This is a genomic window from Collinsella aerofaciens (assembly GCF_015554145.1).
GTDB lineage: Bacteria > Actinomycetota > Coriobacteriia > Coriobacteriales > Coriobacteriaceae > Collinsella > Collinsella aerofaciens_AA.
Window position 1 is genome coordinate 1 of the sequence record NZ_JADNHZ010000014.1, and the last position, 57,671, is coordinate 57,671.

At 60.9% G+C, this 57,671-nt stretch carries 46 protein-coding genes, 2 tRNA genes and 1 pseudogene (1 of these 49 running past the window's edge); 38 read left to right on the plus strand and 11 right to left on the minus strand.

Annotated features, from left to right (window positions below; genetic code table 11):
• The first annotated feature begins 247 nt into the window (after positions 1-247).
• From I2E13_RS06730 to I2E13_RS06790, 13 genes are all read left to right on the plus strand, one after another.
• Positions 248-325, plus strand: a tRNA-Asp gene (locus I2E13_RS06730).
• A 374-nt stretch (positions 326-699) separates the two neighbouring features.
• Complete coding sequence (locus tag I2E13_RS06735; RefSeq protein WP_195404600.1) at positions 700-1,185, plus strand: RrF2 family transcriptional regulator; 486 nt, start codon at positions 700-702, stop codon at positions 1,183-1,185.
• Between the two features lie 21 nt (positions 1,186-1,206).
• A complete protein-coding gene (locus tag I2E13_RS06740; RefSeq protein ID WP_195404601.1) occupies positions 1,207-2,112 on the plus strand; it encodes an HhH-GPD family protein in 906 nt (301 codons plus the stop codon).
• A gap of 114 nt (positions 2,113-2,226) precedes the next feature.
• The gene (rbr, locus tag I2E13_RS06745; protein ID WP_055252097.1) at positions 2,227-2,766 is read left to right on the plus strand and encodes a rubrerythrin; all 540 of its coding nucleotides are present in this window, start codon (positions 2,227-2,229) and stop codon (positions 2,764-2,766) included.
• Between the two features lie 443 nt (positions 2,767-3,209).
• Complete coding sequence (locus I2E13_RS06750) at positions 3,210-3,644, plus strand: hypothetical protein (RefSeq protein WP_117648153.1); 435 nt, start codon at positions 3,210-3,212, stop codon at positions 3,642-3,644.
• Positions 3,645-3,768: 124 nt separating this feature from the next.
• Positions 3,769-5,124: a DNA recombination protein RmuC gene (locus I2E13_RS06755; RefSeq protein WP_195404602.1), complete on the plus strand. Its 1,356-nt coding sequence runs from the start codon at positions 3,769-3,771 to the stop codon at positions 5,122-5,124.
• A gap of 126 nt (positions 5,125-5,250) precedes the next feature.
• Positions 5,251-7,053, plus strand: coding sequence for an ABC transporter ATP-binding protein (locus I2E13_RS06760; RefSeq protein WP_195404603.1), 1,803 nt, complete (start codon positions 5,251-5,253; stop codon positions 7,051-7,053).
• 63 nt (positions 7,054-7,116) lie between these two features.
• Positions 7,117-7,782 carry an endonuclease III gene (nth, locus tag I2E13_RS06765; RefSeq protein ID WP_195404604.1) on the plus strand — a complete coding sequence of 222 codons (666 nt, stop codon included), beginning with the start codon at positions 7,117-7,119 and terminating at the stop codon, positions 7,780-7,782.
• A 328-nt stretch (positions 7,783-8,110) separates the two neighbouring features.
• Complete coding sequence (locus I2E13_RS06770; protein ID WP_195404605.1) at positions 8,111-9,577, plus strand: hypothetical protein; 1,467 nt, start codon at positions 8,111-8,113, stop codon at positions 9,575-9,577.
• Between the two features lie 222 nt (positions 9,578-9,799).
• Complete coding sequence (gene mfd / locus I2E13_RS06775; protein WP_195404606.1) at positions 9,800-13,432, plus strand: transcription-repair coupling factor; 3,633 nt, start codon at positions 9,800-9,802, stop codon at positions 13,430-13,432.
• 218 nt (positions 13,433-13,650) lie between these two features.
• The gene (locus I2E13_RS06780; protein WP_195404607.1) at positions 13,651-14,514 is read left to right on the plus strand and encodes a phosphatase PAP2 family protein; all 864 of its coding nucleotides are present in this window, start codon (positions 13,651-13,653) and stop codon (positions 14,512-14,514) included.
• 45 nt (positions 14,515-14,559) lie between these two features.
• Positions 14,560-15,585 (plus strand): threonine aldolase family protein, encoded by a 1,026-nt coding sequence (locus I2E13_RS06785; protein ID WP_089573229.1) that lies wholly within the window; start codon positions 14,560-14,562, stop codon positions 15,583-15,585.
• A 77-nt stretch (positions 15,586-15,662) separates the two neighbouring features.
• Positions 15,663-16,244 (plus strand): GNAT family N-acetyltransferase, encoded by a 582-nt coding sequence (locus I2E13_RS06790; RefSeq protein WP_117806041.1) that lies wholly within the window; start codon positions 15,663-15,665, stop codon positions 16,242-16,244.
• A 35-nt stretch (positions 16,245-16,279) separates the two neighbouring features.
• Here I2E13_RS06790 and I2E13_RS06795 read toward each other — a convergent pair whose 3' ends face one another.
• Positions 16,280-17,002 (minus strand): GntR family transcriptional regulator, encoded by a 723-nt coding sequence (locus I2E13_RS06795; protein ID WP_117646621.1) that lies wholly within the window; start codon positions 17,000-17,002, stop codon positions 16,280-16,282.
• Positions 17,003-17,208: 206 nt separating this feature from the next.
• Between I2E13_RS06795 and I2E13_RS06800 the strand changes: the two genes are divergently transcribed.
• The 13 genes and pseudogenes from I2E13_RS06800 (at position 17,209) to I2E13_RS06855 (ending at position 30,690) form a co-directional block, all read left to right on the plus strand.
• The gene (locus tag I2E13_RS06800) at positions 17,209-18,201 is read left to right on the plus strand and encodes an SIS domain-containing protein (protein ID WP_117564961.1); all 993 of its coding nucleotides are present in this window, start codon (positions 17,209-17,211) and stop codon (positions 18,199-18,201) included.
• Between the two features lie 231 nt (positions 18,202-18,432).
• Positions 18,433-19,515, plus strand: a complete 1,083-nt coding sequence (locus I2E13_RS06805; protein WP_022095163.1) for a DMT family transporter — start codon at positions 18,433-18,435, stop codon at positions 19,513-19,515.
• 182 nt (positions 19,516-19,697) lie between these two features.
• Positions 19,698-20,621, plus strand: coding sequence for a PTS mannose/fructose/sorbose transporter subunit IIAB (locus tag I2E13_RS06810; protein ID WP_022095162.1), 924 nt, complete (start codon positions 19,698-19,700; stop codon positions 20,619-20,621).
• 36 nt (positions 20,622-20,657) lie between these two features.
• Positions 20,658-21,452, plus strand: a complete 795-nt coding sequence (locus I2E13_RS06815; protein ID WP_022095161.1) for a PTS mannose/fructose/sorbose/N-acetylgalactosamine transporter subunit IIC — start codon at positions 20,658-20,660, stop codon at positions 21,450-21,452.
• A gap of 13 nt (positions 21,453-21,465) precedes the next feature.
• Positions 21,466-22,299, plus strand: coding sequence for a PTS system mannose/fructose/sorbose family transporter subunit IID (locus I2E13_RS06820; RefSeq protein WP_022095160.1), 834 nt, complete (start codon positions 21,466-21,468; stop codon positions 22,297-22,299).
• Between the two features lie 199 nt (positions 22,300-22,498).
• Positions 22,499-23,482 (plus strand): SIS domain-containing protein, encoded by a 984-nt coding sequence (locus I2E13_RS06825; RefSeq protein ID WP_229025861.1) that lies wholly within the window; start codon positions 22,499-22,501, stop codon positions 23,480-23,482.
• Between the two features lie 160 nt (positions 23,483-23,642).
• Complete coding sequence (locus I2E13_RS06830; protein ID WP_161115153.1) at positions 23,643-24,272, plus strand: HAD family hydrolase; 630 nt, start codon at positions 23,643-23,645, stop codon at positions 24,270-24,272.
• Positions 24,273-24,708: 436 nt separating this feature from the next.
• Positions 24,709-25,256: pseudogene (locus I2E13_RS11265) on the plus strand (YitT family protein); the annotation flags it as partial.
• 129 nt (positions 25,257-25,385) lie between these two features.
• Positions 25,386-25,634: a DUF2179 domain-containing protein gene (locus I2E13_RS11270; protein ID WP_229057870.1), complete on the plus strand. Its 249-nt coding sequence runs from the start codon at positions 25,386-25,388 to the stop codon at positions 25,632-25,634.
• A 219-nt stretch (positions 25,635-25,853) separates the two neighbouring features.
• Positions 25,854-26,573 carry a GntR family transcriptional regulator gene (locus I2E13_RS06840; protein ID WP_195404608.1) on the plus strand — a complete coding sequence of 240 codons (720 nt, stop codon included), beginning with the start codon at positions 25,854-25,856 and terminating at the stop codon, positions 26,571-26,573.
• A gap of 266 nt (positions 26,574-26,839) precedes the next feature.
• Positions 26,840-28,819 carry a RecQ family ATP-dependent DNA helicase gene (locus I2E13_RS06845; protein WP_195404609.1) on the plus strand — a complete coding sequence of 660 codons (1,980 nt, stop codon included), beginning with the start codon at positions 26,840-26,842 and terminating at the stop codon, positions 28,817-28,819.
• 2 nt (positions 28,820-28,821) lie between these two features.
• On the plus strand, positions 28,822-29,577 hold the full coding sequence (locus I2E13_RS06850; RefSeq protein ID WP_195404610.1) for a GntR family transcriptional regulator: 756 nt from the start codon (positions 28,822-28,824) through the stop codon (positions 29,575-29,577).
• A 144-nt stretch (positions 29,578-29,721) separates the two neighbouring features.
• Complete coding sequence (locus I2E13_RS06855) at positions 29,722-30,690, plus strand: SIS domain-containing protein (RefSeq protein WP_195404611.1); 969 nt, start codon at positions 29,722-29,724, stop codon at positions 30,688-30,690.
• Positions 30,691-30,822: 132 nt separating this feature from the next.
• Here I2E13_RS06855 and I2E13_RS06860 read toward each other — a convergent pair whose 3' ends face one another.
• A complete protein-coding gene (locus I2E13_RS06860; RefSeq protein ID WP_117797224.1) occupies positions 30,823-31,800 on the minus strand; it encodes an L-lactate dehydrogenase in 978 nt (325 codons plus the stop codon).
• 211 nt (positions 31,801-32,011) lie between these two features.
• Between I2E13_RS06860 and metA the strand changes: the two genes are divergently transcribed.
• Positions 32,012-32,938 carry a homoserine O-acetyltransferase MetA gene (gene metA / locus I2E13_RS06865; RefSeq protein ID WP_117629029.1) on the plus strand — a complete coding sequence of 309 codons (927 nt, stop codon included), beginning with the start codon at positions 32,012-32,014 and terminating at the stop codon, positions 32,936-32,938.
• Between the two features lie 23 nt (positions 32,939-32,961).
• Here metA and I2E13_RS06870 read toward each other — a convergent pair whose 3' ends face one another.
• The 4 genes from I2E13_RS06870 to I2E13_RS06885 all read right to left on the minus strand — a co-directional run bounded on the left by I2E13_RS06870 (position 32,962) and on the right by I2E13_RS06885 (position 37,450).
• Positions 32,962-33,558, minus strand: coding sequence for a 5-formyltetrahydrofolate cyclo-ligase (locus I2E13_RS06870; protein ID WP_195404612.1), 597 nt, complete (start codon positions 33,556-33,558; stop codon positions 32,962-32,964).
• A 121-nt stretch (positions 33,559-33,679) separates the two neighbouring features.
• Positions 33,680-34,009, minus strand: coding sequence for a type II toxin-antitoxin system HicB family antitoxin (locus I2E13_RS06875; RefSeq protein WP_022094981.1), 330 nt, complete (start codon positions 34,007-34,009; stop codon positions 33,680-33,682).
• Positions 34,002-34,265, minus strand: a complete 264-nt coding sequence (locus I2E13_RS11275; protein WP_195404613.1) for a type II toxin-antitoxin system HicA family toxin — start codon at positions 34,263-34,265, stop codon at positions 34,002-34,004. The genes I2E13_RS06875 and I2E13_RS11275 overlap by 8 nt, the downstream gene beginning before the upstream one ends.
• A gap of 146 nt (positions 34,266-34,411) precedes the next feature.
• On the minus strand, positions 34,412-37,450 hold the full coding sequence (locus I2E13_RS06885; RefSeq protein WP_195404614.1) for an insulinase family protein: 3,039 nt from the start codon (positions 37,448-37,450) through the stop codon (positions 34,412-34,414).
• Positions 37,451-37,984: 534 nt separating this feature from the next.
• Here I2E13_RS06885 and I2E13_RS06890 point away from each other — a divergent pair.
• Positions 37,985-39,451, plus strand: a complete 1,467-nt coding sequence (locus I2E13_RS06890; protein ID WP_195404615.1) for an ATP-binding protein — start codon at positions 37,985-37,987, stop codon at positions 39,449-39,451.
• Positions 39,452-39,551: 100 nt separating this feature from the next.
• Here the strand turns inward: I2E13_RS06890 and I2E13_RS06895 are convergent, their stop codons facing one another.
• The gene (locus I2E13_RS06895; protein WP_195404616.1) at positions 39,552-40,043 is read right to left on the minus strand and encodes a hypothetical protein; all 492 of its coding nucleotides are present in this window, start codon (positions 40,041-40,043) and stop codon (positions 39,552-39,554) included.
• A gap of 125 nt (positions 40,044-40,168) precedes the next feature.
• The gene (dcm, locus tag I2E13_RS06900; protein WP_195404617.1) at positions 40,169-41,431 is read right to left on the minus strand and encodes a DNA (cytosine-5-)-methyltransferase; all 1,263 of its coding nucleotides are present in this window, start codon (positions 41,429-41,431) and stop codon (positions 40,169-40,171) included.
• Between the two features lie 165 nt (positions 41,432-41,596).
• Between dcm and I2E13_RS06905 the strand changes: the two genes are divergently transcribed.
• Positions 41,597-43,102 (plus strand): Sau3AI family type II restriction endonuclease, encoded by a 1,506-nt coding sequence (locus I2E13_RS06905; RefSeq protein WP_195404618.1) that lies wholly within the window; start codon positions 41,597-41,599, stop codon positions 43,100-43,102.
• Positions 43,103-43,158: 56 nt separating this feature from the next.
• Here I2E13_RS06905 and I2E13_RS06910 read toward each other — a convergent pair whose 3' ends face one another.
• Positions 43,159-43,845 (minus strand): DUF5710 domain-containing protein, encoded by a 687-nt coding sequence (locus I2E13_RS06910; RefSeq protein WP_117763553.1) that lies wholly within the window; start codon positions 43,843-43,845, stop codon positions 43,159-43,161.
• Between the two features lie 316 nt (positions 43,846-44,161).
• Positions 44,162-44,236 (minus strand) — tRNA-Val (locus tag I2E13_RS06915).
• A 259-nt stretch (positions 44,237-44,495) separates the two neighbouring features.
• On the opposite strand from I2E13_RS06915, the gene I2E13_RS06920 reads away from it, so the two are divergent.
• The 7 genes from I2E13_RS06920 to glmM all read left to right on the plus strand — a co-directional run bounded on the left by I2E13_RS06920 (position 44,496) and on the right by glmM (position 54,104).
• Entirely contained in the window at positions 44,496-45,230 is a 735-nt protein-coding gene (locus I2E13_RS06920) for a response regulator transcription factor (RefSeq protein ID WP_117743134.1), read from the plus strand.
• Entirely contained in the window at positions 45,215-47,014 is a 1,800-nt protein-coding gene (locus tag I2E13_RS06925; RefSeq protein WP_324249376.1) for a sensor histidine kinase, read from the plus strand. Before I2E13_RS06920 ends, I2E13_RS06925 begins: the two co-directional genes overlap by 16 nt.
• A gap of 188 nt (positions 47,015-47,202) precedes the next feature.
• The gene (locus I2E13_RS06930) at positions 47,203-48,108 is read left to right on the plus strand and encodes a TVP38/TMEM64 family protein (RefSeq protein WP_229057867.1); all 906 of its coding nucleotides are present in this window, start codon (positions 47,203-47,205) and stop codon (positions 48,106-48,108) included.
• Between the two features lie 385 nt (positions 48,109-48,493).
• Positions 48,494-48,766 carry a hypothetical protein gene (locus tag I2E13_RS06935; protein WP_195404619.1) on the plus strand — a complete coding sequence of 91 codons (273 nt, stop codon included), beginning with the start codon at positions 48,494-48,496 and terminating at the stop codon, positions 48,764-48,766.
• Positions 48,767-49,204: 438 nt separating this feature from the next.
• Positions 49,205-50,227 (plus strand): DMT family transporter, encoded by a 1,023-nt coding sequence (locus I2E13_RS06940; protein WP_195404620.1) that lies wholly within the window; start codon positions 49,205-49,207, stop codon positions 50,225-50,227.
• 149 nt (positions 50,228-50,376) lie between these two features.
• Entirely contained in the window at positions 50,377-52,689 is a 2,313-nt protein-coding gene (locus tag I2E13_RS06945; RefSeq protein WP_195404621.1) for a DUF4012 domain-containing protein, read from the plus strand.
• An 83-nt stretch (positions 52,690-52,772) separates the two neighbouring features.
• Positions 52,773-54,104 carry a phosphoglucosamine mutase gene (glmM, locus tag I2E13_RS06950; RefSeq protein ID WP_195404622.1) on the plus strand — a complete coding sequence of 444 codons (1,332 nt, stop codon included), beginning with the start codon at positions 52,773-52,775 and terminating at the stop codon, positions 54,102-54,104.
• A gap of 205 nt (positions 54,105-54,309) precedes the next feature.
• Here the strand turns inward: glmM and I2E13_RS06955 are convergent, their stop codons facing one another.
• Positions 54,310-55,884, minus strand: a complete 1,575-nt coding sequence (locus I2E13_RS06955) for a carboxypeptidase M32 (RefSeq protein WP_195404623.1) — start codon at positions 55,882-55,884, stop codon at positions 54,310-54,312.
• A 504-nt stretch (positions 55,885-56,388) separates the two neighbouring features.
• Here I2E13_RS06955 and pheS point away from each other — a divergent pair.
• Together pheS and pheT are read left to right on the plus strand one after the other, a co-directional pair.
• Positions 56,389-57,465 carry a phenylalanine--tRNA ligase subunit alpha gene (gene pheS / locus I2E13_RS06960; RefSeq protein ID WP_117794012.1) on the plus strand — a complete coding sequence of 359 codons (1,077 nt, stop codon included), beginning with the start codon at positions 56,389-56,391 and terminating at the stop codon, positions 57,463-57,465.
• A 160-nt stretch (positions 57,466-57,625) separates the two neighbouring features.
• Positions 57,626-57,671: the 5' portion of a phenylalanine--tRNA ligase subunit beta gene (gene pheT, locus I2E13_RS06965; RefSeq protein ID WP_195404624.1), read on the plus strand. The gene runs 2,408 nt beyond the window's last position; the window shows 46 of its 2,454 coding nt (coding positions 1-46); the start codon lies at positions 57,626-57,628; its stop codon lies off the right edge, out of view.

The following is a 57,671-nucleotide window of genomic DNA, read 5'->3' on the forward strand; positions in this document are numbered from 1 at the left end:
ATTTCGGCCTCCCTCCATCGCGGGCCGGGGGATTCCGGCCCCTCTGGGGTTGCCTACCCGGATTCGCGCCTCAGGACCAAGCGCAACGCGTTGCGCTGAGTCCTGAGCCTGTTGCAATGAAGATGAGAATCAAGGTCCCGGAGGGACCGATAAATTTTTTCAAAAAAGTTGTTGCGTGCCGGACAGACTTCTGTGTATACTAATTCCCGCAGCGCACGCGAGCGGAAACAAACGCGAACGCCTGCCTGGGGAGTTAGCTCAGTTTGGTTAGAGCGCCGGCCTGTCACGTCGGAGGTCGCGGGTTCGAGCCCCGTACTTCCCGCCAACGCAATTAAAGCCACGTCTTCGGACGTGGCTTTTTGCGTTTGATACACTTTGTTTCGATAGAACGATCGCCCTGAGGCATCTTTGCCCAGAATCTCCGCGCCTTCGGGAACGCAAGTAAAATCTAATAAGTATATTTGTCTGAACAACAGCTTTGTTGCGCAACACCTTTGTTGCGCAACACCTGTTCAACGAGACAGGGGGTTAGGTTATACTAAATTGCACTGTAGGCCGCATCTGATGCATTTCGCTCCAAGCGCGGCACTCAGTGGATATCCGATTTACCATTTGGATGTCCTGCGGTCATTTAGCGTCTCGACACAAGCTCGGCCCCGGAGCTCGTTCGAGCTGTTCGTATTCCTTGAAAGGGGAAAAATGGACATATCGAGGAAGACTGATTACGCCCTTCGTATGTTGGCGATGCTTGCCGAGGATCCGGAGCGTTTGCTTTCTGTTCGCACCGCTGCCGAAGAGGTCAATGTTCCGTATTCGTTTGCCCGCTCGATTCAGCACGGTTTGGTCCAGGCCGGTATTGTGGAGAGCCTGCGTGGCGTCCACGGTGGCATGCGTCTCAAGGTCAGTCCGGACGACGTCACCATTCGTCAGGTCGTCGAGGCCGTTCAGGGCCCCATGGTTATGAACGACTGCACCGCCCCCGATGGCGACTGTGCGCGTATGGGCACGTGCTGCTATCATCCCCTGTGGGCCGGAGCCCAGGCACTGATGCGCGACTATCTCGATTCCGTTTCGCTCGGCGATATCGTCGCCCATCGCCGGTTCCCGGCCGTCGATTCCAAGTTCGCCGATCGCGATGCGTTTCCCGAGTACGCCGCCTGCGCGTATGCTTGCCGGGAGGAATAGCGCCGCATAAGGAGCATTGTCATGATTCAGGACCCCTTTCGTTCGATGATTCGTTCGGAAGGGGTCCTGCGCTATCGCGACCTTCCGTGGCGCCGCACGCGCGACCCGTACATTATTTGGCTTTCCGAGGTTATGCTGCAGCAAACGCAGGTGCCGCGTGTGGAGACGCGTATGCCCGCGTGGCTCGACCGCTTTCCGACTGTGCAGGCACTTGCGCAGGCGGCGCCCTCGGACGTTTTGGACGCTTGGCAGGGCATGGGCTACAACCGTCGTGCTCTAGCACTTCATAGGGCTGCACAGCAGCTAGTAGAGGACTGGGGCGGGAAGTTCCCGCGCGAGACGCGCGATCTGGTCGCCCTGCCCGGTATTGGGCCAGCGACGGCGCAGGGCATTCGGTCGTTCGCGTTCGATCTTCCAGGCGTGTATCTGGAGACCAACGTGCGCACGGTCTTTCTGCATCATTTCTTTCCCGATGTGCCGGCTGTTCCCGATCGCGAACTGGTGCCGCTGATTCAGGCGGCCTGCCCGGCGGCTCCCGGTGCGACGGCGGACGAGATTGTCCCCTTTGCCGTGCCTCAAGACGACGCCGACACGCCGCGCGCGTGGTATTACGCGCTGCTGGATTATGGTGCGTATCTTAAGAAGACGTTGCCCAATCCGTCTAGGCGATCGGCGGGCTATAGTCGCCAGTCCAAGTTTGAGGGTTCGCGTCGTCAAAAGCGTGCCCACATCGTGCGCATGCTGCTGGCAGCGCGCGATGGGCAGCCGGCGGGTATTACGCTCGATGAAGCCGTTGCAGGCGTTAACGAGATGGAGGTGGCAGCCGGCCGAGAGCCGGCCGAGCGCGAGCTGGTCGCGAGCATTTTGGCCGACTTGGAGCGTGAGGGCTTTTGCCGCGTGGAGAGTGACCGCTGGCTAAGCGTGTAGCCAGCCCGAATCTGAAGAACAGGATTGTAAGGTTTAAATTCTCGGCTTGAGGGCATCCTAAAGACAAGGCCGTCCGAAGCCTACGGGCGGCATGTGTTGAAGGGAAGTACACCTATGGATTTTGAGAACTCTCAGACCAAGAAGAACCTCGAGACCGCTTTTGCCGGTGAGTCCCAGGCGCACACCAAGTATCGCTACTACGCATCTAAGGCCAAGAAGGATGGCTACGTGCAGATCTCGAATATCTTTGCCGAGACCGCGGGCAACGAGTCCGAGCACGCCAAGCTGTGGTTTAAGTATCTGCACGACGGCGCCGTTCCCGACACCCTGGACAACTTGCGTGATGCCGCTGCGGGCGAGAACTACGAGTGGACCACGATGTACGACGAGTTTGCCAAGACCGCCGAGGAAGAGGGCTTTGCCGAGATTGCCGCAAAGTTCCGTGGTGTCGCCGCCGTCGAGAAGGCCCACGAGGAGCGCTACAACAAGCTCGTCGAGCGCATCGAGTCGGGCGAGGTGTTTGAGCGCGAGGGCGTAAAGGTGTGGAAGTGCCTGAACTGCGGACATCTGCACGTTGGTGCCGAGGCACCTGAGGTGTGCCCGGTGTGTAACCACCCCAAGGCGTACTTTGAGGAGCAGGTGGTGAACTACTAGCGCCGATACGAACGTGGACTGCGGAGCGCAGGGCGGGGAAATACCTTTCCCTCCCGCTCACGGCTCCGCAGGGTCGCGCGAGGCAAAGGTATTTCCCCGCCCTGTGCTCCGGCTTCGGGTCGTTGCGTGCTCGCTACAGAAAAGCTGATAAAAAAGTTTGTGTGCCGCCCCTTTTTGGGGCGGCACGTTTTTGTGGGGTCCCGGTCTCCACAATTTTCGTCAAGCTATTGGTTAGATTTTGGTCAGTTGGCGTAAGGGTGGAAGGCCAAAAGATTGTTGGCGAAAAAAGCTCAGAGAAAGTGCTGGTAGGGGAGTTGTTGAGCTTTTCGACAGCTTTTGAGCAAAAGAAACTTTGTGGCTATTGCCGGCGATTGCGTTGTCGCGGTCATGGCGGTGCGGGATGCTGGTCGTAAGCGTCGAATGCTCCGATTTTGGAGGCCAGCATGGATCTGTTTCTTGAGACTCCGCAGCAACAAGCTGAGCGCATGCTGCGTCAGCAGCAACGACTCATGGAGATGCAAATGCAAGGGGTTGCCAACCAGGCGCCCGTGCAAAACGTCGTGCCCGCTGCTGTACCTGCAGCTGTGCCCGGGTGTGAATCGGCGCCAGAGGCCTATTCCGTACAGCAAGATTCATATGCGCAGGAGCTCGCGTTCGACAAGCATCGTGCGCGTCGCCGTCGCTGGGCCCAGCGCCTGCGTACGTTGGCGATGATCGTGCTCATCCCGTTGGGGCTTGCGGCCATCTTTCTGGCGTCGTATGCCCTCACGTGCATCCTCAACGGTGCATCGCCCAACGAGGTGCTCCAACATCTAGCGGCCCTGGGCCAGCGCCTAGATGACGTCATAACAACCATCCGCGCCGGCTGGGAGAGCTAGCGTTTTAACGCCCGCGGCTATAAGAGAAATTTGTCTGCAAGGCAGTGAGTGATCCGTGTGTATGGCGGGGTAAGATTGATCGCGGTTTTGATTGGTGCTCGATTGGGTTTGTTGGGCGGAGTTTATGTCTGCTATTGATATTGTGCTTGTTGTGATCGCCTTGGTGGCGGTGGGGGTTGCTGTGGCTTGCGCCCTCCAGCTCAAGAGCCTGCGTGCCGAGTTGCGGGAGCGTGGCGACAGTAGCGCGGAAACGCTGGCAGCGCTCGAGCAGGCCAACAGCACGCTCGACACCCTGAACGTCGCGTTGGCCGAAACCCGCCGCACGGCCAATGCCATCGCGCAGCAGCAGACCACCGACGCCGCCGTAGAGCAGCAGCGCTACCTGACCATTGCGCGCGAGTTCTCGCAGGCGGGTGACCGTATGGATGACCTGCGCCGCGAGACGGCCCAACAGCTTGGCGCCAACCGCGAAGGCATCGAGCACCGCTTGGACAAGGTGCGCGAGACGGTCGATGCCCAGCTGGGCGCCATCCGCAAGGACAACAACGCGCAGCTCGATCAGATGCGCGCGACGGTGGACGAGAAGCTCTCCCGCACGCTCAACGACCGACTGTCGGCATCGTTTAAGCAGGTGAGCGACCAGCTCGAGGCCGTGTACAAGGGCCTGGGCGACATGCAGTCTATCGCCACCGGCGTGGGCGACCTTAAACGCGTGCTGGGCAACGTGAAGGCGCGTGGCATTTTGGGCGAGGTGCAGCTGGGCGCGATCCTGGCGGACATCCTTACGCCCGACCAGTATCTGGAAAACGTTGCCACCAAGCCCGGCGCCTCGGAGCGTGTTGAGTTTGCCGTCAAGCTGCCGGTAGACGAGGGCGACCCCGTGCTGCTGCCGATTGACTCCAAATTCCCGGGTGATGCGTACGAGCATCTGCTCGACGCGCAGGAGTCGGGCGATGCGGAGACCGTCGCCGCCGCGCGCAAGACGCTCGACACCATGGTCAAGCGCGAGGCCAAGGACATCTGCGAAAAGTACCTGAGTGTGCCGGCAACGACCAACTTTGGCATCATGTTCGTGCCGTTTGAGGGGCTGTACGCCGAGATCGTCAGCCGCCCCGGGCTTATCGAGACCCTGGGCCGCGACTATCACGTCAACGTAGCCGGTCCCAGCACCATGGCCGCCATTCTCAACAGCCTGCAGATGAGCTACCAGACGTTTAGGCTGCAAAAACGTACCGACGACGTGCTGCGCGTGCTCTCCGCCGTCAAGGCCGAGCTGCCGCGCTATCAGGCGGCGCTGCGCCGCGCCCAGCAGCAGATCGAGACCGCGGGCAAAACGGTCGAGGGCATCATTACCACGCGCACCAACGTCATGGAGCGCAAGCTCAAGGACATCGACGCGCTGGAGGATGCCGACCAAGCCGATGAGATTTTGGGGCTCACATCCGCGGAGCTGCTCGCAGGCCAAAAAGACGAGGACTAGCTGCATCTGACGGCGGGGCGCCGGTGTAAACGCGGGTGCCCCGCTGCTTTTCGCATCGTGCTTGCCTAAAGCGCACTTTAATGTGCAACAATGGCCTTTCGCCCTATCAGACGCGAAAGGAAGCCCATGTCTCAGAGAAGCACCAGCCCGCTCAAACGCTCAACCGTGCGCCGCACGCTGCAGCGTTTTTGGGATGTCACGCGCACGCAGCCGCTAATCGTCTTTCTCTCGGTGTTCTCGTCGGCGGGCTACATCTTTTTGCTCACGTTTGCCAACACCTACGTTATGGCCCTCATCGTCGATCGTGTCCAGGCCGGCCCCGTAGCGGACGACCAGGTGTTTGAGGTCTTCGGTCCCTACATTTTGGCGCTCGTGCTCGTCAACCTGGTGGGCCAGATCCTCTCCAAGCTGCAGGACTACACCGTCTACAAGCTCGAGATCGCGGGCAACTATCACCTGGCGCGCCTGTGCTTCGACACGCTCTCCAATCAATCCATGACATTCCACACCAGCCGCTTTGGCGGATCGCTTGTGAGCCAGACGAGCCGTTTTATGAGCGGCTACACGGGTCTGGTCGACGTGACGGTGTATTCGCTCATTCCCACCATCACCTCGGTTGTCTGCACGGTGGCGGCGCTCGCTCCGGTGGTGCCCGCATTTACCGTGATCCTGGTGGGCATCATGGTCGTCTACATCGCGTTTGTCTGGCTTATGTACAGGCGCATCATGCCGCTTTCGGCCGCGACGTCCGCCGCGCAGAACAAGCTGTCGGGTGTGCTGTCCGACGCGGTCACGAACATCCTGGCCGTCAAGACCTGCGGGCGCGAGGACTTTGAGCGCGACCTATTCGATACCGCCGACCGTGCCGCGCGCGATGCCGAAACGGTATCGATGCACGCCATGATGCAACGCAACTTTACGACCTCGGGCCTTATCGTCATTACCATGGCCGTGGTGAGTGTGTTCGCCGCGGGTGGCAACGCGTGGTTTGGCATTTCGGCCGGCGCGCTCGTCATGATCTTTACCTACACGTACAACCTCACTATGCGTCTGAACTACGTGAGCTCCATGATGCAGCGCATCAACCGCGCGCTGGGCGACGCCGCCGAGATGACGCGCGTGCTGGACGAGCCGCGTCTGGTGGCAGACGACGCGAATGCCCCTGAGCTCAAGGTGCGCGAGGGCGCGATTGATTTTGAGCACTTGAACTTTGCATACCGTGACGCCGCGGCGGGCGAGAACGTGTTCGACGACCTGACGCTCCATGTGGCGGCGGGCCAGCGCGTGGGCCTGGTGGGCAAATCGGGCTCGGGCAAGACGACGCTCACCAAGTTGCTGCTTCGCCTGGACGACGTGCAGGGCGGCCGCGTGCTCGTGGACGGCCAGGATGTCTCGCGCTGCACGCAGCAGAGCCTGCGCCGCCAGGTTGCCTACGTGCCGCAGGAGGCGCTGCTGTTCCACCGCTCCATTCGCGAGAATATCGCCTACGGACGCCCCGACGCCACCGACGAGCAGATTCGCGAGGCGGCTCGCTTGGCTAATGCGACTGAGTTTATCGACCGCCTGCCCCGTGGCTTTGACACCATGGTGGGCGAGCGCGGTGTTAAGCTTTCGGGCGGCCAACGCCAGCGCGTGGCCATCGCCCGCGCCATCCTCACCGACGCGCCGATTCTGGTGCTCGACGAGGCAACGTCTGCCTTGGACAGTGAGTCCGAGGCGCTGGTGCAGGAAGCGCTCGAGAACCTGATGCGCGGCCGCACCTCCATTGTGGTGGCGCATCGCCTGTCCACCGTGGCGGCGCTCGACCGCATCGTGGTACTGGCGGACGGCGAGATTGTCGAGGACGGTACGCATGCGCAGCTCGTCGAGGCGGGCGGTGAGTACTCAAGCCTGTGGAGCCGCCAGACCGGCGCATTTTTGGAGGCTTAAGGTCCCCGTACGTGGGACAATCGTTTTTGTGAAGTTATGTTTCTGCCGATCCGAGGAGTCGTTATGCCACGCGAGACCAATGCCGCCAAACGCGAGCGTGCCGTTGAGGTGTGTGAGCGCCTTAACCGTCGCTATGGCCCGGTCGAGTGCTTTTTGGACCACGAGAATCCCTTTAGGCTACTTATCTCGGTACTGCTCTCGGCTCAGACGACCGACGCGCAGGTCAATAAGGTGACGCCCCAACTATTTGCCCAGTGGCCCACGTCCGAGGCCATGGCCGGGGCAAGTGTGACCGACGTGGCCGAGACCATCAAGTCACTCGGCTTTTATAAGAGCAAGGCCAAGCATGCCGTGGAGGCCGCGCAGATGATCGTTTCCGATTACGGCGGCGAGGTACCGGCCGACATGAAGGAGCTCGTCAAGCTGCCGGGTGTGGGACGTAAAACGGCGAACATCGTGCTCAATGTGGGGTTTGGCATTGTCGAGGGCATCGCGGTCGATACGCACGTCAACCGCATCGCGCACCGCCTGATGCTGAGCCCCAAGACGCATGCCAAAGAGCCGCTCAAGACCGAGCAAGATCTGCTCAAGATTCTGCCGCACGAGTATTGGGGATCGGTCAACCACCAGTGGATCACCTTTGGCCGCGAGATCTGCGACGCCCGCAAACCCAAGTGCGATGAGTGCCCGCTGGCAGACCTTTGCCCCAGCGTGCGTGTGATGGGGTAGGGGCCCGCCGCATTTTGTCGGCACCCGAGGACGGCGACCAATGTTGCGCAGCACATGTGGGTCGCGAGGGCTCAATATGATGGCGACAGATGCCGTTTGTTGTGAGGGGATGCCCGAATATGTCTTGCACCAAGTGTGGCTCCGAGATGCCCGACGGAACCGATTTTTACACGAACTGCGGGGCTGGGCATGCGCTTGAGCAGGAGTATATGTTGCTTCCTGCCGCCTCATGCAAAAATGTGTTGCTAATTTAGAAGCCTATTCAAGCGCGCCGAAGTCGTGGCGTGCTGGCGTAGCATGAACAAAAAATCAAGCAATGGAGGGCAACGTGGCAACATTGAAGACGCGAGAGCTTGAAGATTATTTTGAGCGCATTGTGCGCACGCGCGAAGGTGACCTACCTGGTCGTCGCAAAGGCGACGAATACTTGTCTCAAACCCATGTGCTCTACCACGGAGATCCTGCGCCCTGGGCTTTAACGCCAAAGATATTCGATAAGGATATGACGGCGCTTCTTAAGGAGGCGGCCGAGCGTATGTACGGCATTATGGACAAGGTGACGCGGGCGTTTTGTTCCGATGCCTCCGTGCGTGCGTGGTTTCGTATGGATCCGGCTTTTGCTGACCTGTGCGCTATGGATGCCGGCTATGATTGCCAGATTCCCCTTGCGCGCGTTGATATCTTTCTTGACGAGGACGCCGGTTCGTATACGTTTTGCGAGCTCAATACCGACGGCAGTGCTGGAATGGTAGTGACCGATGCGGTCTGTCAGGCAGTGCGAATGACGCCTTCCTTTGAGGAGTTTGCATCCGACCACCCCGGCTTTCGGCAGTACGATTTGTGCGGCAGCTGGATAGATGCATTGTTTGAGACCTATGCAGAGTGGGAGCTGGCCCATCCTCGTCGCACCGAGGATGGTGCACGATCGGATGACGGGGTCTGCGTTGACGAGGGGCTCTATACACCGCAATCAAAGATATATCCCGCTTCGGTGGCAATCGTCGACTATTCGGAAAGCATCGACTTGGAAGATGCAGCTCATTTTGTCGACCTTATGAGGCAGCGGGGCGTAGTCGCACGCTTTGCGGATGTGCGTGACCTGCGGATTGTCGAAGAAGAGGGCGGTGCTAGGCGCCTGTGCGATGCCGCTGGTCCTATTGATTGCGTTTGGCGGCGCGCGGTGACCGGCGAGCTGTGGGATAAGCCGTGCGACGGACGCTCGGCCTTAATCGAGGCTGCCCAAGAAGGGCTTGTATGCATCGTCGGTGGTTTTAGAACGTGGCCGTGTGCGACGAAGACCGTATTTGCGTTTTTGTGGTCTCGAGCCGGGCAGTCCTTGTTGAGCCCGGAGGAGCAATCGTTTGTACGGGAGCATGTGCCCTATACCGAGATTTTGGACGAAAGCACCCAGTTGTCGAGATTTGCCGAAAAGGATCGATGGATTGTCAAGCCGTGCGGCGGCTACAACGCGGTTGGCGTTGTCGCCGGTTTGGATGTCACGGAACGGGAATGGTCCCAGGTGCTGGTTCGCGCTGCGGCAGCTGGGGCGATTGTGCAGGAGTATGCTCAGCAGTATCAGACTCCCTGCTTGCGCGGAACGCTTGTCGATGGGCCGCATCGAGGAGAGGCGCCCAAAGGACTTGTGGATGATCTTGGTTTTGCGCCCGCTTCTAATATGGAAGGCCTGTACCTGTATCGCGGCCGTTTTGCGGGCGTGTACACACGCGTCGGTTTTGCCAACACCATAGGGGAGTGGACGAGCCGCCTGAACGTTGCGAGCTTTTTTGAGGAATAGCCGTTTCTTGGGGCACCTTCCGTGGTTGCGGCGTTCGACGCGACGGGGAGATTTTGGCGAGGCCGGTGAGCTCAGTTCTGTCTGGCGTTTTTGTTGCGGGGCTGGGCGTACGCCTGAGCTGGAGTCCCCTCCATGCGCTACCATGACAGGCAACGAATTTGACGAACGACCTGCCGAGCTTGCCTCGGCGGGCTTTTGGCGTTGCAATGCCGGAGGAACATCATGCTCATTCACCGTATAGCCGCACAGCTTTACACTGCCGAGGCGCTGCAGACCGTCGAGGCCGGACTCGATGCCGGCGAGGACGTGACGCTGGCCGTGTCTCAGTCGGGCCGAACGCTTATGGCGGCCGCCCAGTTTGCGCGCCGCCCGCGCCCCACAGTCTACATCGTGAGTGGCGAGGATGCGGCCGATCGCGCCGCACGCAGCCTTGTCGCCTATGTGGGCCTGGCGCACGTGTGCCGCTTTCCCGAGCGCAAGGACTACCCTTGGCGCGAGCAGGCGCCCGACGACGCCGTGGTGGCCCAGCGCTGCGAGGCGCTCGGGCGCATCGTGCGCGGGGACAACTGCATCATGGTCGCCTCGGCCCGCGCACTGCTGCGCTGCGTGCCGCCGGTCGAGAGTCACTACTGGGAGTCCACTACTTTTGCGGTGGGCGAGGAGATTCCCTTTGACGAGGTGCCGCAGCGTCTGGTGGGCATGGGCTACACCAATGCCGGTGCCGCCGATGCGCCCGGCCTATTCCGTGTGCACGGCGACACCGTCGAGGTGTTTCCCGCGCAGGAAAAGGCGCCCGTGCGCATTGAGTTCTTTGGCGACGAGATCGACCGCATCCGCCGCATGGTGAGCTCCACGGGGCAGACCATCGGCAACGAGGACAGCATCGAAATCTTCCCGTGCCGCGAGTTGGCGCTCACCGACGAGGCCGTTCACAACATGCATGTGGCGCTCTATCGCGCTGGCCAGGACGATAGCAAGTTGGCAGCGCTGCTCGAGATGGTGGACGCGCGCATCGTCACGCCCGAGCTCGACCGCTTTTTGCCGGTGATGTACGGCCAGACCGTGAGCCCGCTGTCGCATGTGAGCGGCAAAGCGCTCGTGGTGCTGTCCGAGCCGCGCTCGCTGTTCGACGATTGCCTGCGCGCCTACGAGGATATCGAGGCGCGTGCCGGCGAGGCGGGGATTGACCGTCTGGACGGTCTGTACGTGCGCGCCCAACAGCTCGACTTTGGCTCCCAGCAACGCCTGAACTATGTGAGCCTCATCCGTGCCGGCGGTGCGGTTACGGCGGAGCTCAAGATTGAGCAGCCTGCCATCGCAGGCTCGGATAACCGTTTTATGACGCGCATCCAGGAGGTCGTGGGCAAGCGCTATGCCTGCGTGTTTGCCATTCCCGACCGCGGCGCGCGCGAGTCGATGGAGCTCACCTTTGGCGACGAGGGCATTACCTTTGAGGAATCGCTGACCGCGGCGCCCGAAAATGCCGGCGCTATCGGCGACCGCGTGCGCGTGGCGGCGGCGGATTCCGCCGACCGTGCCGCACGCCAGGAGGCCCATGCTTCCATTCGCGAGCGTAAGACCGATGCGCTCAACGCCCGCTCGCTCGAGGCGGGCGCCGCGCAGGCTGCCGCCGGCGCCGCCGTTCCCACCATCTCGCGCGGGCGCGTGACCTTTGTCGATGCCGCCCTGCCGCAGGGCGTGGTGGTGCCCGACGCCAATTTGGCCGTGTTCTCAATCGCCGACCTCAACGCCCGCATGGACGCCAACCGCGCGCGCAGCCGCCGTAAGGTGGACATTACGCAGATCACCTTTCCGTTTAAGCCGGGCGACTACGTGGTGCACGCTACCCACGGCATCGCGCTCTTTAGCGAGATCGCGCGCCAGGAAGTGGGTGGCAAGGAGCGCGACTACTTTTTGCTGGAATACGCCGATGGCGACAAGCTCTACGTACCGCTCGAGCAAGTCGACCGCATCACGCGCTACGTTGGCCCCGACGGTGACAAGCCGCGCCTGACCAGGCTCAACACCGCCGACTGGACGCGGGCTACCAACAAGGCGCGCAAGAACGCCAAAAAGCTGGCGTTTGACCTGGTCGACCTGTATACGCGCCGCTCGTCGATTGCCGGTATCGCCTGTCCGCCCGATACGCCCGAACAGATCGAGATGGAGGAGAGCTTCCCCTACGACGAGACGCGCGACCAGCTGGAGGCTATCGCCGACATCAAGGCAGACATGGAGGCGCCCAAGCCCATGGACCGCCTGCTGTGCGGCGACGTGGGCTTTGGCAAGACCGAGGTCGCCCTGCGCGCGGCGTTTAAGTGCGTTGACTCCGGCCGCCAGGTCATGGTGCTCTGCCCCACGACCATTCTGGCCCAGCAGCACTACGAGACATTCTTTGAGCGCTTTGCCCCGTTTGGCCTGGAGGTCGAGGTGCTCAGCCGCTTTCGCACGCCGGCGCAGCAAAAGCGCGCGCTCAAGGCGTTTGCCGAGGGCACAATTGACGTGCTGATCGGCACACACCGCCTGCTTTCGGCCGACGTGAACCCCAAAAACCTGGGCCTGGTGATCATCGACGAGGAGCAGCGCTTTGGCGTGCAACATAAGGAACAGCTCAAGAACCTGCGCGAGCAGATCGACGTGCTCACGCTTTCGGCCACGCCTATCCCGCGAACCATGCAGATGGCCACGAGCGGCGTGCGCGACATGAGCCTGATCACCACGCCGCCGACCGGGCGCCGCCCCGTGATCGTGCACGTGGGGGAGTACGACCCCGATGTGGTGAGCGCGGCGATTCGCCTGGAGGTGGGCCGCGGCGGTCAGGTGTACTACGTGTCCAACCGCGTCAAGACCATCGACGATGCCGTGGCGCGCGTGCACGAGGCCGCGCCCGAGGCGCGCGTGGGTGTGGCACACGGCAAGATGAGCCCGCGCGAGGTCGAGGACGTGATGATCGAGTTCGCGACCAAGAAGATCGACGTGCTCATCGCCACGACCATCGTGGAGAGCGGTATCGACAACGCGACCGCCAACACGCTGATCATCGAAGACTCGCAGCGTCTGGGTCTGGCACAGCTCTACCAGCTCAAGGGCCGCGTGGGACGCTCGGCCACGCAGGCATATGCGTACTTTATGTTCCCGGGCGAGCTGCCGCTTACCGAGGAGGCCACGGCGCGCCTGACCGCACTGTCCGAGTTCCAGGACCTGGGCAGCGGCATGCGCATCGCCATGCGCGACCTGGAGATCCGCGGTGCCGGTTCGCTCATGGGCGCCGAGCAGCACGGCAACCTGTCGAGCGTGGGCTTTGACCTGTTTACGCAGATGCTGGGCCAGGCCGTGGCCGAGGCGCGCGGCGATGACGACGCCGGCGTGGAGGCGGCGAGCGTGGGCATTAACCTGCCGGCCGATTACTTCTTGTCCGAGGAGTACCTGCCGGCGGTGGACCAGCGCGTGCTCGTGTACCGCAAGCTCGCGGCGGCCGAGGACCTGGAGAGCATCGACGAGGTACAGGAAGAGACCGAGGCCGCGCACGGTGAGCTGCCGTTGGCGGGGCTCAACCTGTTCAACCGCGCGCGCATCCGCATTCGCGGCGAGCGCCTGGGGCTCGAGAGCGTCACGTTCAGCGGCGGACGCATCACTTTTTTGGGTGTCGACGTGCCCAAGAAGGCGGCCTTTGAGCTCAAGACCCGCTACGGTGCGGTGAACTTCCCCAAGAGCCGCAAGCTGTCGGTGCCCTACAAGGCGGGCGCCGGTGCGGGCAGCGGCCTGGGTCGCGGTCTCGACGCCAACGACGGCACCGGCCCCGTGGCCGCGGCGCTCATGCTGCTGCAGCAGCTGGGCGTCAGCGATGACGACTAATGGGTCGACGCTGCAAACACCCCATTTGGGCAATCTGGCCCTCACTCGTCGGTCGCGTACGCAAGTACGCTTCCCTCCTCCTTCGGGTCACCTTGCCACAAATGGGACGTTTTCGCTCACTTATGCTCAACCAGTAAGGGAATATATGGGACAAAGACATCAGTGGCTCTTTGTCCCGCCACGTTGCAGGTTGATTCCAGCCCCATCGAAAGGAAAGCATGTTCGGATACATCTATAAGAAAGATGTCGCCATGATCGCGATCGTCCTGTGCCTTTGCCTGGGCGTGGGCAGTTTCTTCGATTATCAGATCTCGAGTGCGCTGTTCAACATCGGCAGCATGTACGGCCGCTTTATCGAGGCCGCCGGCGAGCTGCCGTTCGAGCTGACGGCGAGTATCGCGGGCGTCATGCTCGTGCGCGCGGTGCGTCCCGACTCCAGGGGGAGCAAATGGCTCGCCGTGCTCGGCATCCTCGTCAACGTGGGCCTGACCGGCTACGAGATCGTTTCGTCCCTGAGGGTTGGCGGCAAACTCATCGCGGCTCAGTTGGTGCTGACGTTTGTACTGGCCATCGTCGCCAACCTTATCGTCTATCGCCTCACGCGCGACACCGACCCCGACGAGCTCACACGCTGGGCGTTGATGGTGCTTGCCGTGTGGATCGCCCAGGCCATCATCCTCAACGTGATCGTCAAGCCGCTGTGGTCGCGCCCGCGCATGCGCGTGATCGAGGTGACGCCGGGGCTCGATTTTCAGCCGTGGTGGGTGATCGGTAACCCCGATAAGTGGAGCTATATCGCCGCCGGCGTGATCAAAGACGGTTTTAAGTCGTTTGCGAGCGGACACACGGCGCACGCGGCGATCGGCCTTATGCTCGCCGGGCTTCCCGCGGCAGCCTTTAAGGAAAAACCGTCGCGCCGTCGCGTGGTCTTTTGGGTCGCTGCCGTGGTCGCGGCGCTCGTCGCCTTTGGCCGTATCGTGATCGGTGCACACTTTTTGACTGACGTGAGCTGCGGCTTTGCCCTGGTGTTGGCACTTGAGTGCCTTGCCGCACGCATTGCCTATCCGGGCGGCGTACAATAGCGGCGTTTAAATCATCGGGCCCATGCCCGGCTAGAGAGGATTGCCATGCTCGCGTTCAACAACGACTATTCCCACGGTGCTCATCCGGCAGTGCTGCAGGCGCTCGTCGATACCAACATGGAGCCGCAGCCCGGCTACGGTACCGATGCGCACACCGAGCGTGCCAAGCAGCTGATTCGCGAGGCCTGTCAGGCCCCCGATGCCGACGTGTTCTTGCTGGTGGGCGGCACGCAGGCCAACGCGACGGTGATTGACATGCTGCTCGCGCCCTACGAGGGCGTCGTTGCCGCCGAGACCGGCCATGTCGCTTGCCACGAGGCGGGCGCCATCGAGTTTGGCGGCCACAAGGTGCTCACCATCCCCGGCTACGAGGGCAAGATGCACGCCGAGGATCTCGAGAACTATATCCAGGTGTTCTACGAAAACGAGAGCTACGAGCACACGGTGTTCCCGGGCGCCGTGTACGTGAGTCTATCGACCGAGTACGGCACGCTGTACTCCAAGGCCGAGCTCGCGGCGATTCACGCGGTGTGCCAGAAGCGCGAGATTCCGCTGTTTGTGGACGGTGCTCGTCTGGCCTATGCACTGGCGGCCGATGAGTGCGACATTACCCTGCCCGAGCTGGCGCAGCTGTGCGACGTGTTCTACATCGGCGGCACCAAGTGCGGCGCGCTTTGCGGCGAGGCTGTGGTGTTCTGCGGCATGCACGCTCCGGCGCATCCCATTCCGCGTATTAAGCAGCACGGCGCGCTGTTGGCCAAGGGCCGCCTGACGGGCGTGCAGTTTGAGGCGCTCTTTACCGATGGCCTGTATTTTGAGATTGGCCGACAGGCGATTCAGACGGCCCAGGCGCTGCGTCGTGTGCTGCACGAGCGCGGCTACCAGTTCTTTTTGGAGACGCCCACAAACCAGCAGTTTGTGATTCTGCCCAACGAGGACATGGCCCGCATTCGCGAGCATGCGGCGATCGAGTACTGGGAAAAGTACGACGATACCCACACGGTGGTGCGCTTTTGCACCAGCTGGGCCACGACGCAGGAGGACATCGACGCGCTGGCGGCTGTCCTGTAGCCTGATGTAATGACGAGGGGCCGCCTTGCGCTGGGTTTGGCGCAAGGCGGCCTTTGTTTTTGAGAGAGAAGGGTTGTATGACCGAGATGTCCGAGCCGGCGATTCGCCTGGCGACGCCCGAAGACGCGCCGGCGTTGCTTGCCATCTATGAGCCGTATGTGCGCCAGACGGCGATTACCTGCGAATACGAGGTGCCGAGCGTTGAGGAGTTCGCCGGGCGCATCGAGCGTACGCTCAAGCGCTATCCGTATCTGGTGATGGAGCTGGACGGGCGTCCGGTAGGCTATGCCTATGCGAGTCCGCTCAACAGCCGCGAGGCATACGACTGGTCGGTCGAGACGTCGATTTACCTGGCACGCGACGTGCGCCACGGCGGGCTGGGCCGCAAGCTGCACGATGCGCTCAAGCAGTGCCTGATCGCGATGGGCATCACCAACATGTGCGCGCTCATCGCCGTGCCGCACGACAAGGACGACGAGTATCTAACGCACAACAGCCAGGACTTCCATGCCCATATGGGATATCGCTTGGTGGGTGCTTTCGACCGCTGTGCCCAAAAGTTCGGCCGCTGGTACGACATGTGCTGGATGGAGCTGGTCCTGGCCGAGCGCACCCCCAACCAGCCCAAACCAACCTGGTTCCCCGACCTCCTCGCCTAAAACCACCACGAAGGTGCCTGTCCCCTTTGCGGTGGTTAGCCGATGGGCTCGGTGTATTTGGCGCGGTCGGTGCGCTGGATACGCTTGGAGATATGGAGCGGGCGGCCGTCGGTGTCGTAGACGTAGTCGGTGATTAGGATCAGCGCCTGCCCGCGCTCCACATTGAGCAAAAACGCCTCGTTTTGCGAGGCATAGCACACCTCGAAGGTCTTGTGCCCCTGCGCCGGCGCGCGATGGAACTCCTGGCGCAGCGTGGCGTAGAGCGATCCGTTGATATCGCGATCGATGAGCGCCTCAAAGCTTGGCGGCAGATAGGTGGTCTCCAGGCACAGCGGTGCTTCGTCCAGATAGCGCAGGCGGACGAGCTTGACGAGTTTGCTGCCCACGGCGGCATCGAAAAACTTGGTCACGTCGCCGGCGGCCTTGGCAAAGCCCGAGTCCACCGTGCGCGTGGTGGGCTTCATGCCCTGGCCTTCGACCTGCTTGGTATAGCTCGAAAACACCAGGTTGTTCTCGTGGAGCGCCGGTGTGTCGGCCACAAAGGCGCCGCGCCCGCGCTCGGTTCGAATCAGGCCCTCGTCAACAAGCACCTTAAGGGCATGGCGCACGGTGCTGCGCGACAGGCCCGATTCGTCCATGAGTTCCATCTCGGACGGCAGTTTATCTCCGCGGGCGTAGGTGCCGGCGGCAATGCGGTCGCGAAGCGTTGCCGCCAGACGCTCGTATTGGGTCAAGTTCTTTTTCGACGAAGTGCTCATGCGAACAACCTGTATCTAACTTGTATGCTTACAGAACCAAGCATGTATCCAACATGACAACAAAACCGCTGGTAATGGCTTGCCGAAAACTTTACCAGCAAAATTTACTAAGACAAATATAGCATACAACTAGTCGACATAACCAAAACATGTATGTAACTTGTATGCCATCGAGAGCATCAAACGAGAAGAAAGGCTGATGCACGATGACTACTCAGGAACAGGTTAAGGACGTCGTCTCCCAGGTTTTGGCTGACAAGGCAGACAAGGGCGGCATCAAGCGCGTCGTGTGGATTGGCGCCGGTGGATCCAACGGCGGCAACTATCCTGCCCAGTACTTTATGGAGCACGAGGCCACGCAGGTCGTGAGCTCCAGCTACACCAGCAACGAGTTCGTGCACGCCACGCCTGCCTACGTCAACGAGAACACCCTGGCCGTCGTCGTGTCCATGCGCGGCACCAAGGAGACCATCGTCGCCGCCCAGGTCGCCAAGAACCACGGCGCCAGCACCATCGCCATCTATGTTGACGAGTCCGGCCTCACCGAGGTCTGCGACTACAAGATCCAGTACGACAGCCTGGCCATCGACGAGTCCTGCATGGGCCGCACCAACTCCGCCGTCGTGACCATGATTGCTATGGAGCTTACGCAGCAGACCGAGGGCTATGCCGAGTACGAGGCCGCTATGGCCGCCTTCGACTTGGTCGACCCCATCTATCGCAAGGCTGTCGAGTACACCCGTCCGCTCGCTGCCAAGTGGGCCGAGCAGAACGCCGACAAGCCCTGCATCAACGTTATGGCTCAGGGCCCGCTCTTTGGTGCCGCCTACGTCTTTAGCATCTGCAACGTGCAGGAGATGCTGCAGATCGACTCCTGCACCATCAACACCTGCGACTTCTTCCACGGTCCCTTCGAGATCCTGGACAAGCGTACCTCGCTGTTCCAGCTCATCAGCGTCGGCCGCAGCCGCTGCAACGACGAGCGCGGCATTCGCTTTGTCAACCAGTACGGTGGTGAGCGCGTCTACCAGCTCGACGCCAAGGAGCTCGGCCTCAACGACATCAAGGACAGCGTGAGCGAGTACTTCAACCACCTGATCTTTGCCCCGATCCTCAACAACGTCTACATGCGTGCGCTCTCCGCCGTCACCCACAAGGACTACATGACGCGCCGCTACATGTGGAAGCTGGACTACTAGGGGATAGGGCGGCCTAACAGCTCGATGTCCTCATAAGTTGCGGTGGAATAGTTCCTGCTTGGGGGCTTGAAGCCTCTATTTAGGAACTATTTCACCGCAACCGCCCAGTAATCCGCTGGGGGCGGAGGAAAACGGATCACTTATCCGCTCGCCGATTTGTGTCTTGAAAAATGTATATAACGACTATAACGTAGTACGAAACATATTGGAAACAATATCGAGGAGGCTGCGTTGAAGAAAAGCAATCTGGGCTATGTGCTGGTGCTGATCGCCGCGCTTATGTGGGGCAGCATCGGAATCTTTGTAAACGGCATCTCGGCCATGGGCGTTTCGTCCCAGAGCATGGCTGCCTTTCGCTTGTTGGTCGGAGCGCTTATCTTGGCGCCGGTCCTGATGTTTATGGGCTGCCGTCCGGGTGAGGGGTCTACCGTGGCTCAGGGTCCGCTGGCCCTGTTCAAGGCAAGCCCTAAAGAGCTTGTTCCCTGTGCGCTTGTCGGCATCGTCGGTTTGGCCGCCGCCAACACCTGTTATTACGAGTGCATGGGCGAGGTGGGCATGTCCACGGCCTCGGTGCTGCTCTACACCTCGCCGGTGTTTGGCGTCATGCTCGGCCGCGTGCTTTATCGCGAGGACGTGACCCCCAACAAGCTCGTTGCCATTGTCTTTAACATCGTAGGCTGCGTGCTTGCAGTGACCAATGGCGACCTTTCCGGTTTTCATTTTTCGGTTTGGGGCGTCACGTCGGGCGTGATTGCAGGCCTTTGTGGTGCGTCGCTCGCGGTGTTTAGCCGAATAGCAACCAAGACGGTCCACCCGCTGGCTGTCACGTTTTGGGGCTTTGTTTTTGGCGGTGCGGTTATGGCAGCTATCGCGGCTCCGTGGCCGGATGTCGCCGCGGCAATGTCGCCACAGCTGCTGCTGCTGTTCCTTGGCTTTGGACTCATCCCCACAGCCGTTGCTTACATCTTATATATGCAGGGTCTGTCCATGGGGCTCGAGACATCGAAAGTTCCCGTCGTAATGTCTTTCGAGACGGTCGTCACCGTACTGGTGGGCATTGGTGTCTACGCCGAGCCCGCCGGCGCGATTAAAGTCCTGGGCATCGTGTTGGTGCTCGCGTCCATCCTGATTATGAACACCGACTTCTCCAAGCTGCGCAACAGTGTGTTTGTCGGTCATGTCATTGAGAGCATGACCTTTAAGCCCAACGCGTGGTGGACCGAAAAATCTCAGGACATGGATCTGTTTAAGGAACGCACCGGCATTGCGCTGGAACCCACCGTACAGGAAAGCCCCTGGTACTTCGTGCGATAGGGGATTGCGCGCAGGGTCTGACCTGGGGTTATCCAGCTAGCGCCGGCCTACCCAGTCCAACGTTTCGAGTACGTTAAACCCGTCAACGGTCGATTTTCACCCGCGAACGGTCTTTATACTAATTAGCAATATAAGCAACGTATAAGACGTTATAATGACCATAACGAAAAGGAGGAGGCAAGATGAATCAGATCATTCTCGCATCTCATGGCGGCCTGGCCGCAGGCGCCAAAGACACGCTCGAGATGGTTCTCGGCGACGTGTCGAACGTCCACGTCGTGTCGCTTGCTCGTGACGACAAGGAGCCCATCACCAATAAGGTTGAGGCTATGATCGCCACGTTCAACGCGGACGACACCGTCTATGTGCTGACCGATATGCTCGGCAGCTCGGTCAACAACAACATGGTCGAGCTTTCCAAGAACGGCACGAAGTTCACGGTTGTCAGCGGTTTCAACATCCCGTTGGCGCTCACGCTTGCTATGAGCCCCGCCCCCGTCAAGGGCGCCGAGCTCGCGGCCCTCATCAATGAGGCCCGCACCGGTCTGACCAACCCCAACGCACCGGTCGAGGCCGCCGCGGCTCCCGCCAAGAAGGCCAAGGCGTCCCGTCACAGCTCCGGTCCCGCCAAGATCGTCCTCGCACGTCTTGACTACCGTCTGCTGCACGGCCAGGTCGTCTTTACTTGGACCACCAAGGTTCAGGCCGAGCGCATCATCGTCGTCGACAACGCTGCCGCCAACGATGACATCAAGAAGGGCGCTCTTAAGCTGGCCAAGCCCCAGGGCGTGCGCCTGAACGTCTTCACCGTCGAGCGTGCCCTCGCCAAGATGGATAAGCTCAACACCCTCGGCGAGCGCGTCATGTTCGTCTTTGGCAACACTGCCGAGATGCTGCAGTTCTGTCAGGGCTACAAGCTCGACGCCATCAACCTGGGCGCCACCGCCAACCACGACGGTGCCGATCAGGTCGGCGGCAAGGACAGCTCCGTCTTCCTCGACGCCACCCAGAAGGCCGACGTCAACCAGCTGCTCGACATGGGCATCAAGCTCTATGTCCAGCAGACCCCTACGTATCAGAGCGTCGACATCGACGCCAAGCTGTAATCAACCAGGCTTTTGCCTGACTGAAAGGAGAAGGGTATGAATACGTTCATCAGTGCGGTGCTCGTCGGCCTCGTCGGCGTGTTCTGCATGTGGGACTCCCGCCTGCTCGGTCGTCTTAACTTCGAGCAGCCCCTCGTTGGCGCTACGCTCGTCGGTCTGCTGCTGGGCGATGTGCCCACCGGCCTTGCCGTCGGTGCCGCCGTCGAGCTCGTGTCCATGGGCCTGGTGCAGGTCGGCGCCGCCGTTCCGCCCGATATGGTCCTGGGCGGCATCGTGGCCGCTGCCTTTGCGTGCCTGACCGATGCTTCTGCCGAGACCGCCATGACGATCGCCATCCCGGTCGCCGTCCTGGGTCAGCTCCTCGGCATCGTGTTCCGTTCCATCATCGCCGCCCTCACCCATGTGGCAGATAGCGCGATCGATAACGGAAAGTTCAAGACCGCCTATCGTATGCACATCTGCGCCGGCTCCGGTCTGTACGCCATCATGTACTTCCTGCCGATCTTCCTCGCCGTCTTTGTTGGCACCGACCTGGTTCAGGCCATCGTCAACATGGTTCCCGAGTGGCTGTCCACTGGTCTTAACGTTTCGACCAAGATCATGACCGCCTACGGCTTGGCCCTGCTGCTCACCATGATGATCAAGAAGGGTATGACTCCGTTCCTGTTCATCGGTTTCCTGCTCGCCGCTTACCTCAACCTGTCCGTCATCGCGGTCGCTCTGATCGGTGTGTGCCTGGCTGTCGTCTTCATGGGCTTCAAGTTCAACGGGTCCCATGCAGCCGCCGGTGTCGATTCCGACTACGATCCGCTCGAAGACGACGAAGACTAAGGAGGAACACACTATGGCAACCGCAACCAAGGACGTGTCCCTGAACAAGAAGGTCAGCCAGTTCTTCTGGCGCTCCTGGGCCATCCAGGCCTCTTGGAACTACGAGCGTCAGATGAACATGGGCTTCCTCTACGGCATGGTTCCCACGCTCGACCGCCTCTATCCGGACGAGTCCGACCCCAAGCAGCTCGCTGCTAAGAAAGAGGCTTACCACCGTCACATGGCGTTCTACAACTGCACCCCGCAGACGAGCGCCTTTATCCTGGGCCTCACCGCCTCCATGGAGGAGGAGTACGCCAAGGATCCCGAGAACTTCAACCCCGATTCGATTAACGCGGTCAAGACCTCCCTTATGGGCCCGCTTTCCGGCATCGGTGACTCCTTCTTCCAGGGCACCATCCGTGTTATCGCCTTTGGTCTGGGCGTTCAGCTGGCTCAGCAGGGCTCCATCATGGGCCCGATCCTGGCCATGCTCATTTCCATCGTCCCCTCTGTGCTGATCACTTGGTTCGCAGCCAAGATGGGCTATCAGGGCGGCCACGAGTACCTGAGCAAGCTTCAGGGCGGCGACCTCATGGAGAAGCTCATGTATGTCTGCGGCATCGTGGGTCTTATGTCCGTAGGCGGCATGATCGCCACGCTGATCGGCGCCACCACCCCGCTGCAGTTCGCTGAGGGCACCGTCGTTATCCAGGACATCCTGGACGGCATGATGCCCCAGATGATCTCCCTTGGCCTCACTGGCCTTATGTACTGGCTCATCAAGAAGAACGTCAACACCGGTTGGCTTCTCGTGATCGCCATCGTGGGCGGCATCGCCCTCTCCGCGGCCGGCATCCTGGCCTAGTCGCGACCAAGCGTCTAACCGCTTTCCCCCGGGGGCCTGCCTGGCATCCCATACCCCAGGCAGGCTTCCATCCCCAAAATGCGACAATGGGACAGTCCCTTTGTCGCATCCTCAACGGGCCGGCGACTCGGTCCAAATCACGGTAACCCTGCGAGCGCCCGGCAATGTGGCGCCGCAAAAATCGAAAGGAATGTGTCAGATGTACGAGATCGACCTTAACCTCCCTAAGCAGATCGTCGCTGACGTCCTGTCCAACCACGAGATCCACAGTGTCGCCTTCGTCGGCTGCGGTGCTTCCATGTCCGACCTGTACCCCGCCAAGTACTTCCTGGCCAACAACACGGACAAGCTGAACGTTCAGATCTTCACCGCTAACGAGTTCAACTATGACACGCCTTCCTGGGTCAACGAGCACACCTTCGTGATCACCTGCTCCCTCGGTGGCTCCACGCCCGAGACCGTCGAGGCCAACAAGACCGCCAAGAAGCACAACTGCCCGGTCGTCTCCCTCACCAACAAGGCTGGCTCCGCTCTGACCGTCGACGCCGACTACGTCATCGTTCACGGCTTCCACGCCAACTTCGCTGCCAAGTGCGAGAAGCCCGGCTATGCCATCGCTCTTGCTCTCGAGATCCTTCAGCAGACCGAGGGCTATGACAAGTACGACGACATGATCACCGGCCTCACCAACGTCTTCGATCTCTGCGAGAACGCTGCTCAGTCCTGCAAGAAGCTCGCCAAGAAGTTCGCTGAGGACTTCAAGGACGACAAGATGATTTACTTCATGGCCTCTGGTGCCTCCGAGAAGATGGCTTACTCTCACGCCGCCTTCCTGTTCACCGAGATGCAGTGGATCGACGCCGCCGCCTACAACACCGGCGAGTACTTCCACGGCCCGTTCGAGGTTTCCACCGAGGGTAAGCCCTACGTCTTCTTCATGTCCGATGGCGCTACCCGTCCGATGGACGCCCGCGCCCTCACCTTCCTTGAGCGCATGGGCGCCAAGGTCGCTCTGATCGACTCCAAGGACTACGGCCTGGCTGACGCCGTGCCCGCGAGCGTCGTCACCTACTTCAACCCGCTGCTGCACCTCGCCGTTATGCGCGAGTACGGCAACCAGATCGCCGAGGCCCGTCAGCACCCGCTGACCATGCGTCGCTACATGTGGAAGCTTTCCTACTAATCACAAGTAAGTAGACCTTACGGGTTGATTGAGAGGGGATGGGGTTTGCGCCCCGTCCCCTTTTTTGCTCTTGGGAGGGCACGCCTGTCGCGTCGCAAAACCCAGGATAAAACCTACCAAAATAAACCTGTCTCTATTTGGCAGGTGGGAGGAGATGCGTATGATCAAAGCAGTGCTGTTTGACATGGACGGCGTGCTGGTCGATACCGAGTGGTTCTACAACCGTCGTCGCGTGGCGTTTATGGAGGAGAAGGGGTTCCACTTTGACGAGATCCCCGATCTTTCGGGGTCTAACGAGCCGGCCATTTGGGAGGCGCTGGTGCCCGACGATGTTGAGCTGCGCGAGCGCCTTCGCGTGGAGTACAAGCAGGTCTACAGCCCGGACCACCCCGTTCCGTATGCCGAGCTGCTCAACGAGCAGACGGAGCCGGTGATGCGCGCACTGCACGAGCGCGGCGTGAAGTGTGCCATCGCGAGCTCGTCTTATCGTGAGCTCATTGACGAGCTGGTAGAGATTGCCGGTATCGCCGATGTGCTGGACTACACCATCAGCGGTCACGAGTGCAGTGCGTTTAAGCCCGACCCCGAGATCTACCTGCGTGCCATGGAGGCGCTGGGGGTGGAGCCTGCCGAGTGCCTGGTTATCGAGGATTCGCCTTTGGGGATCGAGGCTGGCAAACGTTCCGGCGCCCGCGTCCTGGCACTGCGTCCGCACGAGGGCGTCAACCTCGATCAATCGCGAGCCGATGCCGTTATTGATAATCTGACCGACATTTTGGCCGCTTTGTAGTGTCAATCCGCCGCGAGAAGCACGGGTTCAAACGTTTTTTGCGGTGGACTGGCTCAATTTGGTTTCGATTTTGATCCGTTTGGCTTCGATTCGGACTAAGTGAGTAGACTTTTTGGCGCAGGCCGAGCACAATGCATATCTTCCTTTGTAAAACCGCAGGTCACAGGGGTGGCGGTTTTGGGTGTGCTCGGCAGATCGTAAAAAGTCTACTCACTTGGAATTTTGCCCTTTGGTCGTGGGGGTTGCTGGTCCCGTTTTGGTTGTCGAGGGAGGTTGAATTGAAGCGCCCCCGCACGCTCCATGCTACAATCGCGGGCATGCCCCACAACTACATCTGCCTTCGAAGGGAGCCTACGTGGCGAATGCCATCGATCAGCTCACGGACCGCGTGCTCGTGCTCGGCCGCCTTACCATCGTCCGCCGCGCCATTACCGCCGTGGCGGTCACCATTTCCGCCGTTCTCCAGACATTCCTGATCCAGGCGTTCATTCGGCCCGCCGACCTGCTTCCGAGCGGTCTTACCGGCGTCGCGGTCCTGCTCGATCGCGTTACCTCGCTCGGCGGCGTTCACATCGACATCTCGCTCGGTATGCTCGCGCTCAACATCCCCGTGGGCTCCTATGCTGGAGCGGCATTAGCAAGCGCTTCGTCATCTTCTCTATGATGCAAGTTGTGCTCTCATCGCTGTTCCTCAACATCTTTCATTTCGCCCCGTTTTTGGGCGACAAGATCATGCTCATCATTTTTGGTGGCGTGGTCTCGGGTCTGGGCGCTGCCATCGCGCTCAAGTCCGGCGCATCTACCGGCGGCACCGACTTTATCGCGCTGTGGGTCTCCAACCACACGGGCAAGACCATCTGGGGCGTTATCTTTGGTTTCAACTGCTTTATCTTGGCGATCTTTGGCTTTATGTTTGGCTGGGACAATGCGGCGTACTCCATCGTGTTCCAGTTTATTTCGACCAAGACCATCGACAGTTTCTATCGTCGCTACGACCGCGTGACGCTGCAGATCACGACGCGCAAGGCAGACGAGGTCATGACTGCCTATGTTGACCATTTTCAGCACGGCATTAGCTGTGCCGAGGTCATCGGCGGATACAGCCGCGAAAAGATGTACCTGCTGCACGCCGTTGTCTCGACCTACGAGAGTCAGGACATTATCAAGCTGGTATGCGACATTGATCCCGGCGCCGTGATCAACGTGTTCCACACGCTCAACTTTGTGGGCGGCTGGTGGGGCGGTCATGTTGACGAGCCCATGCCCACGGCCGTACCCGATCCCGACAAGCCCGCGCGCATGGCCTGCAGGCAGGCGCGCCTCAGCGAGCAGGATAGTCTGCAGCAGGACGACGGCAAGTAGGGTTTTGGCTTTTTGCCGGTCAAGCGCAGCCCATTCGAATGAGCCCCCCGAAAGCCCCGTTGCTTTCGAGGGGCTCTCGTTTGACCAGATAAAACCTACCAAAATGAAGCTGTCGCTTTTTGGTAGGTGGGGTGTATCGTTTTATCAATATGAGGTAACATGAAACTAGACGTTATATACGTATTAGTTATTTCGATATTTCGATAAGAGTGATTAGATATGCCTGCACCCAAAAATGCACCGCTTTACCAGCAGATTTATGACGAAATCAAAGATGCGATCGAGAAAGGTGTTTATGCACCCAAGGAGCGTATTCCGTCCGAGCTCGAGCTTGCCGAACAGTACGACGTGAGCCGCATTACGGTGCGTCGCGCCGTCGAGGAGTTGTGCTCCGATGGCTACCTGGTTAAGCAACAGGGCCGCGGCACCTTTGTTTCCACACCGCACATCAATCGTCAGTTCCATGCCTCGACGCTGCAGACGTTTACCGCGCTGTGTGCCGGCAACGGCATGAAGGCCGGTGCGCACGTGGTCGATCGCCAGATCGTTCCGGCGCGCCAAAACGAGATGGAGTTCTTTGGTCTGCAGAAGGATGCGCTGCTACTGCATATCAAGCGCGTGCGTACGGCCGACGGCGAGCCCATCTTTGAGGAGAACATCTTTGTGCCGTTTGACGCCTACCGTGAGCTGTTGACGGCCGATCTTGAGGACAAGTCGATTTTTGCCGAGGTCGAGCGTGTTGGCGGAACGCCGATTGTCTCGGTTGGCTACCGTACGGTCGAGGCCGTTCGCGCTAACGCCGAGCAGGCGGCCGGGTTGGGCATTGCTCCGCACGATCCACTGCTCAATCTGCGTGCCGGCTTTATCGGCCCCAATGGCGAGCCGGTCCTGATGGGTAAGCAGTACTACGTGGGCAGCCGCTACGTCATGGTGATGTAGCTCTAGTTGCGCGGTTTTCCAAACCGCGCAACGGCTCGACGCTGCAAGCCCGCCAGAGCGGCAATCTGCAGAATGAGCGTGGATAATCTCCCGTTTTTGGCTTGGTGACGGGCCCAAAGTGGGAGATTATCCACGCTCATCCGGAAAGTGTCCAAAAATCCACGCTCGTTCCCTCCGGATTGCGTAGCCCATCGCTGGTGGCCGTGCGGCACCGGTCCGCGTGGCGGCGTATAATCGGCGGCAGATGACTTGGACGTTAGGAAACCATGACCGATAGCATGCAGCAGATGGCGCTCGACACGCTCGGCGCCTATTTTGGCTACACCTCGTTTCGCCCGGGGCAGGACCGCATGGTCGATGCGATCCTTGCCGGTCGCGATGCGCTGGGTGTTATGCCCACAGGCGCCGGCAAGTCCATTTGCTACCAGGTGCCCGCGCTCATGCTGCCCGGCATCACCTTTGTGGTGAGTCCGTTGCTCTCCCTTATGGAGGACCAGACCCGTGCGCTGCTCGCGGCGGGCGCGCGACCCAGCTATCTCAACTCCAGCCTTACTCCGGCCCAGCAAAATACCGTGCTCAAGCGGGCGCGCGAGGGCCGCTACCAGCTTATGTACGTGGCGCCCGAGCGCCTGCTCGAGCCGCGCTTTCTGGCCTTTGCGCAGGAAGCTGCGGCCGAAGGCGGCATCGGCGTTCCGCTCGTGGCCATTGACGAGGCCCACTGCGTGAGCCAGTGGGGCCAGGATTTCCGCCCCGCCTACCTGCAGATTCGCGAGTTCATCGATTCCCTGCCGCAGCGCCCCATCGTGGCGGCCTTTACCGCTACGGCGACCGAGCGCGTGCGCACGGACATTCAGCAGATGCTCGGCCTGCAAAACCCGGCGACGGTGGTGACGGGCTTCGATCGCAAGAACCTCTACTTTGGTTGCGAAGAGATGGGCGACAAGGCCAAGACCGCCTGGGTGCGCGACTACGTGATCGCGCATTCGAGCGAGAGCGGCATCGTGTATTGCTCGACCCGCAAGACGGTCGATGCGCTGGCAGGCGATCTTGCCGAAGCGCTGGGCCCCAGCGGCATTCGCGTTGGCCGCTACCATGCCGGCATGGGCAATGACGCCCGCCGCCAAAGCCAGCGCGCCTTTATCGACGACGATATCCAGGTGATGGTTGCCACCAACGCCTTTGGCATGGGCATCGACAAGCCCAACGTGCGCTACGTGATTCACAACAACGTGCCCGAGAGCATCGAGGCCTACTACCAGGAGGCGGGCCGCGCCGGCCGCGATGGCGATCCGGCCAGCTGCCACCTGCTGTGGAACGGCAACGATTTTCGCATGCGCCGCTTTTTGATCGACCGCGGCGATGCTGCCGACGAGGCGCTCGACGACGAGCAGCGCGCGTGGGCGCTCCAGAATCGATATCGCCTGCTCAGCCAGATGGAGGGCTACTGCAATACCACCGGCTGCCTGCGCGAATACATGTTGCGCTACTTTGGCGACGAGGCCGCGGCCGAGCATGCGGCAGCCGCCGCGGGCGGCACCGCCACGGACGAAGCCGAGGGCTGCGGCAACTGCAGCAACTGCCTCACGCAGTTCGAGGTCGAGGACGTCACCGATATGGCCCGCGCTGCCGTGCGCTATGTGGCCACGCGTCCCATGCGTTTTGGCAAGTCGCTGATCGCCGACGTGCTCCACGGCGGCAACACCGAGCGCATTCGCCAGATGCATCTGGACGAGGACCGCGGCTACGGTGAGCTGTCGAGCGAATCGGTCGGGCGCATCAAGGACATCATCGGCCAGCTGTGCGGCCGCGGTTATTTGGCCACCTCGCAGGGGCAGTACCCGGTCGTTGGGCTGGGCCCGCGTGCCGGCGAGGTCGAGGATGAGGCGTTCGCCTTTACCGTTAAGCGTCGCGCGTCCAAGCGCAAGGCCTCGGCTCGCGCCCGCCGTGCGGTGGATCTGCTGCGCGAGGAGGCTGAGCTGGATCAGCGCCCGCGCGTGGGCGACGATGCCGAGCTGTTCGAGCGCCTGCGTGCCTTGCGCAAGGAGATCTCGACCGAGCTGGAGATGGCGCCGTATATGGTCTTTTCCGACAAGGCTCTGCGCGGCCTGTGCCGCCTGCGCCCGCAGACGCGCGACGAGCTGATCCAGGTCAACGGCATCGGCGAGAAAAAGGCCGACGCCTTTGGCGAGCAGTTTATGGCGGCGATTGAAGAATTTGAGTCCGAGCATGCGCGGGATGGAGCGTAACGATGGCATTCGACGATAAAACCGACCGCACTGAAGTATCCGCCGTGCCGCTGTACCAGCAGGTCATGGACGACCTAAAGGGCGAGATCGCGCGCGGCGTGTACGCGGCCGGCTCGCGTATTCCTTCCGAGATGGAGCTCGCGAAGTCCTACGGCGTGGGACGCATCACCGTGCGCCGCGCCATCGAGGAGCTGTCGCGCGCGGGGTATCTCAGCCGCCAGCAGGGGAGGGGCACGTTTGTGTGCGCGCCCAAGCTCAAGCGCAAGATTCGCCAGAAGGGTGACGTCCAGAGTTTTACTGAGGGTTGTGCTGCCAACGATATGGTGGCCGGAGCGCGCCTGGTGTCGCGCACGGTGGTTGCGGCGACGCGCGAGGACGCGGCGTTTTTTGGCGTGGAGCCCGGCAGTGAGCTTATCGTGGTCGAGCGCGTGCGCACGGCCGACGGCATCCCCGTCATGCTCGAGAACAACGCCTTTGTGCTCGCCGACCATCCCTACCTGCAGACGCTGGCCGCCGAGGACCTCACCGATAACTCGATCTTTGCGCTCGTTGCCGACCACTCGGGCCGCGCGCCGCTCAAGTCCGATCCCTGCACCGTGGAGATTGCGCTGGCGGATGCCCAGGCGGCCCCGCTGCTGGAGGTGCCGGTCGGCGAGCCGCTCTTCTATATGGAGGCCTACTTTACCGACGCCGACGGGCGCCCTCTACTGCTCGGCCGCCAAAAGATCGTGGGCTCGCGCTACGTCTTCGACATCTAACGTCCATAGATAGAACAACATAGAACAAATTTGCCGCGATGACTTCACCTGCGACAGCTTGCGTGCTATAAATAGGACAACATAGAACGACCGCAGGTACGAGCTGTCGTCGCTCAAAGCCGCCCCACAAGGAGGAACATCAGGATGAACGCACATGATCTGATTCAGGAAATTATCGAGCGCAAGGGCAAGATTGAGAACGTTTTTTGGATTGCCTGCGGCGGTTCGATGATCGACCTGATGCCGGCCAACGAGCTGCTCAAGCGCGAGGCGACCACGTTTGCCTCGACGGTTTACACGGCGCGCGAGTTTTGCCTGATGGCCCCCAAGAGTCTTGGCGAGAAGTCACTCGTCATCGCCTGCAGCCACAGCGGCAATACGCAGGAGGTCGTCGACGGTTGCGAGATGGCGCTGGCAGCCGGCGCCGAGGTCGTGGCCATGACCGACTGCGAGGGCTCCAAGATTGATAACGGCAAGTGGACCACCTGGGTCTATCCGTGGGGCGAGGGTGTGTCACAGGCCGAGGTACCGCAGGGTATCGGCGTCCTGATGGCTGCCGAGCTGCTCGACCAGCAGGAGGGCTACGAGGCGCTTGCCGACATGTACGCCGGCCTTAAGCAGATGGATGCGCTGCTGCCCGCTGCCCGCGAGAAGGTCAACGCCGAGCTGGGCGATCGCTTTGCCGAGCTCTGCCAGCAGCACGAGTTCTTCTACATCCTGGGATCCGGCCCCAACTTTAGCCAGACCTACGCCATGGCCATCTGCTCGCTCATGGAGATGCAGTGGCAGCACTGCTGCTACATCCACTCCGGCGAGTACTTCCACGGCCCGTTCGAGGCTACCGAGCCCGGCGTGTTCTACTTTGTGCAGCTTGGCGCGGGCGAGTGCCGCCCCATGGAGGAGCGCGCGCTGGCGTTTCTCAACACGCACACCGATACGGTCATGGTGCTCGATGCGCTCGAGTACGGCGTAGGCGACGTGCCCGCCAGCGTGCGTTCGTACCTGGAGCCGATCTTCTTCTACAACATGAGCTGCGAGCTGCGCGCCGCCCGCGGCAAGGTGTTTGACCACAGCCCCGAGGTCCGTCGCTACATGGGCGTCGAGCAGTACTAGGTACCGGGAAAAGCATTCACCTTCGATTCGCAAGGGCACTGCGTGAGTCAAAAAAGCGGGCCGCGCCGGGGATTTCCGGCGCGGCCCGCTTAGTATCGCGTTTAGATTCGCAAGGTTGCGGCAGCCTATGGCCTACTTGGCGTCGTAGGCCTCGGTGTCCCACCAGTCGAGCTGGGCGATGTTGTCGCGGATGTGCTGGCAGCTCTTGTGGAAACCCTCGAGCTCGTACTCGGACAGGTCGAGCGTGTAGACCTCCTCGACGCCCTCGGCACCGATCACGCACGGCAGGGAGGTAAAGATACCCTCCTCGCCATACTGGCCGGTCATGAGCGTGGAAGCGGAAAGCACGGCGTGCTCGTTGTGCAGCACGGCGGCGCAGACGCGCGCGGCGGAGTTGGCGACGGCGTATTCGGTGCACTGCTTGCCCTGGTAGGTCACATAGCCGCCCTTACGCGCGAGCTCCTCGACCTCCATGTGGTCAAAGGAGTACTTGTCGGGGTTCTCGGCCTGAAGCTCGTTGAGGTTTTTGCCGGCGATGGTTGCGGCCTTAAAGGCGGCAAGCTGGCTAAAGCCGTGCTCGCCGATCATGTAGGCGTCGATGGACTTGGGGCTCACGCCGACCTTCTTGGAGATCTCGGTGCGCAGGCGGGCGGAGTCCAGGCCGCAGCCCGAGCCGATGATCTTCTTGGGATCGTAGCCGGTCAGGTGCCACAGCTCGGTGCACACGACGTCGCAGGGGTTGGAGATGCTCACGAAGATGCCGTCAAAGCCGGCGTCGACGATGCGCTTGGCAAAGGTGCGGGCGGCGTCGGTGGTAAAGAACAGCTCGCCGTCGCGGTTGCCGGCGGCCAGCGCGACCTTGCCGGCGGCGTTGACGATGACGTCGCAGCAGGCCAGCTCCTCGTAGTGGTCGTAGCAGTTGACGATCTTGGTGTTGTACGGGACAAACGAGAGGGAGTCGCGCAGGTCCTGGACCTCGGACGTCACCTTGGCCTCGTTGATATCGCACAGGTACAGCTCGTCGGCAATGCCCTGCATGAGCAGGCTGTTGGCGACATGTGCTCCTACGTGGCCCTGGCCGACCACACCGATCTTACGCGTCTGGTACATATATGTATCCTTTCGGCCGAGTTTTTCGCGTCGAACCATTGTAGCCTCCTGCCGTCACTTTGCTAGGCTAAAGCGAAGTAGATTTTTGGGACATGCTTTAATCTCTACTTTTGGAGTGATTTGGGCCGCCGGCGACATCGCCGGGCGATGTGCTCGCGCGGATGGGGCCGGTCGTTGTACCATAGCTGCAACTGACTCGTAAGGAGCATCCATGCCCATTCGCATCCCCGACGCCCTCCCTGCCGCCGCGCAGCTCGAGAGCGAGAACATCTTTGTCATGACCGAGTACCGCGCGCTGCACCAGGACATCCGTCCGCTGCGCGTGCTCATCCTCAACCTCATGCCCACCAAAATCGCCACCGAGACGCAGATCATGCGCAAGCTCTCCAACACGCCGCTGCAGGTGGAGGTGGACCTGCTGCGTACCAAGACGCACGAGGCCACGCACGTGAGCGCCGGCCACCTGGAGACGTTCTACCGCACGTTCGACGACATCCGCGACATCCATTACGACGGCCTGATCATCACGGGCGCGCCGGTGGAGCAGATGCCGTTCGAGGAGGTCGACTACTGGCCCGAGCTCTGCCAGATCATGGATTGGTCCACCACGCACGTGCACTCTACGCTGCACATTTGTTGGGGCGCGCAGGCCGGCCTGTACCATCATTACGGTATCCAGAAGTACGACCTGCCGGCAAAGGCGAGCGGCGTATTTGAGCATTATCTGGTGAAGCCGCAAAGCCCGCTGGTCCGCGGCTTCGACGACCGTTTCTATGCCGTGCATTCGCGCAACACCGATGTGCGCCGCGAGGACGTGGAGGCCGAGCCGCAGCTCGAGGTCGTGGCCGTATCCGACGAGGTAGGCCTGTATATCGTCAAGTCGACCGACAGCCGCCGCTTTTTTGTCTTTGGCCATCCCGAGTACGATACCGACACGCTGCGCCTGGAGTACGAGCGCGACGTGAAGCGCGGGCTCAACCCTCAGGTGCCGGCGCATTACTTCCCGGGCGACGATCCCACCGCCGAGCCGCGCAACGTCTGGCGCAGCCAGGCTCAGCTGCTCTACACCAACTGGCTCAACTACTACGTCTACCAGACCACGCCCTACGACCTGGCCCGCGCCGGCGAGGAGCACTAGGCCGCCGGGAGGTGCACCAGCCGTTAGGCGCTGATGATGTGGGGTAGCGGCAGGTCGTGGGCGTCGGTGGGAACGTGGTCGACACGCTGCTCGTCAAAGGCGATGCCGATGATTTGGCATGCGGGCGAGAGCATAGGCAGGTAGCGGTCGTAACAACCGCCGCCGTAGCCCAGGCGCGCGCCGGTTTGGTCGAAGGCCACGAGCGGCACGACGATCATGTCGAGTGCTTCGGCAGGGACGATAGGGAAGCGGTTGCTGTCGATGTCCGTGGCCGCAAAGGCCTGCGTGGGGTGGGCGATAAACGGGGCCGCGTCCGCGTCGCCGGCAGCAACTGCCCGCATGCACATGCGCTGGCCACAAGCTGCGGCTTCGGCTGCCGAGAGCATGCACGGATAGGCCACGCGCCAGCCGCGTTTGGCGGCAGCTGCGGCAAACGCGGCTGGGTCGACTTCGGAACCCATCGCGGCATAGACGGCAACGGTGTGCGGCGCCGCGGCATCCAAGCGGCCCAGCAGATCAACCAGCCGCGCACAGATATCAGCAGACTTCGCCGCCTGCAAGTCCAAATCAAGAGCATCGCGCCGAGCAATCACCGCTCGCCGCAACTCAGCCTTGTCCATCCCGGCTCCCTCTCCCAAACCTACCAAAAAGGGACAGGTTTATTCTGACAGGTTTTATCTGGGCAAACGTCGAAGCCGCCACAAAGGCGCCCTGTGTGGCGGCTTCGACTCGACGTTGGCTTCACAGCGCCGCAGCGATCGCTTCAGTCACAAACTTATTGAGTGACTCACCCTTCTTTGCTGCTGCCAGCGCTGCTTGCTTGTGGAGCTCAGAGCCCGTTCTTACGTTGAACGAGCCCTTAAAAGCCCGCTCGGGTTCCTTGCCCTTCTCGGCGCAAAACTCAAGGTAATCGTCGACGGCGTCGTGGAAGCATTGCTCCACTTCTTCAGCCGTGGAGCCTTCAAATACGATTGCATCCCTAATGCCGGCGACCATACCTGTTAGCACATGCTGTTCGGCATCGAACTCGACCGGGGCGAAATAACCCTTGTATGCCAAAACGTTACTCATGACTACCTCCGACATCTTGCAGAAAGCGAACGATGTTTCGAATGGTCCCCGCTGTCAATTCGTCAGATGGATGAGGCGCGTGCATTACGAACATCCTGCCATCTGATGGCCTGTAGAAGCGAACGCGCGATCCGGATGTCTTGCCTTTGCTGCCCATTTCAAAGCCATATGAAGCCATAACTTTAAGAAAGTCAGCAAATCTATACGTTGAAGGACAGCTAAGCAGCTGGGCGATGAGTTTATCGGATCGAGTCATCCCGCCTCACATTCTGCAACTATATTCTAGTTGCAATTTAGATCCGATGCAATCACCCATACTATAGAACATGTGTACGTATAGAACAAGTGTTCGAACCACCACAAAGGTGCCTGTCCCCTTTGTGGTGGTTTTGCTTGCTGTGGCTAGCCCAGCAGGTCGACTACGTTGAAGTTGGCGTTGCTCTTGGCGATGACGTCTCGGCCGCCAAAGACGCAGGTGGGCGACTCGGCTGCGATGCGCGTCACGTCGGCGCCGAGCGAGCGCAGCTCACCGGGCGTGGCGGCGAGCATCTGGGCGCGACGCTCCTCGCGCGCATGCGGATCGAGCCCGGCCAGGTAGGTCGTGTTGCGGCGCTTGGTGAGCGCGTACGGCTTCACCGGCGCGTCCATGCCGCTCACGCAGCTCACGATAAAGCCCTCAAAGGCGGCCTCGTCGGGCTCAAAGCTGCCAAGCCATGCACCCGCGCGCTCCACGCGCTCAATCGAAGGATCGATCGCCGGGTCGCGGTAGGTGTAGAACGCCGCCTGACGCTCACCTGCCGCGCGGAATCCGCAGCCGTACGCCCCGCCCTTCACGCGGATCTCGTTCCACAGGTAGTCGTAGGAGAGCGCGTTGGCAGCCACGGCCCAAGTGCCTGTCACGTCAATGCCCAGGCGACGCGGGTCGCACGCGCTTGCCGCAAAGCAGATGTCGCTGGGGATCACGAAAGCCTCGTGGCGGTCGCACGGCGCCGGCACCACGAGCGCGTCGCGGCCGGCACCATCGCCCGCACCCAGCCCCAGGTCGCCCGCGGCATCCCAGTACGCGTCAAAGTCCTCGTCGCTGCCGGTAAAGCTCGCCATGCAGCCATCGGCCACAAAGATGCGGCCTGCCAGTTCGGTAAGCTTGGCGCGCAGGTCGTCCAGGCGCTCGTCAAAGTGGTCGAGCAGATCGCGCAGGAACAGGTAGAAGTCCACGCCCGAAAGCTGCTCGCGCACCACGGCCGAAGGCGAGCTGTAGCTCATCGCGCGGCCGAGCGCCGCCGAGTGACCATTGTTGATAAAGCCCTGCTCAAGCCCAATGCGAATCTGCGTGAGCACGTCGCGCACGCGGTCGGTGTCGGCATCTGCCAAAAGCGTGCTCGACCATACCTCGCGCGGCAGACTCGCCAGTGCATCAATCTTCTCGGACAGGGCGCCGGCGCTCACCAGCAGGTAGGGGCGCACGCCGTCCACGTCGGGCTGGGTCATGACTTCGGTCGTAAAGCTCAAAAAGCCCAGCTTGCCAGCGAGCAAGTTGTCGAGTTCCTCGGCCGAGTGCTCGCGCGTGGGCAGCTGCTTAAGCAGGCGGCAGAGCAGCGTCACATAGGGCAGGTCCTCAAACGCGACGCAGCTCAGGTCGAAATACTGTATGGCGTAGGCCAGGCGGTTGGTGGGGATGCCGTGGCGCAGGCAGGGGATGGGTGCGGTCGTGTCTACGACCAGCGGCGACTCGGGGCGCGCCTCGCCAATGTCGGACACGCGCAGGCGCGGCAGCGTGGCCTTGGCCTCGGGCGTGTCTTCTGCCTCCTGCGCGGCACGCAGCGCGGCCGTGCGCTCGACCACGTCGGCCAGCTCGGAATCGGTCATGGCGTCGCGCTTGGCTGCCAGCTCGATGGCCTCGGCACCCTCCGAACCCTCGGCGGCGTCCACCGGCGCCAGCTCGACGAGCGCCATGTGGTCGTTCTCCAGCACCAGCTCGCGCAGCAGGTCCTCAAAGTAGGTGCCGTCCAGCTCGCTGCGCAGCTCCTCGTACACCGGGCCGTACTTGAGTGCCAGCGTCGCGGCGTCGTCATCGTAGAGCCAGGTGCTCAGCGCGTCGCACGCAATGGCCACGCCGTCGGCGATGCCGTAGTCGCGCTGGCGCAGATCGTATTCGTTGCTGCTGATGATGGCTTCCAGGCGCTCGCGCGGAACGCCGTGCTCGCACAGGTCGCGGCAGGCATCCTGGAACACACGACGCAGCTCGCGCGCCACGCCGGGCTGCGCGTTTTGCAACATGATGAGCTCGTAGGGCTGCAGGCTCTCGGCCGCGGTGTAGCTCACCACGTTGCCGCCCAGGCCGGCGGCCAGAATGGCCTTCTTAACCGGTGCTTCGTTGGAACCCAGCAGCGCCTCAAACAGGATATCCGCCGCGATCGTGCGCTTGCGATCGAGCGCGCTGCCCAGCACAAGACCCAGGCCCACCAGCGCGTTCTCGGGCGTGGTGGCCATCTCGACGCGCTTATACTCGCAGGTCACAGGCGCTTGCACGTCCAGCGGATTAGGCGCCAGCGCGGACGGGTCCTCGCCGGCGGCAACGGCGGCGTCCATGCGGCGGCTTGCGGCACTCGACTGCGACAGATAGCGCTCGTCCAAAAACGCCAGCGAGCGGTCCATATCTAGGTTGCCGTAGAGCGTGATGTAGGAGTTGGAAGGATTGTAGTGGCGCGCGTGCGTATCCAGGAACTGCTCGTAGGTGAGCGCAGGGATTGCGCGCGGGTCGCCGCCGCTCTCGTGCGCATAGGCGGTGTCGGGATAGAGCGCGGCGTTGACGGCGTCGTCCAGCACGCTCATGGGATCGGACAGCGCGCCCTTCATCTCGTTGAACACCACGCCGTTATAGCGCAGCGTGCCCCCACGCAGGCTCGCGGAGCTGCCGTCGCCCTCGCCCTCGGCGCCCTCCGGCAGGTCCAGCTCGTAGTGCCAACCCTCCTGCTCAAAAATGGTGGGCTTGGTATAGATGGCCGGGTTGAACACCGCGTCCAGGTACACGTCCATCAGGTTGTACAGATCCTGCTCGTTGGTGGTGGCAACGGGGTAGATGGTCTTGTCGGGGTAGGTCATGGCGTTGAGGAACGTCTGCATGGAGCTCTTGATCAGGTCGACAAACGGCTCCTTGACGGGGAACTTGGCCGATCCGCACAGCACCGAGTGCTCAAGAATATGGAACACGCCGGTGGAATCGGCCGGCGGCGTCTTAAAGCCAATGGCAAAGGCCTTGTTTTCGTCGTCGCATGCCAGGTACAGCAGGCGTGCGCCCGAGGCGGTGTGGCGCAGCACGTAGGCGTCCGAGTCGAGCTCGGGCACGGTCTCGCAGCGCTCGACGGCAAAGCCGTGGCAGGTAGTGCCGGGCACCAGCAGTGCGGCGGCAGCGGCGCGCGGGTCGGTTGAGGTGGTGGGCATATGCAGTCTCCTTTGACGCCCCAGCGGGGGCGAATCGAGTCGAATCCTCGAGAGTATACCCATATGGGGCCCTCGACCAATCTGCCGGATGAGCGTGGATTTTCGGACACACGAGCGTGGAAATTCGGACGCCCGCCAAATGACAGTGGTTTTTCGGACGGAATTAGCCTCAAAACGCCCAAAAACCGTCCAAATATCCACGTTCATTTTCCGACCGTCCAAAAATCCACGCTCACGTATCTCTCGTCTCTCACTCATCTCTAATACGAGAGATAACAGAAAGACGAGAGATAATTATAAGAGATAACTGAACAGAATAGAGAAAAAGCAATCGTGATATTGTTTCAATATCGATTGTTCTACCAGCAAAAACATGTTTAAATGAAGCAACTAGCAGACATCCTATCTCTCATCTCTCACTCATCTTTAATATGAGAGATAACAGAAAGATGAGAGATACTTATGAGAGATAACCGAGAGATGAGAAGTGTCCGTCTGGGGTACACCCGCAGAATCGAGCGAAAGGACGTGCAGATGAACGAAAACGAGCTGGTCGGTCTGCTCGAGTCTTTAAGGCGCATGGGCTCGGACGATCTTAACGTCGAGGTCAAGGAGAGCGCCACGACGCTTTCCCGCGACGTATGGGAAACGGTCAGCGCTTTCGCAAACACCGCCGGCGGCATCATCGTACTCGGAGTGAGCGAGCGCGCGGGTTTTGTCCCAGTTGCAAACTTTGAGACCGAGAAAGTGCTCAACCAATTCGTGGCGGGCATGGGCGATGCCGGCGGTCGCGGAAAGCTGGCCAATCCGCCCAAATACACCATTGAGCGCGTGGAGCTCCAGGGCACCGTGGTTCTGGTCATCACGATTGAGGAGCTCGACCCGTCGAGCAAGCCTTGCTATGTCATAGAGCGGGGCGCCCAGGGCGGCAGCTACAAGCGCGTCGATGACAAAGACGTGCCGCTTTCGTCGACCGAGGTTTTGGCGCTGTCGTCATACGAACGGACGAGTCCTAGCGATCGCGATACGGTGCCCGGCACGAGTGTGGGCGATCTCGACGAGTCGCTGGTCGATCGCACGATAGAGCGTGCCTATTCGTTGACGCCTCGAGCGATGCGCGGTGCGACGGACAAGAAGACAAAGATGGAGCGCCTGAATCTCCTCGACTTCCAGGGCAATGTTACCAAGGCCGGCCTCCTTGCCGCGGGCGTTTACCCTCAGCAGTTCTATCCCAAGCTCTTCATTGATGTGGCTGTCCATGCGGGAACTCAAAAGGGCGCTGCGGGACCGCTAAGATTTATGGACCGCACAGTCTGCGAGGGCACCCTGGGCGAGATGATTTCGGATACTGTCGCGGCTGTCGCCAAAAACCTGCGCCGCACCTCGACCGTCCAAGGCATCTCGCGTATCGACTCGCTGGAGATTCCCGAGGAGGTCCTGCGCGAGGCAGTCGCCAACGCGGTTATCCACAGGGAATACGGGGATCGGTTCTGTGGGCAATCGATCGCCGTCGACGTTTTTGACGACCGTATCGAGGTGACGAATCCCGGCGGCCTTTATGGAGGGAAGACTCGCGAGAACTTGTTTGACGGCAGCTCCCGATGCCGTAATGCAACGCTCGTGAAACTCATGTCGATTGTTCCACTGCCGGATGGCGCAGGCTCGCCGGCTGAGGGAAATGGCTCGGGCATCCCGATGATGATCGATGCCATGCGCGCGCATGGTCTGGCCGAGCCCCTGTTCTGCCCGGGGTTCGATCGGTTCAAGGTTGTACTTTACCGTTCAAAGGTTGAGCCGGTCGATCATGGCGGGGACTTGATTATGACGGCACTCAAGCGCTACGGCGAATTGGGGACGCGCGAACTGGCGGAGCGCACGGGACTCACGGTTTCCCAGGTTAGGGCACGCGTCAATGCACTCATTGCGCAGGGTGAGCTTGAGCCGACGGCGCCGTCGACAAGCCGCAACCGCAAATATCGACTGTCAGAGCGCGTGGAATAAATGCGTTAGTGGACGAGGCGACCCATTAATCGACTCTCGATTGGCGCCCACCAGGGTAAAGCAGTTGTTGCCCAGTCGACGGTGATGCTAAAGACTCGGCTTACGCCGGCATGGCCCCGAACCCGTCCATCAAGAACAGTCTAAGAACCAGCTTGATGACATATCCTGGCTTGACTTCTGCCGCGTCAAAGACGTGGCGCTCGGCGAGCTCGCTGCAGTATGCATAGATGTCGCGGATGAGCTTCGCGCTCGAGAGCGTAAACATGTAGCCTGCGTCCGAAAGCGCATTGGGTGCGGCGGGCAACTTGGCCATGTGGCAGAACGTTTGCAGGTCGGGCGCCATAACATTCTGGTAGTCGAGGTGGCCGCTGGCATCCTGTGCGGCAAGCTCCAATTGGCGCACAAAATCCAGTGCCGCCGCTAACACAAAGCTCGGCGTAGGCGCATTGACGTCCTGAGTGGTCGCCACAAGCCTGCCCGCCGCCTGCGTGACAAGCCAAGCGACCTCGCGCTGGCAACGCACGGCCTTGCGCGTAACCGGCTTGATGGACGAAGAAGAAACGCTTCCCTTAGGCGGATTCGAAGCAGCCATAAGACCCTCCCATGAACAATCCGGCCCAACAAGCCCGGACGAAACACGTGCTACATCAGTATACAGGGGAGTGGGATGGAAAAATGGAGTCGACAGCGTGAACTGCCGGCTCCGGATTGCTTGCCTTAGAGGCCGTACACTTCGACCATAGCTTCGCCAATGCGATGGGGCACGCCGGTGACGAGTGCGTTGCCCATGCAGAAGGCTCGATGGCCGTCAGTCATGCCCGTATCGGTCCAGCCTTTCGGGAATCCCTGAAGCTGATCGAGTTCGTCGGGAACAAGACGGCGGAAACGGCCATCGGGACATTCGATGACGTGCTTGAAGCGGCTCGCTCCCGTGCCGCCTTCTCCTGTGAGGATGGTGCGGCTCGGCTTGTCGGTGGCATCCGGGAAGCTCATGGCTCCCTCGGAATACGTGTACGTAAAGCCTGTCTTTTTGTTAGTGCGCTCTTCGCGCTTGCTGCCCTTAAGGTAGCGCCAGTCGGGAAGCTTTTCGTCGGAGATGTAGAACTGCTCTGGGACATCAGCCTCGTCGACAAGCACGTCGCCAAGCACGTGGCGCTCACCGTGATAGTCCTCGGCAAAGTCGCAGGTCATAACATGACAGCCCTGCATGACGCCAGCATTCTTGAATTGAGAGGTCTTTTGGCCGACGCCAAAGCGAGTTGAGTTCTCGTAGGGGTCGGGTAAAACGTCGAGCTCGGACATCTCGTCGGGATAGATGGCGGGGAAGGCTTTAGCCATGACGCCGTTGTGCATGCGATCAACGAGATCAACCTTGCCAGCGCCTTTTTCGCAGAAGATATAAACACGCTTGCGACGCTGGGGGAAACCGTATTCGGCAGAGTTGACCACGCGCCATTCGACCGTGTAGTCGAGGTCGGCAAGACAGCTTAGGATGATGGCGAAGTCGCGACCGCGTTGAGACGCGGGCGATTTGAGCAGGCGGTCGACATTCTCAAAGAGACCGAACTTGGGCTTCTTCATTTCGAGGAAGTGATAAATGTCCCACCAGAGGACACCCTTCTTGCCTTCGATGCCGTGTGCCTGATTGAGAGGACGCGCGACAGAGTAGTCTTGGCAGGGAAAGCCACCGACGACCATGTCGACACGGGGAATTTCAATCTCGCCGGCTTCGGCCTGCTCCAGGACCTTATTGATGTCTTCGTTGACAACGGAATCATTACCGAAGCGATCCATGTAGCAACGGGCGGCGAACTGACGCGCCTTGGTTCCGGGCGGTTCCCACTGGTTGGCCCAAATAGTGCGGAAGGGGCCGGCGGGTTTCATATAAAAATTGGGATAACGAGGGTCGGCATAGCCTTCGAGGCCCAGACGAAATCCGCCGACGCCAGCAAAAAGCTCGGCAATTTTGACCTCTGACATGTTATTCCAATCGATATAACGAACGTTCATAAACCAAACAACGATAACCGATCTTCAAATAAGAAAAAGACTTGATTTTATCACTCTCAGAGAACGTCCATTATTGCCGCATGTGCGCACGTCATGGGCTACCATGAAGTTAACTGCGACGTTCGGAGGCACCCCATGCCCAAGAAGCACCTCGATTTCAAGCGCATGCTTGACGATACTGATTTTTCTGACCCCTCAAGTATCGAGCGCTACGCTGCCAATCTCGATGGCATGACCTTTCGCGATATTCTCGAGCTTGGCATTGCGCCGGAGGGGGAGAGTGCGCCCAAGGACTTCGGGTCTAAGAAGTACAAGGGCGGTATGGGGACCCTTATCGAGGAGCGATACTTTGGCTACAAGGCCAACAGCGATGATCGACCGGATTTTCCCGAGGCGGGCGTCGAGCTCAAGGCAACGTGTTTTGACGTGCTTAAAGACGGTCGTAAGTCTGCCGGCGAGCGCCTCGTTCTGACGATGATTCCTTACGATCGTCCGGTTTCGCTTGATTATGACAACTCACATCTCAAGACCAAGCTCAGCAATATCCTGCTGATCTACTACGGCCGCGACCGCTCCATCGATAAATACGACCAGCGCATTGAACGTGCAGTCATGGTTCGCCTGCCCGAAGAGGACATGAAGATCATCCGCGCCGACTATGAGAAGATTATTTCGTACATTCAAGATGGCCGCGCGGATGAGCTATCGGAGGGTATGACCACCTACTTAGGTGCCTGCACCAAGGGCGCAACCGAAGCGACAATGTGGGTTGACCAGTATTACGAGTACGTTAATACCGATACGGGCGAGATCGAGCGCCGTCGCGCGAAGCGTCGTGCCTTTTCGCTCAAGCGCTCGTACATGGACTACGTGCTCCACACCTATGTCCTCGGTGCACCGCGCGTCGGCGAAAGCATCGTTCAGGCTGGCGACGAGTCCATTGATTTCGAAAGCTACGTTACTGCGCTTATCGAGCGCCACTATGGCGAGACCGATCGCCAGATTGCGGAGCAGTACGGCCTGGAGTATACGGGCAACAAAGCGCAATGGACAACACTCGTTTATCGAATGCTCGGCATAAAAAGCAATGCTGCCGAGGAGTTCGTTAAGGCGGGGATTTCCGTTCGAACTGTTCGCGTTAATAAAAATGGCCACATCGAGCAGGCAATGTCTTTCCCTCCGTTTGAGTTTAAGCAGCTAATCAATGAGGATTGGGAAACGTCTTCCTTCCGTGCGCGCCTTGAGACCAACCGTTTCTTCTTTGTCGTGTTCCGTGAGGACCACGAGGGGGAGTGGCGCCTTGACCGCTGCCTATTCTGGGCAATGCCGGCAAACGAAATCGAAGGCCCCGCAAAGGCTTGCTGGGACGAGACACGAAAGGTCATTCGCAAGGGCGTTGAGCTCAATCCGTATCGGGATGCAAGTGGAAAGCTCAAGGTGACCAACAATCTGCCCGGTATGGCGGATAACCCGATTGTCCACGTTCGCCCGCATACGTCAAAAGCGGCTTACAAGTTTGCCGATGGAACAGATATCGGTGACATCGCAAGGAATGCTTACGAACTGCCCGACGGGCGCTGGATGACGAAGCAATCGTTCTGGTTCAACAAGGGTTACCTGGAGCACATTCTGGGGCTGTAGCGTTTTGGGATTGTTTAACGATCGAGCTCCTGCTCCTCAATGCCTCGATGTCATCTCTACAAATAAATCCCCTCACCGAGTTGCTTGTGGAACTCGGCGTGATGGTCACGTGCCCAGGTAAAGAGCGCCTGGTCAAAGTCAGTGCGCGTAGCCGGGACGCCAAAGACGCCGGCAACTTCGACGCGCACAAACTCCAGTGCCGGCAGCTTGTTGATGGCAGTGAGGGCAAACGGGGATGAGGGCTCCTCGAACAGATAGCGGCTGCCTTGCAGCGCATCGCAACTGGTGCACGTGTTGCCGAGCGACGGGGCTTTGGAGGCTCGCGCGCCCACGGGCTTGTAGCCGCAGCGCTTATGAAGGTAGTCGCGGATCTCGCCCGGCGCGCAGCCAAGAGCGGGCACGATGGCGAGTGCGTTGGCGTTGGCCGTGTCGATGACAATGTGCCCGGCTTCGTTGGGCGCGTGTGCGATGGCGATGCTCTTGTCGTTATCGGTTCGATAGGGAATGCCGAAGGCCGCGACCGAGGTCTCTTTGTGACACTTCCAGCACTCGCGCTTGCCCAGTACTAGATATATATACGGCGCTGAGGGGTCGGATCGGTCAACACCGGGCAGCCACTCGGCAAAGGGCTCGGGGTTGACGCCGCTGGGTACATACCAGATCTTCTTGGTCCGGTCCCATTTGGCGCCCAGCGCCTTGGCTTCTTCTTTGTGCGAAAAGGGGACATCGAGCTCGGTGCGCATGGCGGCTCCTTGGTGCTGCAGGTGCAAGTGGCTCAAGGATACCGCAGAGCGCAGACATCGCGGCGTTTTGCTGAGAAGCTGCGGCTCGGATGGGTTCGAGACGCGTTGGTCTCGGCCTCGGTGGCTATTGGGCGGTTGGAGCAGTTTGCGGCGCAGTTTTGTGCCTGGCTATTGTTGATGTTGGGGTATTGAATTTATTTGGCAGCCATTCGTCAGGTGAATTGATGCTACGTTGCGATGATGGTTGGAGCTGCCAGCGGATTTGGCGACATAAAACAAAACAGCCCAGAGACATAGCCTCTGAGCTGTGAACATTTGGTGGGCGTTAGAAGATTTGAACTTCTGACCTCTTCCGTGTCAGGGAAGCGCTCTCCCCCTGAGCTAAACGCCCGATCAAGGGTGCGCAAGTGCGCAAGGGATAATATAACGGAGCCTGAACTCGGTGGCAAGAACATTTTTAAAAATCGCTTGCATTGTGGTCTGGTGAGAAAAAGCCGCTCGCCGCCTGCAGGTGACCGTTTGCGGTCAAATTATCGACAAAGCGTAGACAGGTTTGTGGCAAGGTTTCAGGGAAGTATGTGCTGGCTTCACCGTCTTGCGCACGATTGCACGAGGCGTGTGCCGTTGTTTGAGTAGTATGGGGGCCGACCATGAACATGCTGGTCGTAGATGATGAGGTTGATATCGCAAATATGCTCGCGGAGTTTTTCCGCATGGAGGGCTACGAGGTTTCGGTTGCCCATGACGGGCCGTCGGCCCTGGCGGCGGCTTCTTCTGGCCCCGCCCCCGATATCATGCTGCTCGATGTAAACATGCCGGGGATGGACGGCTTCGAGGTCTGTCGCCGCGTGCGGGAGCATGTGAGCTGCCCGATCATCTTTCTAACGGCGCGCGTTGAGGATATGGACCAGCTTGATGGTTTTGCGGCGGGCGCCGATGACTACGTGCTCAAGCCTTTTTCTCTCGAGGTTCTGGGTCGTCGCGTGGCGGCGCACATGGCGCGCGAGGGAAGGGCTCGCGATCGGCAAAGCGACGGCGCCGTCCGCTTTTTTGGCGAGATGACCATCGATTACGCTCAGCGCATCGTTGAGGTTCACGGTGCGGGCGGTAATCGGGATTCGTCCGCCGGGGGCGATTCGAACGCGGTGACCGTCGACTTGACCAAGCTCGAGTTCGACATCATCGCCCTGTTGAGCAAGCGCCCTGGCCAGGTGTTTGACCGCGATGTGATTTACGAGCGTGTGTGGGGATGGGACGCCGCGGGTGACCCGTCGCAGGTGCGCGAGCACATTCGCCGCATTCGCAACAAGTTTACGTCGGCGGGGATCGCGGACGATCCGATCGCAACGGTATGGGGCGTGGGCTACAAGTGGGTGGCAAAGTGACGGGTTTTGGTAAGGGCCCACGCGGGCGCCATGCGCCTCACGAAGACGGCCGAGTTGTCGCTTGCGAGGACGGTTGTCGGGACAATGGCGGTTCTGTCCGCAGGCGCGACCGCCGCGCAGCTCGCCGCGCCGAGCGACGCGCGGCCCGCGAGCTTGAGCGCGAGCGGCTGATACGCCTGCCGCGAAAAGAGCGCCTGCGTGCCTGGTGGAGCCTGCGGCCGTTGGGCGTGATCTTCACGGCGTATCTGGTCGCCTATCTTGTTGTCGCCACGGTGCTTGCGCTGAGCGCCATTGAGGTACTCGCGGCTTGGAATAATGGATATTACGAACTCGAGGTGACGCTCGACAACGGTTTGACCGAGCACGGCGTGATCGATTCGGGTCCATACATCTACGACCCCACCTCTCAGCAGCTGCTTCCCGCATCCGAGCTCAACTTGCCAGGCGATGGGCCGTACGCGGTCTTCATTGCGACGGGCGATTGGGGGACCGGTAGCGATTACGTGCCGGAGGGCGGGCGCACCATCAGCACGCTGTACGCGACCGTCGACATGGTTCGTAGCGGCCAGGTGCAGCTCTACGACTGGGGGCTCAATTACAACGAGGGCTATCCGCAGGAGGAGATTCTCGAGGTGAACAGCACGATTCCAGCGGAGAACCTCGCCCACTACGACGCGTTGAGCCGCGCGGGCCGCGCGCAGAGCGTGGAGCTGTTTGAAAACATGACGGGAGCCGATCTTGAGGAGACGTTTGGCGAGGGGCTCGTCTCGAACACTGCCTATTATGCGGCTTCACCGCCTCCCGATGGTCCGATGCCTTGGGTCCTCACGCTTGCGACGGGGCTTGTGCCCGTTTTGGCGTACGGCGGCCTGGGTTGGCTCACGTTCAAGCACTTCTACCGCGTTCACATCGCCGGGCCCTTGGGGGAGCTGGCGAGCGCCGCGGGGCGCATCGCCGGTCAGGATTTGGATTTCTCGATCGAGCGCGTGCGGGGCAAAGAACTTGGTCGCCTGTCCGAGACACTGGAGAATATGAGGGCGTCGCTGCTCGATGCCCAGCGCGAGCTGTGGCGTACCGCCGAAGGGCGGCGTCAGCTCAATGCGGCGTTTGCGCACGACCTCCGAACGCCGATCACGGTGCTCAAGGGGACGGTCGAGATGGCGCAGATGCGCCTGCGTCGCGGCGATGAGCTCGATATTGGTTCGTTGGATGCCCTGTCGGCCCAGGTGGTGCGTTTGGAGCGGTACGCAACGGAGATGGGAGGGCTGAGCAAGCTCGAAGATCGGCCTGTAGACCGCAAGCCGCTGACGTCGCGATTCCTTGTGGATGAGCTCGAGTCGCATGCGAACGAGGTTGTTGCGGCGCGCGGGGAAGGGCTCGCGTTGAGGGTTGCAGCTGACGAAGGTGAAGATGGCGCCCGCGCCGACATGACCCACATCGATCTACCCCTGGTCGAAGAGGTCCTCGACAACCTCTTGAGCAATGCGTGCGGCCATGCGAAGGGCGTCATCGAGGTTGAGATTTCTGTTCGAGAGGGCAGGTTGGCCCTGAGCGTTGCCGATGATGGTCCGGGCTTTACGCCCGAAGCCCTGCGGCGCGGGTGCGATCCGTTCTTTAGCGAGAACAAATCTGCCGAGCATTTTGGGCTGGGCTTGAATGTGTCGAGCATTTTGTGCGGTTTACACGGGGGAGCGCTTGAGTTAGGGAATGGTTCGACCGGCGGGGCACGTGTGACGGCGACGTTTAGCATGGGCGGCGATGGGGACGAAACAGGGGAATTGTGACGAGGGCTCGCGCGCTACGCGGGCGGGCGTCGCCGGGCTCATCGAACCGTCGGCGAACCAGTTACCTGCTCTTACCTTAAGAATGGCTTACCTTAACGTAAGGCTTACTGAATTGTCATTGCTGGTAGACAAAACATAGACACCAAGTTGCGAAACTGTCCTTGTCAGGTACACAAGGAGGTAACGCGATGATGAGGATGCAGCCCGAAGCCGAAGGGTATTCCGGTCAGGTTTCTTGCGGGGGCGCCGCTCGCCGTCTTGACGTAAGCGCCTTGAGCGAGCTTCGCAATCGAGTCGCGGGCGCTCATGACGCGCTGGACGACGCCTCTTCTGCCGGCGCGCGGACCGCAAACGCCCCCTCATTCGCGACCGCTGCGGCAATGTCGGCCGAGGCCGTCGCAGAGGACGATGGTCTCGATGCCCGCCGTCGAATCCTGCGCCGTCGCGTGCTTTTGGCGCTTGCAGCCTCGGTCGCGATCCTCGCGACTGCATGCTGGGAATACCTTCCGGGGATCTTGGCATGGCTTGCAGACCCTCAGGCGGTTCGGTCGTTCGTCGCCGACCATAGCGTGATAAGTCGTCTCGTCATGCTTGGAATCAACGTCACCCAGATCTTCTTGGCCTTTTTGCCCGGCGAGCCTGTGGAGCTGGCGAGCGGTTACGCGTTTGGCTTCTGGGAGGGGACGGCGCTGTGCCTCGTCGCCTCGGGGCTGGCGACGTCGGCGATTTATTGGGCGACGCGTCGATGGGGCTGGAGCCTGGTTGGCCTCTTCTTCGACCGCAGCCTTCTCGACCGGTTTTCGTGGCTCAATAATGCGAAGCGACTCGAGCTGGTCATGCTGGTGATTTTCTTGATCCCGGGAACCCCGAAGGACTTCTTGACGTATTTCGCCGGCCTCACCAAGATGCGCTTCGCCCCCGTGGTGCTCATCGCAACGTTTGGGCGCATTCCCTCCATTGTGACTTCGACGGCCGCGGCATCCGCTGCGGGCAGCGGAAACTGGTTGGTGGTTGGTGTCGTCGCTGCCGTGTCACTGCTGTGCGTGGCGTTGGGCGGCTTGCTGTATCGTCGCCTGTGTGCCAAGGCGAACTGAGGCGGCCGACGAGGATGTACGGCGGCTGATGGGCCTTTTGCGGCCACATCGGACCGCCGGTCGCCACAGCAATCCAAAACCTCCCCAACATGTGCATTCTGAAATCGAAATCTTGCGGAAACGCGAGCAAAATGCACATGCTGGGGGAGGTTTCGAGGGTTTACGCGCTTGCGACCCCGCTATGCGCTCCGATTGATGAAAAAATCGGCCATGGAGCAGAGCAGGTCAGCGGCGTTGTGCGAAATGACACCGGCCTCGGCGAGCGCGCGGCTGGTGTCTTGCGCCTCTTGTGCGAGTTTGAGTGCGAGATCACGGCACGCGTCGATGCCGCCGCCGATCTCGATGAGTTCGACGGCGCGCGCGAGGTCCGCGGGGTCGCTCGTTTTTGCTTCGAGCAGCCCCCAAGGGCCGCGGCCTCAGGTTCGACCGGCTGGCCCCGGCGGACCTGTCGCTGGCGATGTCGCACGTGAACTCCGAGCCGCGCGGCGCGCTCGGCTTCGCGACGCCCGCCCGCGCCTTCCGGGCGATGCTCGGCGGCGACGCGGCGGCGCTGCTGGAGGTGTACGGCATCGAGGACGTGCCCGTCGGCGAGCTCGACCTGACGCCGGGGCTCATCGCGCGGGCGCGCGCGGAAAGGGGCGATGCCCCGCTGTCCTAGCCTAAGGGAAAACGGAATAGACTGACCGACCGTTCGGCTGAGTCTGGGAAGAGGCGCCGGGCGGCGGGCGGAGCATGGCCACCGGACCCATCGAAACACATCTCCACCGTTCCTTCAACTGGGAAAACGGCGCCCCCGGGCCCCAGGAGGGGCCGCGGGGGCGTTCGGCTAGGTGCGGGAACGGCCTATTTGCTCAATGTGTTCGGCTGAGATCGGAAATCAACCCTTGCATTGTGGAATTCGGGGGCTTTGTCATATCCATTTCAAAAGAGCCTGCTGCCGCGATTTGACTGTCGCATAATGCAAGGCCATTGCGGTACCGAGCTATGGAAAGACGCCTGCGGAATTGTCCTACCGATAAGCGGACAAGCCTCCGGCTGGTGCCTTCGCCGTGGTAAGGTAAGCCGAATTGTTTCCAGGCTGTTTCGGGGGAGTGGAATGAGCAAAGAGTGCGTCGAGCAGGTCGAAGGCGCAGGAGCTTCGGTGCCGATGACCGATATATCGAACATTGATGTGCCCGAGGGCACCGACGAGCTCAGCCGCAACACCCGCCGTGCATGGCGCGACCGCCTGAACAGCGCTTCGACGCGCAAGTTGATCATGGGCGTCTTGGCTACGCTGGTGGGCGGTTCGTTTTGGGGCTTCTCGGGCACCAGCGCGAGCTTTCTGTTCGATACCTACCACGTCGATACCTTGTGGCTTATGAGCGTGCGTCAGATTCTCGCCGGTCTACTCTTTATGGCTGTGGTTGTTACGCGCGACCGCGAGCGCCTGATTAAGCTCTGGACCACAGCCGCCGATCGCAAGCAGCTGCTGCTCTTTACCGCCTTTGGCCTGCTGTTCAATCAGTTTTGCTATCTTTCGGCCGTGCGTCTGACGAACGCCGGAACCGCGACGGTGCTCCAGTGCCTGCAGCTCGTTATCATCATGGGCTACACCTGCGTGACCGATCGCCGCATGCCGCGTACTCGCGAAGTCATCGGCATCGGTCTGGCTCTGGGTGGCACCTTTTTAATCGCCACCGGTGGCGACCCCACCAGCCTGAATATCTCGCCGCTCGGCCTGATCGCGGGTCTCATGTGTGCGGTCAGCGCTACATGCATGGCGGTGATTCCCGCCAAGATCCTGCCCGAATACGGCAGCCCCATCGTCACGGGCTCGGCAATGCTCACGGCGGGCGTGGTCTCGTGTGTCTTCGTGCAGCCTTGGGCGCATATGCCGGCGCTCGACGCTGCCGGCGTCGAGGCGCTCGCGGTGTTCGTGGTTATCGGCTCGTTTTTTGCTTACATGCTCTATATGCAGGGCGTTAAGGACATCGGCTCGGTACGTGCGAGCCTCATCGGAACTGTGGAGCCGGTTTCGGCGACCATCACCAGCGCCGTTATGCTGGGCACGGTGTTTTTGCCGACCGACCTTATCGGCTTTGCCATGATCATCGTGATGATGTTCCTCACGGTGTAGCTGGCGCCGCCGCCAAGACAGAAAAGGTGTTGTGCCACATTTTCGCCAATTGATGTCCGTGTCTGGAGTTTAGCTGTCGATGCCCAAAATGCCATAAACTAGCAACGTTATGGACTTTTTCATTGCGACTCAATTGCGAGGATTTCTTTATGGCTGGTAATCACTTTAAGGGCAGCGATAGCGGCCGTCCTGCAGTTCCGCCGCGTCCGAACGGGGCTGGTAAGGCCGGCACGCCGGGCGGCGCTGGACAGGGCGGTTCTGGTAAGCGCGTGTCCCCGGGCGAGACGGCGATGTTTACCGCTCTGTACGAGCAGTCTCAAAAGGCAAAAAAGACCGGCCGTGCAAGAGGGAATGTCTTTGCGGGCGGTGCAACCTCCACGTCGCAGCCGAGCGGGGCTCCTTCGGCACCTGCGAACAACGCAGGTGCTGTCAACGCCGCGAATACCGACGGCAACGTTAATGCCGGCAGGGCCGCCAACAATACTCCCTCTTCCGGTGGCGTGGGGCTTACGGGTAACCTTGGCACGATTTACACCGGCGCCTCCGAGACTGGCACGTTCGCCCGCCTGGATGATAGCGGTGTCGAGTTTGCGGGCTCGGGTTCCAAGGAAGATTATTACGATTTTGGCTTGAACTACGGTGGCGACGCTTCGTCGAGTTCGACCTCTGACGGTCTGGTCCGTCATCGCCATCGCAAGGGCGAGCGCAAAAAGCGTCACACTGGCGCCATTATTGCCGCTGTAGTCGCGGTGCTTCTCGTTGCGCTTGGCGCAAGCGGCTTTATGCTGCTTAACTCGGCAAAGACCGTAAAGAGCGAAGCGAAGGAGGCTGTCGAGATCGTCGGTGGCCTTAAGGACAAGGTCACGTCGGGCGATTTTTCGACGCTGCCTGACGACGCGAAGAAGATCGATGAGCTCTGCGACAGCATGAAGGCGGAGACCTCGAGCCCGCTGTGGACGGCGGCTTCGTTTATCCCGGTGTATGGCAGCGATATCAATGCGGCCCGCACCATGATCGACGCCCTGTCCGATGTCTCGAGCAACGCGCTGGTTCCCATGGCCGATAACCTTTCGCAGGCCACGCCCGGCAAGCTGTTCCAGGATGGGACCATCAACGTGTCCGCACTGCAGGCGGTCGCCGATTCGCTCTCCGATAGCTCGAAGGTGTTCAAGAGCGTCAACGAGAAGATCCAGGGCATTGGCGATACTCATATTTCCCAGGTGACCGAGTTGGTCGATAAGGCCAAGGACGGCTTTGCCACCCTCAACGGCGCGGTTGACGCGGCGGAGAAGGTCGCCCCCGTCCTTCCCCAGATGCTCGGCGCCAACGGCCAGACGCGCAACTACCTTGTGTACGCCATGAACAACGTCGAGATTCGTGCCTGCGGCGGCTTTGGCGGTTCGCAAGGTTTGATTTCGGTCACCGACGGCCAGATGTCGATTGGCGAGTTTGTTCCCCGCATTGGACTCAGCGAGGATGAGGCAGTCGAGAGCGTCGACGAAGAGGATGAGGCGCTGTTCGGCAACCACAGTAACCTGTACAACTCGGGCAATACCTATTCGCCTGATTGGCCCCGCAACTCGCAACGTGTCGCCGCGCTGTGGAAGTCCCAGTATGGGCAGGACGTTGATGGCGTCGTCGGCATCGATCCTGTGTTCTTGCAGTACCTGCTGGGCCTTGTCGGTAATGTCTCGCTGCCCGATGGTACGGTCGTCGACGGTACCAACGCGGCGAAGGTTCTCATGCACGATGTGTATTGGAACTATCCGGTCGAGGAATCGGATGGCATCTTTGCGGCTGTTGCCAGCGCCGCCTTCGACAAGATTCTCGGTGGCATCGGTGATGTCGACGTTACAAAGCTTGTCGGTGCATTCGAGCGCGGTGCCGAAGAGGGCCGTCTGATTGCTTGGATGAGAAACGATGATGAGCAGAATGCCATCAAAGAGACGGGCATTGACGCTTCGCTGCCCGATCCGGATGATCCGAGTGCCGATCCCGTTGCCGGCGTTTACTTTAACAACCTGAGCTTCTCCAAGCTCGACTGGTATCTGAACGCCGACACGCAGATTGGCCAGGGCGTCAAGAACGGCGACGGCACGTGCTCGTATCGCATCACCGTTACCCTGACGAACATCATGACGCAGGAGGAGGCAGGCAAGCTGCCCGATTACGTCGCGGCGAGCGCGCCCGATGCCGCGCGCGACGACGAGCGTCTGAATGTCTCACTGTTTGCCCCGACGGGCGGCAACATTACTGATCTGACCGTCGAGGGCGCCCAGTTTGGTCTTGGCGCTGCTACGTGGCATGGAATTCCCTTCTATTCGGGCACCGTTGACCTGCATGCTGGCGAGACGACGACGATCACGTATACGCTGACCACGTCGGCCGAGGCGGGGGACAAGCCGCTTACGCTGCGTCAGACTCCTACATGCCAGGCGGCTCGCGACAGCGCGTCGGCGTAGGGTTTTTCTGGTAGCGCAGATAATCGAGTACCATTTTGGGGCGGACAGGCAATCTGTCCGCCCCTATTTTGTAAGGAGAGCGCATGAAGTACTTTGGCACCGACGGCTTTCGCGGTGAGGCCAACGTTGGGCTGACGGTAGAGCACGCTTATAAGATTGGCCGTTTTGTGGGCTGGTATTACGGCGCCAACCGCGAGCGCAAGGCGCGTGTGATCGTGGGCAAGGACACCCGTCGCTCGAGCTATATGTTCGAGGCGGCGCTGGTGAGCGGCCTGGTCGCGAGCGGTGCGGACGCCTATATGCTGCACGTGATCCCCACGCCGGGCGTAGCGCATCAGACCGTGGAAGGCTGCTTCGATTGCGGCATCATGATCAGCGCGAGCCACAACCCGTTTTGCGATAACGGCATTAAGCTCGTCAATAGCGACGGTTTTAAGATGGACGAGGACGTACTGGAGCTCATCGAGGACTACATCGATGGTAAGAGCGAGGTACCGCTGGCCACGGGCAACCACATCGGCGCCACGGTGGACTACATGCAGGGCCGCAACCGCTACATTGCTTCGCTCATCGCCAGCGCGAACTTTTCGTTGCAGGGCGTCAAGATCGGTATCGACTGCGCCAACGGCTCGGCTTCCTCGGTGGCCAAGCCGGTGTTTGACGCGCTCGGTGCCGACGTGCGCGTGATCAACGCCGCGCCCGATGGCTTTAACATCAACGTCGACTGCGGCTCCACGCATATAGAGCGCCTGCAGCGCCATGTGGTGGAGCAGGGCCTGGACGTGGGCTTTGCCTATGACGGCGATGCCGATCGCTGCTTGGCCGTGGACGAGCGCGGTCGCGTGGTAGACGGCGACCAGATCCTGTACGTGTGTGGCGTGTATCTGAACAAGCACGGTCGCCTTTCGGGCGGTACCGTGGTGCCGACGATTGCCAGCAACTTTGGCCTGGTCAAGTCGCTGGAGCTTGCCGGCCTAAGTGCCGTGACCAGCGGCGTGGGCGACCGTCACGTGTATGCCAAGATGCGCGAGGGCGGCTACAGCCTGGGCGGCGAGCAGACGGGCCATACGATCTTTGGCGATATCGAGCGCACGGGCGACGGCATTATGACCTCGCTGCGCGTGATGGAAGTGATTCGCGCCGAGCGCGAGACCCTCTCGCAGCTCACGGCTCCGTGCAAGCTGCTGCCGCAGGCGCAGGTGGCCGTGCACGTGGCGGACAAGGACGCCGCGCTCGAGAACATGGGCGTGCAGAACGCCATCGCCGAGGCCGAGGCTGCGCTGGCAGGCGAGGGCCGCGTGCTCGTACGCAAGAGTGGAACCGAGTCGGTTATCCGCGTGCTGGCCGAGGCGCCCGACCAAGCATCCGCCGATGCTGCCATGAAGCGCATCGCCAACGCGCTCGAGGCTCTATAGTTACGCGGTTTTACCAAACCGCGTAACTGCTCGACGCTGCAAACGCCCCTAAGCGGCAATCTGACGTTCAATTTCAAGGGCGCGACCAGAAGGTCAGCGCCCTTTCATTTCACGTTACCTTGCTCGCTTAGGGTCGTTTTCGCTGACGTTGCCAAGACATTGGCGTCAACATGGTTGGCGTTGGCGATGGCGCGCTGGTCAATCCTTACAGCTCGTACAGCGTGGTGAACTTGTCCTGCAGGTAGCTGCAGTAGTAGCGGGCATCGAACGCCATGCCGCACGCGCCCTTGATGAGCTCCGGCGCGTCCTTGGCGCGGCCCCACTGCCAAATGTGCTCGCCCAGCCAGGCGCGGACGGGTGTCAGGTCGCCGCTCGCGCAGGCGCCGGTAAGGTCGACGCCGTCGCGGCACATGTCCGGCACAAACATGGCGTCGTAGGCGCTGCCCAGCGCATAGGTGGGGAAGTAGCCAAACGAGCCGCCGCTCCAGTGCGTATCCTGTAGGCAGCCGTGCGTGTCGTCGGGAACGGGAATGCCCAGGTACTCATCCATGAAGCGGTTCCAAAGCGCGGGGATGTCCTTGGCCGTAGCCTCGCCGGCAAACAGCATGCGCTCGATCTCGTAGCGCACCATAACGTGCAGCGGATAGGTGAGCTCGTCGGCCTCGGTGCGGATCAGCGAAGGCTGCGCGATGTTCACGGCGTGGTAGAGCGTGTCCTCGTCGACGTCGCCGTAGACCTCGGGTGCGTGGCGGCGCAGCACCTCGAGCAGCGGTCCCATAAAGGCGCGGCTGCGACCCACGGTGTTTTCGAAAAAGCGGCTCTGGCTCTCGTGGATGCCCATGGAGGTGCCGCCCTCCAGGCACGTGCGCGCATAGGCGGGATTGACGCCCAGCTCGTACATGGTGTGCCCCGCCTCGTGGATGATGCTGTAGACGTTGGAGATGCAATCGTCCTCGTAGATGTGTGTCGCGATGCGCGCGTCACCCACGGCAAAGCCCTCGCTAAACGGGTGCTCGGTAAAGGCAAGCGTGGTGTCGTCCAGGTTCAGGCCGACGAGCTTCATCAGGTCGAAGCTCATGGCGCGCTGGGCAGCCTCGGGCACGTGGGCGTGCAAAAAGTCGGCAGCCGGCTGCTGGCCGCGCTCGCCGATGGCGTGCACGAGCGGCACGACCGTGGCCTTGACCTCATCGCAAAACGCATCGAAGCTCTTGGCGGAAAGGCCGCGCTCGTACTGGTCGAGCCAAACGTCGTATGGATCGCGCTTGGGGTCCATGAGCTCGGCCTGATGCTTAAGTTGGGCGACGATTCTATCCACATAGGGCTCAAAACTCGCCCAGTCATTGGCCGTCTTGGCCTTGTGCCACACGGCGTCGGCCTCGCAGGTAAGCCTGGTCCAGGCCTCGGCCTCCTCGGTGGGGATGGCGCTTGCCTCGCGCTGGTCGCGGCCGAGTACGCGAATCTCGTCGAGCAGCTGCGGGTCGTCGATCTTGCCTCCGGCGACGGTCTCGCGTGCCAGCGAGCGCACAAGTTCGACAGACTTTTCGCTGGTCAGCAGCTTGTGATGCTCGCCGGCAAGGGTGCCCATAGCATCGGCGCGGGCCGCGGCGCCGTTGGCGGGGGCAATGGTCGCGCCGTCAAACTCGGCAATCTTGAGCAGGTACTCGCGAGTCCACAGCCTGCCTTCGAGTTTGCGGAACTTTTTGACGGCCTTGTCGACCTTCATGCCTTTAGGCGTCTTGCCCGCTGCGGGCTTGGCCTTCTTATCGAGTTTCTTTCCCATATCGTATCCTTAATCTCGCAGGCCGAGCGCCGCAGGCGGGTGCACGGCCAGTTTGCACAGCTACCTGCTTTGTACCCAGCGCGAACAAAACGGAACGCGGCGATATGCTTGCAGAATGTGTTATCCTATAGCCCATTGCGTTGACGGAGAGGGTTTTGCCCGCCGCGTCGCCGGCAAGAGAGGGAAGGTCATGGGCTGCAAGCCTTCCTGCGGTGGCAAGGGCCAAGCGTTCACTCCCGAGCAGCGACCTCAACGGGCGCGCGGCCAGTGGCAGCAAAGCCCCAGTAGGGAAGCCGTGAGCCTCGCGACAAGAGGCGCAGAGTGGGCGCGGCGGGCCAGACATCCGCCGGGTCAAACAAGGTGGTACCGCGGAATTTAACCGTCCTTGGGCAATGCACATGCCCGAGGGCGGTTTTTTTGTTACCGAACCGGGCCGCGTATCCGCAGCATCGGGCGGCGTCAGCCGTCCCGGAGCGCGGATACGCGAGAGACGAAAGGGAAGACATGAGTCTGATTGATGATCTGGTCAAACTCGAGGAAGAGGCCAAGGAGCTCGTCGCAGGCGCCGACGACGCCGCAAAGCTCGAGGCTGCGCGCGTTGAGCTGCTCGGCCGCAAGGGCCGCATCACCGGCCTGATGCGTATGATGGGCAAGCTCGCCCCCGAGGATCGTCCTGTCATGGGCAAGCGCGCCAACGAGATGCGCCAGCTGATCGAGGGCATGCTCGACGAGCGCACCACCGAGATGAAGGCCGCCGCCCTCAAGCACGCACTCGAGCACGAGGCCGTCGACATTACGCTGCCGGGCATCCGTCCGCAGATCGGTCACCAGCACCTGATCAAGCAGATCATCGAGGAGGCCGAGGACATCTTCTGTGGCATCGGCTACACCGTCGAGTCCGGCCCCATGGTCGACACCTCCTACTACAACTTCACCGCGCTCAACGCGCCCATGGATCACCCGAGCCGCTCGGCCCGCGACACCTTCTACGTGGTCGACAACAACCCCGGCAGCGTCGCGCACCCCGAGGCTCACGCCCATGGCGAGTCCGACGTACTGCTGCGCACCCAGACCTCGGGCGTGCAGATCCACACCATGGAGTCGCAAAAGCCGCCCATCTACATGATCTGCCCGGGCACCGTCTATCGTCCCGATACGGCCGACGCCTGCCACCTGCCGCAGTTCAACCAGATCGAGGGCCTGGTCGTCGACGAGGACATCACCTTTGGCGACCTCAAGGGCACGCTCGACTACTTTGTTAAGTGCATGTTTGGCGAGGACCGCAAGACGCGCTACCGCCCGCACTTCTTCCCCTTCACCGAGCCTTCCTGCGAGGTGGACGTGAGCTGCCACGTGTGCGGCGGCAAGGGCTGCAACTTCTGCAAGCACAGCGGCTGGATCGAGATCCTGGGCTGCGGCATGGTCGATCCCAACGTGCTCATCAACTGCGGCATCGACCCCGAGAAGTACACCGGCTTCGCCTTTGGCATTGGTGCCGAGCGCGTCGCGGCCCTGCGCTACGACCTGCCCGACCTCAGAACGCTCATGACAGGCGATATGCGCTTCTTAAATCAGTTCTAGGCCCGGCGGCTTTCCCAAGCACCGCACCTTGCCTTTCAATCGTCGGTTGCGTACCTAAGTACGCGGCCCTCCTCTTTCAAGGCAATCTGCGGCACTTGGAAAACCCGTCTCCGTTGCAGTTTTTGGCTCAAAGCCGCATTTATGAAAGGAGACCAGTTAGATGCGCGTTTCTTACGACTGGCTCAAGACCATGATCGATATTCCGG

What these genes read in the sequence shown, in the direction of transcription:
- dcm (WP_195404617.1), bottom strand. Translation starts at nt 41,431, where the DNA reads ATGTCAGAGGTCAAAATTGCCGAGCTTTTTGCTGGCGTCGGCGGATTT.
- nth (WP_195404604.1), top strand. Translation starts at nt 7,117, where the DNA reads ATGCCACGCGAGACCAATGCCGCCAAACGCGAGCGTGCCGTTGAGGTG.
- I2E13_RS06875 (WP_022094981.1), bottom strand. Translation starts at nt 34,009, where the DNA reads ATGAGTAACGTTTTGGCATACAAGGGTTATTTCGCCCCGGTCGAGTTC.
- pheS (WP_117794012.1), top strand. Translation starts at nt 56,389, where the DNA reads ATGAGTCTGATTGATGATCTGGTCAAACTCGAGGAAGAGGCCAAGGAG.
- glmM (WP_195404622.1), top strand. Translation starts at nt 52,773, where the DNA reads ATGAAGTACTTTGGCACCGACGGCTTTCGCGGTGAGGCCAACGTTGGG.
- I2E13_RS06920 (WP_117743134.1), top strand. Translation starts at nt 44,496, where the DNA reads ATGAACATGCTGGTCGTAGATGATGAGGTTGATATCGCAAATATGCTC.
- I2E13_RS06860 (WP_117797224.1), bottom strand. Translation starts at nt 31,800, where the DNA reads ATGTACCAGACGCGTAAGATCGGTGTGGTCGGCCAGGGCCACGTAGGA.
- I2E13_RS06910 (WP_117763553.1), bottom strand. Translation starts at nt 43,845, where the DNA reads ATGCGCACCGAGCTCGATGTCCCCTTTTCGCACAAAGAAGAAGCCAAG.
- I2E13_RS06855 (WP_195404611.1), top strand. Translation starts at nt 29,722, where the DNA reads ATGAACGCACATGATCTGATTCAGGAAATTATCGAGCGCAAGGGCAAG.
- I2E13_RS06755 (WP_195404602.1), top strand. Translation starts at nt 3,769, where the DNA reads ATGTCTGCTATTGATATTGTGCTTGTTGTGATCGCCTTGGTGGCGGTG.
- I2E13_RS06930 (WP_229057867.1), top strand. Translation starts at nt 47,203, where the DNA reads ATGATGAGGATGCAGCCCGAAGCCGAAGGGTATTCCGGTCAGGTTTCT.
- I2E13_RS06820 (WP_022095160.1), top strand. Translation starts at nt 21,466, where the DNA reads ATGGCAACCGCAACCAAGGACGTGTCCCTGAACAAGAAGGTCAGCCAG.
- I2E13_RS06810 (WP_022095162.1), top strand. Translation starts at nt 19,698, where the DNA reads ATGAATCAGATCATTCTCGCATCTCATGGCGGCCTGGCCGCAGGCGCC.
- I2E13_RS06800 (WP_117564961.1), top strand. Translation starts at nt 17,209, where the DNA reads ATGACTACTCAGGAACAGGTTAAGGACGTCGTCTCCCAGGTTTTGGCT.
- I2E13_RS06905 (WP_195404618.1), top strand. Translation starts at nt 41,597, where the DNA reads ATGCCCAAGAAGCACCTCGATTTCAAGCGCATGCTTGACGATACTGAT.
- I2E13_RS06760 (WP_195404603.1), top strand. Translation starts at nt 5,251, where the DNA reads ATGTCTCAGAGAAGCACCAGCCCGCTCAAACGCTCAACCGTGCGCCGC.
- I2E13_RS06795 (WP_117646621.1), bottom strand. Translation starts at nt 17,002, where the DNA reads ATGAGCACTTCGTCGAAAAAGAACTTGACCCAATACGAGCGTCTGGCG.
- I2E13_RS06840 (WP_195404608.1), top strand. Translation starts at nt 25,854, where the DNA reads ATGCCTGCACCCAAAAATGCACCGCTTTACCAGCAGATTTATGACGAA.
- I2E13_RS06940 (WP_195404620.1), top strand. Translation starts at nt 49,205, where the DNA reads ATGAGCAAAGAGTGCGTCGAGCAGGTCGAAGGCGCAGGAGCTTCGGTG.
- I2E13_RS06790 (WP_117806041.1), top strand. Translation starts at nt 15,663, where the DNA reads ATGACCGAGATGTCCGAGCCGGCGATTCGCCTGGCGACGCCCGAAGAC.
- mfd (WP_195404606.1), top strand. Translation starts at nt 9,800, where the DNA reads ATGCTCATTCACCGTATAGCCGCACAGCTTTACACTGCCGAGGCGCTG.
- I2E13_RS06785 (WP_089573229.1), top strand. Translation starts at nt 14,560, where the DNA reads ATGCTCGCGTTCAACAACGACTATTCCCACGGTGCTCATCCGGCAGTG.
- metA (WP_117629029.1), top strand. Translation starts at nt 32,012, where the DNA reads ATGCCCATTCGCATCCCCGACGCCCTCCCTGCCGCCGCGCAGCTCGAG.
- I2E13_RS06890 (WP_195404615.1), top strand. Translation starts at nt 37,985, where the DNA reads ATGAACGAAAACGAGCTGGTCGGTCTGCTCGAGTCTTTAAGGCGCATG.
- I2E13_RS06830 (WP_161115153.1), top strand. Translation starts at nt 23,643, where the DNA reads ATGATCAAAGCAGTGCTGTTTGACATGGACGGCGTGCTGGTCGATACC.
- I2E13_RS11270 (WP_229057870.1), top strand. Translation starts at nt 25,386, where the DNA reads ATGTACCTGCTGCACGCCGTTGTCTCGACCTACGAGAGTCAGGACATT.
- I2E13_RS06870 (WP_195404612.1), bottom strand. Translation starts at nt 33,558, where the DNA reads ATGGACAAGGCTGAGTTGCGGCGAGCGGTGATTGCTCGGCGCGATGCT.
- I2E13_RS06740 (WP_195404601.1), top strand. Translation starts at nt 1,207, where the DNA reads ATGATTCAGGACCCCTTTCGTTCGATGATTCGTTCGGAAGGGGTCCTG.
- I2E13_RS06825 (WP_229025861.1), top strand. Translation starts at nt 22,499, where the DNA reads ATGTACGAGATCGACCTTAACCTCCCTAAGCAGATCGTCGCTGACGTC.
- I2E13_RS06750 (WP_117648153.1), top strand. Translation starts at nt 3,210, where the DNA reads ATGGATCTGTTTCTTGAGACTCCGCAGCAACAAGCTGAGCGCATGCTG.
- I2E13_RS06955 (WP_195404623.1), bottom strand. Translation starts at nt 55,884, where the DNA reads ATGGGAAAGAAACTCGATAAGAAGGCCAAGCCCGCAGCGGGCAAGACG.
- I2E13_RS06845 (WP_195404609.1), top strand. Translation starts at nt 26,840, where the DNA reads ATGACCGATAGCATGCAGCAGATGGCGCTCGACACGCTCGGCGCCTAT.
- I2E13_RS11275 (WP_195404613.1), bottom strand. Translation starts at nt 34,265, where the DNA reads ATGACTCGATCCGATAAACTCATCGCCCAGCTGCTTAGCTGTCCTTCA.
- I2E13_RS06735 (WP_195404600.1), top strand. Translation starts at nt 700, where the DNA reads ATGGACATATCGAGGAAGACTGATTACGCCCTTCGTATGTTGGCGATG.
- I2E13_RS06850 (WP_195404610.1), top strand. Translation starts at nt 28,822, where the DNA reads ATGGCATTCGACGATAAAACCGACCGCACTGAAGTATCCGCCGTGCCG.
- I2E13_RS06815 (WP_022095161.1), top strand. Translation starts at nt 20,658, where the DNA reads ATGAATACGTTCATCAGTGCGGTGCTCGTCGGCCTCGTCGGCGTGTTC.
- rbr (WP_055252097.1), top strand. Translation starts at nt 2,227, where the DNA reads ATGGATTTTGAGAACTCTCAGACCAAGAAGAACCTCGAGACCGCTTTT.
- I2E13_RS06895 (WP_195404616.1), bottom strand. Translation starts at nt 40,043, where the DNA reads ATGGCTGCTTCGAATCCGCCTAAGGGAAGCGTTTCTTCTTCGTCCATC.
- I2E13_RS06945 (WP_195404621.1), top strand. Translation starts at nt 50,377, where the DNA reads ATGGCTGGTAATCACTTTAAGGGCAGCGATAGCGGCCGTCCTGCAGTT.
- I2E13_RS06885 (WP_195404614.1), bottom strand. Translation starts at nt 37,450, where the DNA reads ATGCCCACCACCTCAACCGACCCGCGCGCCGCTGCCGCCGCACTGCTG.
- I2E13_RS06780 (WP_195404607.1), top strand. Translation starts at nt 13,651, where the DNA reads ATGTTCGGATACATCTATAAGAAAGATGTCGCCATGATCGCGATCGTC.